Here is a 53669-nt window from a genome sequence, read left to right as displayed (position 1 = left end):
GAATGAACGCCTGTGGAGATAGTAGGTTACGAGGTCTGCGAAGCAGGAAGCCCATTGGCTTTAGACAATGGGTAGTTCACCATTAGTAGTTCAATAAGTATGGATGGAGGTTTTTATATGTCAGAATTTAAATTACAAGCCCCATATCAGCCCACCGGAGACCAGCCGCAGGCGATCGACCGTCTGGTCCGTGGTTTTCGGGAGGGCAATCAGTGTGAGACACTTCTGGGTGTTACCGGATCCGGAAAGACATTTACGATGGCAAACGTCATTCAGCAGCTGAATAAACCGACGCTGATCATTGCCCACAACAAAACACTGGCAGCGCAGCTGTATGGAGAGTTTAAGGAGTTCTTTCCTGAAAATGCAGTGGAGTATTTTGTCTCCTATTATGATTATTATCAGCCGGAGGCGTATGTACCGTCTTCTGACACTTATATTGCGAAGGATTCCTCCATCAACGATGAGATTGACAAGCTGCGTCTTTCGGCAACAACGGCACTGGCGGAGCGGAGGGATGTAATCATCATTTCCAGTGTATCCTGTATCTATGGGCTGGGCAGTCCGGTGGATTATAAGAATATGGTACTGTCTCTGCGGCCCGGTATGGAGAGGGATCGGGATGAGGTGATCCACAAGCTGATTGACCTGCATTATGATCGAAATGATATGGATTTTCATCGCGGAACGTTTCGCGTGCATGGCGATGTGCTGGAGATTTTTCCGGCAGAATCGGATGAATATGCGTATCGTGTGGAGTTTTTCGGAGATGAGATCGACCGGATCACCGAGATCGATGTGCTGACCGGAAAGAGCCGCTGTGCACTGGAACATATCGCTGTTTTTCCGGCATCGCATTATGTTGTGCCGATGGATAAAATTCTGGAGGCTGCGAAACATATAGAGGAAGAGCTGGATGAGCGTGTACGCTATCTCAAGAGAGAAGATAAATTGATTGAAGCACAGCGAATTGCGGAACGGACAAATTTTGACATTGAGATGCTCAAAGAGACCGGATTCTGTTCCGGGATTGAGAATTATTCCAGACATCTGTCAGGGCTGGAGCCGGGAGCTACGCCGCACACGCTGATGGATTATTTTCCAGATGACTTCCTTATTATAATAGACGAGTCACACAAAACAGTCCCACAGATTGGGGCGATGTATGCGGGAGATCAGTCCAGAAAAAGTACGTTGGTAGACTATGGTTTCCGTTTACCGTCTGCGAAGGATAACCGACCGCTGAATTTTGAAGAATTTGAAAATAAGATCGATCAGATTCTGTTTGTATCGGCGACACCGGGACAGTACGAGGCAGAACATGAACTTCTGCGTGCTGAGCAGATCATAAGGCCGACCGGACTACTGGATCCGAAAGTAGAAGTACGTCCGGTCGAAGGGCAGATCGATGATCTGATCGGAGAAGTCAACAAAGAAGTCGAAAAAGGAAATAAGATTCTGATCACAACATTGACAAAGCGTATGGCAGAGGACTTAACCGATTATATGAAAGAAATCGGCATCCGTGTTCGTTATCTGCATTCGGATATTGATACGCTGGAACGAACAGAGATCATCCGGGATATGCGGCTTAATGTATTTGATGTGCTGGTCGGTATCAATTTGCTGCGAGAAGGTCTTGACATTCCGGAGATTACGCTGGTTGCCATTCTGGATGCGGATAAAGAGGGATTTTTGCGTTCGGAGACTTCACTGGTGCAGACGATCGGCCGTGCAGCACGAAATGTGGACGGTCATGTGATCATGTATGCGGATGTAATGACAGATTCGATGAAAGCGGCAATCGAGGAAACCGAGCGAAGAAGGACAATCCAAGAGAAATATAATAAAGAACATAATATAACACCACGGAGCATCAAGAAAGCGGTTCGCGATCTGATCAGTATTTCGAAAAATGTAGAAAAAGAGGCTGAGCCGGAAAAAGATCCGGAATCCATGAATTGCAAGGAACTGGAGAGCGAGATTGCGAAAACGCAGAAACAGATGAAAAAAGCGGCAGCAGAGCTTGATTTTGAAAAGGCAGCAGAGCTTCGTGATCGTATGATCATGTTGAAAAAGCATTTGCAGGAGACAGAAGAGTAGGAGGATATTATGGAAAAATCAGAAAAGAAACAGCCAATGATCAGGATTCGGGGGGCAAATGAAAACAATCTGAAAAGTGTGGATCTTGATATACCACGCAACCAGTTTATTGTTTTTACCGGTCTTTCTGGTTCCGGAAAATCCTCTCTGGCGTTTGATACGATCTATGCAGAGGGACAGAGGCGTTATATGGAGTCGCTTTCCTCCTATGCCAGACAGTTTTTAGGACAGATGGAGAAACCGGATGTGGAGAGTATCGAAGGACTTCCGCCGGCGATTTCCATCGACCAGAAATCAACCAACCGCAATCCGAGATCTACGGTGGGAACGGTGACAGAAATCTATGATTATTTCAGACTTTTATACGCGAGAGTTGGGACCGTACACTGTCCGAAGTGCGGAAAAGTTATCAAAAAACAGACGGTCGATCAGATGGTAGATGCGATCATGCAGCTGCCGGATCGTACCAAAATACAGCTGCTTGCACCGGTTGTACGTGGAAGAAAGGGAACGCACGCGAAGTTGCTGGAAAAAGCGAAAAAAAGTGGCTATGTACGTGTGCGGATCGACGGCAACATGTATGAACTGAGTGAGGAGATCGCACTTGAGAAAAATATCAAGCATAATATCGAAATCGTCGTGGATCGTCTCGTGGTAAAAGAAGGGATTGAAAAAAGACTGACGGACTCACTGGAAAATGTACTGAGCCTGGCAGATGGTCTGGCGTTTGTGGAAGTGATTGATGGAGAATTGCTGCGTTTCAGCCAGAGTTTTGCCTGTCCGGACTGTGGTGTGAGTGTCGATGAGATCGAGCCGAGAAGTTTTTCCTTTAATAATCCGTTTGGTGCCTGCCCGGATTGTTACGGACTCGGATATAAGATGGAATTTGACGTAGAACTGATGATCCCGGATCCATCTCTCAGTATTCTGGATGGTGCGATCACTGTGACTGGATGGCAGTCCTGCACAGATAAAGGAAGCTTTACAAGAGCGATTCTGGATGCACTGGCTAAAGAATATCAGTTTGATCTTGCAACGCCATTTCAGGATTATCCGGAGGAGATCAAACATGTCATTATTCATGGCACCGACGGAAAAGTCCTGAAAGTGCATTACAAGGGACAGAGAGGCGAAGGAGTCTATGATGTGGCTTTTGAAGGTCTGATCCGTAATGTAGAACGCCGTTATCGGGAAACAGGTTCCGATACGATGAAGCAGGAGTATGAGTCTTTCATGCGGATCACACCATGTAAGACCTGCAAAGGTCAGAGACTGAAAAAGGAAGCACTGGCTGTTACAGTAGGAGATAAAAATATCTATGAAGTAACCTCGCTGTCTATTGAAAAACTGCAGGAATTTATGGAAAAGCTGACACTTACAAAGCAGCAGGAACTGATCGGAAAGCAGATTTTAAAAGAGATCAGGGCACGTATCCGCTTTTTGATGGATGTTGGACTTGATTATCTGACACTTGCAAGAGCGACGGGTACTCTTTCCGGAGGTGAGGCACAGAGAATCCGTCTGGCAACCCAGATTGGTTCCGGACTGGTAGGTGTGGCCTATATTCTGGATGAGCCGAGCATTGGACTGCATCAGAGAGACAATGATAAGCTTTTGAATACATTACGAAATCTGAGAGATCTTGGAAATACATTGATTGTGGTTGAACATGATGAAGATACCATGTTTGCTGCCGATTGCATTGTTGACATCGGCCCGGGAGCCGGTGAACATGGCGGAAAAGTGGTAGCAGTGGGAAATGCACAGGAAATTATGGCGTGTCCCGATTCCGTGACCGGGCAGTATTTAAGCGGTGCAAAGAAAATCCCGGTTCCTTCTGTACGCAAAAAGCCGACCGGCTGGCTGAAAGTGGTCGGAGCAGCAGAAAATAATCTGAAGAATATCAATGTAGATTTTCCGCTTGGTGTTATGACCTGCGTGACCGGCGTTTCCGGTTCTGGAAAAAGTTCGCTTGTCAATGAAATTTTATATAAACATCTGGCAAAAACGCTGAACCGTGCCAGAACCATTCCGGGCAAACACAAAGACATTGTCGGTATGGAACAGCTTGATAAAGTGATCGCCATTGACCAGTCACCGATCGGAAGAACACCGCGTTCGAATCCGGCAACATACACCGGCGTATTTGATCAGATACGAGATCTGTTTGCAGCAACACAGGATGCGAAAGCACGCGGCTACAAAAAAGGAAGATTCAGTTTCAATGTAAAAGGAGGACGCTGCGAGGCATGTTCCGGAGACGGAATCCTGAAAATTGAGATGCATTTTTTGCCGGATGTTTATGTTCCATGTGAAGTCTGCGGCGGAAAACGCTATAACAGGGAGACATTGGAAGTAAAATATAAAGGAAAAAGTATCTATGATGTGCTCAATATGACGGTAGAAGAAGCACTGGGATTCTTTGATTCTATTCCGTCCATAAAACGAAAGATCCAGACTTTGTATGATGTAGGATTATCCTATATCCGCCTGGGACAGCCATCCACCGAACTTTCGGGCGGTGAAGCACAGCGTATCAAACTGGCAACGGAGCTTTCCAAACGCAGCACCGGAAGAACCATTTATATTTTAGATGAGCCGACAACCGGACTGCATTTTGCAGATGTTCATAAACTGATCGAGATTCTGCAGAGACTTGCAGAAGGCGGAAATACTGTAGTTGTGATCGAACACAATCTGGATGTGATCAAAACAGCGGATTATATCATCGATATCGGACCAGAAGGCGGCGATAAAGGAGGAACCGTGATCGCGAAAGGAACGCCGGAAGAGGTGGCGAAAGCTGAGAAGTCTTATACCGGAAAATACGTGAAGAAATATCTGTGAAGATTTTCTTAATGTGCAAATGAATGTTGTAAAAAATAGTTTGGTAAAAATAGGACGCCATGATGATTCGAAAACAATCTCCTGACACGCATCGTTTCCTGTTCGGTTCGCTCGCCTGTTAGCCGCCCTTCGCCTAAACTCGCCTCTTCGAGGCTCAGACAGCGGCTCTCTGGGGCGGCAACATCGCAAACCTCACGACGGAAGCCTCGCTACCGTCAGAGTGATTTGTTTTCGAATTCATCATGGCTGTATTATTTTACGCACTATGTTTTACAATGCGGTTTCGTTTGCACATTGCCAAAAGCTACTGGCCTGCCCGGGGTCGCTTAAGCGGAAAGCTTTTTCAAACCACAGATATTTGCTAAAAAACTTTCCGTTTCCATAGTGTAATCGGCTGGGCAGGAGGTGTGGAGGCTATTTCTTCTTTCAACACAAGAGGAGATGTGAAGTGTAGAATTGTGCCGAACAGGAAACGATGCGTGTCACGTGACCTGTCTTTTTACGTCTGGCACTCTGTAACACTTTCTGTTCATTCTTTTGTACTGAAAAAGAAAAAACGGAACTTGTGACATAAAAATGAAGAAGACACCTGCGGTGCCTTCTTCAAAGGAAAGAGAAAAATTAAAATATTTTGAGGGAGTACTACGCAACGTGTGGGTGTTGCGTAGTGTGAGTTATGAAATATATTAGCTCTTCACTAATACAGCTACAGTATAGAATAGAAATGTGTTAAAAGTATGTCTTAAATATTAATAAAAAATGAAAAGAAGAAAAAAATAAAAACCCCTTTTCAAGAAGAAAGCCGTTGTATATAATAAACCAAGGACAGGCAGGGGGAAGATCCTGATGGAGAAAGGAGAACACAGGAATGAATTCAACAGATATTGGAATAGATCTTGGCACTGCGAGTATACTGGTGTACGTGAAAGGAAAAGGCGTTGTTTTAAAAGAGCCTTCCGTAGTAGCCTTTGACCGTGATACAAATAAAATCAAAGCAATCGGAGAGGAGGCAAGACTGATGCTTGGGCGTACACCAGGCAATGTCGTTGCAATTCGCCCGCTGCGTAAGGGCGTTATTTCTGATTATACCGTGACCGAACAGATGCTGAAGTATTTTATCCAGAAAGCGATCGGCAGAATGTCTTTTCGCAAACCGAGGATCAGTGTCTGTGTGCCGAGCAGCATTACAGAGGTCGAGAAAAAGGCGGTGGAAGATGCAACCTATCAGGCAGGTGCAAGAGAAGTTTCTATTATAGAGGAGCCGATCGCAGCAGCCATCGGAGCAGGGATTGATATTTCCAGACCATGCGGCAATATGATTGTGGACATCGGAGGGGGTACCTGCGATGTCGCTGTGATCTCTCTGGACGGAATTGTTGTGAGCACTTCGATCAAAGTCGCCGGTGATGATTTTGATGAGGCAATCATCCGTTATGTAAGGAAAAAACATAATCTTCTGATCGGAGAACGTACGGCAGAAGATATCAAGATCAATATTGGAACTGCGATTGAACGTCCGGATCAGAAAGTAATGGAAGTAAGAGGGAGAGATCTTGTTACCGGCCTGCCGAAAACCGTTCGTGTGACTTCAGAGGAGACAAGAGATGCTTTAAAAGAGACAACTTCACAGATCGTTGAGGCAGTACATGGCGTTCTGGAGCGTACGCCGCCGGAACTGGCAGCCGATGTTGTGGATCGTGGTATCGTGTTGACGGGGGGCGGTTCACTGCTTGGGGGCCTGGAAGAGCTGATCGAAGAGAAAACAGGCATTAATACGGTGACTGCAGAAGATCCGATGACCGCAGTAGCAATCGGCACCGGGAAATTTGTGGAGCTGACAGCCGGCAATGGCAAACTGATAGAGTAAGGGGATTTAAGCAGAAATTCATGGATAAAATAAAAGGATATATAGATCATCTGATTTTTCGGAACAGTGACAATGGTTACACGGTTATGGTTGTGAACCACGAAGGAGAAGAACTGACCTGTGTGGGTACCTTCCCGGTGATCACAGAAGGGGAGCTGATCGAAGCGACCGGGTACTATACCGAACATGCAGTTTACGGGACACAGTTCCAGATCCAGAAACTGGAAATAAAAGATCCGGAAGATACGGCGGCGATCGAACGTTATCTTGGTTCCGGTGTGATCAAAGGGATCGGAATCGCACTGGCAGCCAGGATTGTGCGGAAATTTAAAGAAGATACTTTTCGCATTATGGAAGAAGAGCCGGAACGACTGGCGGAAGTCAAAGGAATCAGTGAGAAAAAGGCCCGTGAGATCTCAGAACAGGTATCAGAAAAAAGAGATATGCGAAAAGCGATGATCTTTTTGCAGCAATATGGTATTTCCAATACACTTGGAGCCAAGATTTATAAGCAGTACGGAGCAAGACTGTACGCTGTGATTCAGGACAATCCATATCAGATGGCAGACGATATAAATGGCGTCGGATTTCAAATCGCGGATGAAATAGCCTCAAAAGTCGGGATCCATACGGATTCAGATTTCCGGGTCCGCAGCGGTATTCTGCATGTGCTGACCAGGATCTCTCTGGAAGGTCATGTGTATCTGCCGAAGATGGAGCTTCTGGCAAGAACGGTGGAGCTTCTGGGCGTAAGTCAGGAGCTGGTAGAGAAACATATCATGGATCTGGCAGTAGAACGCAGGCTGATACTCAAAGAGCAGGAGAGGCAGATTTGCGTATATGGGATCAATGCCTATTACACGGAATTGAATACAGCAAAAATGCTCCATGATCTGAACATATCCTGCAAGATCGATGAGAAGAAGATCAGCAGGCGAATGGATAAGTTGGGAAAACATTCCGGGTATGAGCTCGATGAGCTTCAGAAAGAGGCAGTGGTTACAGCTGCCGGTCACGGCCTTTTGGTTCTGACCGGTGGTCCGGGAACAGGAAAAACAACAACGATCAATGCAATGATCGATTATTTTGACTCAGAAGGTCTGGAAGTGCGACTGGCGGCACCAACCGGACGGGCAGCCAAACGAATGCAGGAGGCGACCGGCTGTGAAGCACAGACCATACACCGCATGCTGGAGATTTCCGGGGCAGCAGATGAGGAAGAAGGACCAAAACAGTTTGAACGAAACGAAGAGAATCCGCTGGAGGCAGATGTGATCATTGTGGATGAGATGTCCATGGTGGATATTTATCTGATGCATGCCCTGTTGAAAGCTGTCACCGTTGGAACAAGACTGATCCTGGTTGGTGACAGGGATCAGCTGCCTTCCGTGGGACCGGGAAGTGTCCTGAAGGATATCATAGAATCAGAATGTTTTCCGGTAGTGTGTCTGACACACATTTTTCGCCAGGAGGGCGGAAGTGATATCGTTTTAAATGCCCATAAGATCAATAAGGGTGAACACATCGTGATGGACAATAAGAGCCGGGATTTCTTTTTCCTGAAACGGGAAGATGCAAATGTGATCATCAGTGTTGCACTGACACTGATCCAGAAAAAATTACCTTCTTATGTAGATGCAGATCCGTATGATATCCAGGTTCTGACACCGATGCGGAAAGGGCTTCTTGGTGTGGAACGTCTCAATACGATCTTTCAGCAGTATCTCAATCCACCGTCACCGGAAAAGAATGAGAAAGATACCGGCAGATGCAAATTCCGGGAAGGTGACAAAGTCATGCAGACCCGCAACAACTATCAGATGGAGTGGGAGGTACGCGGAAAATATGGGATTCCGGTTGACAAAGGCTGCGGTGTTTTTAACGGTGACATGGGCATTATCCGTGAGATCAATACATATGCAGAAATGGTGACAGTGGAATTTGATGAGTGCCGTTTTGCAGAATATTCCTTTAAAGAGCTCGAAGAGCTGGAGCTTGCCTATGCACTGACGGTGCATAAGGCACAGGGAAGTGAATATCCGGCCGTGATCCTCCCGCTGCTGAACGGACCGAGGATGCTGATGAACCGAAATCTGCTCTATACAGCGGTCACAAGAGCACGTTCCTGCGTTACGATCGTCGGAAGTCCGTATGCGGTCAATCAAATGATCGATAATAAATATGAACAGATACGCTACACATCCCTGAGGCAGCGGATCTGTGAATTTGTATTATGATTCAGGCACTGGAGGAGATGATCACGCTCCTCTATCCAAGACGCTGTCCGCTTTGTCAGGATATTTTAACAGATAAAGCGGCACTTATTTGTATGAAATGTCGAACAAAAGCAGTACCGATCAGGGGACCGAAATGTAAAACGTGTGGGAAGCCGGTGGCATCTTTGGAAACAGAGTATTGTCCGGACTGTCAGGAAAAAACGCATTTTTTTACATCGGGAAGGGCTGTTTTTCTCTATGAAAAAGAAATCAGGAAATCTGTATATCAGTTTAAATTTCACAACAAAAGAGAATATGCCGGATTTTATGTATCGGAAATGGAGCGTGTCTGTGGAGATGAGATCCGCACCTGGAATCCGGATGTGATCATTCCGATTCCGATGTATAAGAGAAAAAAGAGACAAAGGGGATACAATCAGGCAGAAATACTGGCAAAATGTCTTGGGAAAAGGCTTCAGATCCCGGTTGATACAAAAAGCCTCGTGCGTGTACGGAAAACGATACCGCAGAAAAGTCTTGGAAGAAAAGAAAGAGAAATAAATCTGAAAAATGCTTTTAAAACTTCGACAAATGCGTTAGAATTAAAGAAAGTACTGCTTGTGGATGATATCTATACAACTGGGGTTACGATGGACGAAGCGGCGAAGGTGCTTTGGATGGCGGGAGCAGAAGAAGTACATTTTCTTGTGCTTTGTACAGGAAAACCGGATTGCTGAGAGATACTTTTCAGAGACCGGATTTTATGTTATACTGAAAAAAAGACAGAGGAATCATTAAGGGGTAACTATGCTGAATAAGAAAAAAATACGAACAATGTCTAAAATTGCAGTTATGGAAAAGCACCATGGGGAGGAACTGCAAAAAGCCAGAGAATATTATCGCAGTGATTATGTGGCAGTACAGCTGCTGAAAAATGTGTGTTATCTTACTGTTGCATATATGATCGGACTTCTGCTCTGGGGAGTGGCCAATATGGATATGCTGATCGAGAAGCTTAACCGTATGCAGATCAAGGGGATACTGACCGGAGTGATCGTTAGCTATCTGCTGTGTATGACCGCAGGTCTGCTGCTTACCTATGTGATAACTATGAAACGGTATTTTTACGGGCAGGAGCTGTTCCGGCACTATCAGGTGCTGCTGCAGAGACTGGAAGATGAAGATGATATAGAAATACTGGAAGTGACAGATCTCAGGAGGAAAAAGTGAAGGGAATTTATAATATCAGGACATTATTCGAAAAATATTACAGTGAATATGGAAATTACATCGATGCCGCTGCCAAATTTGTTACAGCGTTGCTTCTGTTTATGCAGATCAATGGTCGGATTGGCGGAAAAAGCATTTTTGGAAATATTTTTGTGGAACTGATTCTGGCACTGATCTGTGCGATCCTGCCGCCGAATGTTATGATTGTACTGGCATTTGTCGCAGCACTGCTGCAGTTTGCGTCCGTATCAATTGCATCGCTGGCAGTCGGGGGAGGCGTTTTGCTGGCAGTACTGCTTTTATATTTTGCATTTGCATCGAGACAGGCATGGGCCATGCTACTGACAATCCTCGGACTTTTCTTCCATGTCCCGTGTATTGTACCGATCAGTTTCGGGCTGATGGGAAGTACAATGTCCGCAGCAGGTATGGCTGCTGGAACGGTATTTTACTATACGTTATTGACAATAGGAAAGCTGGGCGGTGCATCGGTGGATCTTGCGATGGCAAAACAGAGCACTGCGGAAAAGATCCTTGCAGAACTGCAGACAATGATCGATACGCTTCTGGGTGAGCAGGAGATGATCCTGATGCTGGTTGTGCTGCTGGCAGTATTTGCTGTTGTATTTCTGGCAAGAAGGATGGCGATGAAGCATGCATGGAAAGTTGCGATCGCAGCGGGTACGGTCATTTATCTGGTGCTGATGATGGCAGGTTACATGATGCTGCATCTGGAGATCGGGATTTTATGGATCCTGATCGGAACATTGATCTCGGCGGCAGTGGCATTTCTGCTGGAACAGTTGTTTTTTAATCTGGATTACCGCAAAATAGAAAATCTTCAGTTTGAAGATAATGATTATTATTACTATGTCGAGGCAGTACCGAAACGATACCGAAACGATGAGGACAGTCAGGAAATGGAAGCAGGAAGAATCGACAGGAAAGGACGTGAACATCATGATGGGCATGAAACAATTCATTCATAGTTATCTTTCCAGCCTTACGTTTACTTATTCCGATGTGTTGGAGATCATCATACTTTCCTTTGTAGTGTACCACATCCTGATCTGGATCCGGAACACCCGGGCGTGGACTCTGATGAAGGGCATCCTGGTCATGATCGTTTTTATCTTTATTGCCACACTTCTGAACCTGGATTCCATTCTGTTTCTGGTCAGCAAAGGCATCAATGCGATCCTTGTGGCAACGGCCGTTATTTTTCAACCGGAGCTGAGGAGGGCTCTGGAACAGCTTGGCGAAAAGAAGTTCCTTTCTTCGCTGATACCGTTTGATATGGAAAAAGATGCAGAGGAACGTTTCAGCGACAAGACCGTCAACGAGCTGGTGAAAGGCTCCTTTGAGATGGGAAAAGCAAAGACCGGTGCTCTGATCGTTCTGGAAAAAAACACCAAGCTTACTGAGTATATAAGAACCGGTATCGAGCTGGATTCTCTGGTTACCAGTCAGCTTTTGCTGAATATTTTTGAGCATAATACACCGCTGCATGACGGAGCAATCATTGTCAGAGGAAACCGTATTATTTCCGCAACCTGTTATCTGCCTCTTTCGGATAACATGGAGCTGAGCAAAGAGCTTGGTACCCGCCACAGAGCCGGTGTCGGTATCAGCGAAGTGACAGATTCTCTGACGATTATTGTTTCAGAAGAGACGGGAAATGTATCCATTGCACAGAAAGGCGTTCTTACCAGAGATGTGACACCGGAAGAACTGAAAGAACAGCTGGTTATTCTTCAGGATAAAAATGTAAGTACAAAAAGATTTAAATTCTGGAAAGGAAAAGGCAAGAATGAGGAAAATATCAACCAGAATAAAGAGAATATTGACCAGTAATCTTGGCCTGAAAATAGTGTCGGTGCTGGTTGCCTGCATGATGTGGATTTTTGTAGTCAATGTGGATGATCCGGAAAAAGTGCAGTCTTTTTCGGATGTAAAAGTGGAAATCCGCAACAGTGACTGTTTTGGCGTGGACAAGACATTCAGTGTTCAGGAGGATACCGATAAAGTAAAAGTATGGGTGAAAGCGAGAGAATCTGTGCTGAACAAGCTTCAGTCAAAAGATTTTAAAGTGGTTGCCGATATGCGGAATGTGACGCTCGGCAATGCAGTGCCATATACACTGGAATGTACCAGCAGTGCACTCACCAAGGCAAACTGGGAGTGTGAACCGGCATCCCTGAAGATCAAGATTGAAAATGTTGTGCAGGAATCGTTCGGTGTGGAAGTGGATACGACCGGGGAGCCGGTCGATGGATATGACATCGGGACTTCTACGATCAAAGAGGGCGATACGATCAATATTGCGGGGGCGGAGTCGCTGATGAATATCATTCACAGAGTCAGTATGTCGGTGAGCGTGAACGGACTTTCTTCGGATAAAACAGTAAAAGGAAATATTGTTGTCACCGATAAAAATGGCACCGATTTTACACAGAGCCAGTTGGATAAGCTGGTCTTTACAACGAGCAGCGGCGACCTGATCAAAGATGGCGTGTTAAGTGCAAAGATCCAGCTCTGGAAAGTAGAACAGAATGTAAAAGTAAATATCGGAACTTACGGTGACCCGGCACCGGGATACTGTGTGTCCGAAGTGAAAGTGACTCCGGAGAATATCAGCATTGCCGGAGATGAAGAGACACTTGCAGAATTGAACGGGGAACTTTCTTTAACGGATATGATCTCTGTAGAGGGTGTTTCAGAAAGTTTTACCTCTGATACGATTAATCTTGCGGATTATCTGAAAGAAAATTATAAAGATAAATTAAAAGTAAAGAGCGGAACGGCTTCAAGCTTATCAGTTCGTGTTATTATGGAGAAGATGGGAACCAAGAAAATTGATATTCCTCTCTCTGCGATTACGATAAAAGGAAGACCGACCGATCTGGATATGGTATTGACACCTGCAGATAAGATCACGGTAGAAGTTGCAGCAGTAGACGGATCGTTGGATAATATTGATCAGAATGATGTCAAGGCAGTGTTGGATCTGACTTCTTATCAGAAAGAAGGGAGACATGAAGTTCCGGTTCAGATCACCCTGCCGGATGGCTACGAACTGACTTCGGAAGTGAAGATTGTCGTAAACCTGACCAAAAAGCAGAAGACAAGCGGCAGCAATACGGTGATTTCAGCTGCGGAGGAGTAGAAGTGAGTAAAAATTATTACAGGGAAAACCGCAGAATGCGGTAACAGGAGGGTAAACTTATGGTAAGTCAGAAGGTAAGAGTGAAAAATCCTTCCGGTCTTCATTTACGTCCGGCAGGAGTACTTTGCAGTACAGCGTTGCAGTTTAAGTGCCGCGTCAGATTTACATTTCGTGAAGCGACTGTGAATGCAAAGAGCGTACTCAGTGTGCTGGGAGCCTGCGTAAAGGAAGGTGATGAGATCACGTTCGAATGTGAAGGGGAAGACGAGGATCAGGCACTTGCCACGATGGTAAAGGCTGTGGAAGAAGGACTTGGAGAAGAACAGAAAAATTAAGATCTTCAGGAAACGTACATGAAAATCCGCCCGGTTGTTTTGAATGACCGGGCGGGTTTTTGCTTTTCTGTATTCTCTTGTTTACGTCAAAGATCTATTTTCCGGTGTTAAAGTACAGTGGATCAGTAGGGTCATAGCTCTGAGAGAGTGGGATTTTAATGCCTTTTGGTTTACCGAGCGGTCCCGGGTTTGGAGAATCGTATACTACAACGGTCGTACCGATCGGAACGGTGTTGAACAGCCAGTAGGCATCTCCCATACTCAGGCGAATGCAGCCTTCAGAAGCCTGAGTGCCGAGTAGGTTGTATTTATAGGCCGACAGATTTTTTCTGCCAAGCTGTGGCTGTGGGATCGAATGAAACAGGATTTCACTTGTGATGTGAGAACAGTAATATCCAAACGAAGGTCCATAAAGTGCATGGGTATACAGTTTATCCTGGATCGTGAATGTACCGAGCGGAGTTCCGTTGTTCAGACCGGTTGAGCATATCATGGCACGCACCGGAGTATTGCCTTTGTAGACAGTAACTACATTTTGCTGTCGGTTTACTTTTACGGTCCAGTTCCCTTCCAGAGCACGGCTTGAGATTCCGGAATCTGAGAATGTATAGGAGGTGCCGCCGATATTTTTAGTGCCGGTCACCATAACACCGTCGGACGGATTCAGATAATAGTACTTACCATTATAGTACAGCCATCCGGTATGCATGGAGCCGTAATCATTGAAAAAGTACGTTTTTCCGTCAATCGTTTTAAAGCCTCTGGTGATTTCGCCCTTTGCGTTTGCATAATATTTGCGGCTGCCATAGACGGTCCAGCCTTTTCCGAGAACACCGCTTGAATCAAAAACATAGATTTTCTTTTTGATCTGCTGTACGCCGATGTAAGGTACGCCCATATTATTTCCCGAAGCATCGGCATAATATTTTTTGCCTTTAGCTTTGAACCATCCGGTCTGAAGGGCACCGTTTTTTCCGACGCGACACTTTTTCCCATCTTTTTTTACCCATTTGTTTTTATACATGGCTCCTGTTTTTTTGTTCAGGCAGTACCATTTGTTTTTATAAAGGAACCATCCGGTCTGAAGGGTGCCGTTACTGTTCAGATAATACGTTTTTCCGTTGGAAGTTACCCAGCCTTTTTTGGCAAGCGTACCATTTGCTTTTGTAAAATAAGTTTTGTTTTTGTAAGTAACTTTTCCGATCATCATTGCTCCGGTGCTGTCGAAAAAATAAGTCTTTCCTTTATATTTCTGACGGCCAGTCTTTGCGGTTCCGGAAGCACTGATCAGATATTTTTTTCCATTTAAAGCCTGAAGTCCCTTTGGAAGTGATTTTCCGTTGGCTCCGAAACAGTAAATTTTGCCGCCAAGGGTAATGGTACGGTTTGTAAACAGCTGATAATTGGCTCCGGCATAATACCAGGAGATACCAATTGCTGATTTTATGGAGAAAAGACCTGTTTTTACAGATCCGTCCGCAAGGAAATAATAAGGTTTTTGGGCGAGGTACATGACACCTTCCTGGGAGGGCGTAAAAAGATAGCCGTCCGGGTCAAAATAATATACTTTCTGATCAATGCTACAAAATCCTGTGGCACGGGAACCGTTCTCTGTCAGAAAGAAACGCCCCAGGGCATCTGAATTCCAGCCATATGTGACAGGTGTTTCCGTTTTCGCATCTGGTGCAGCATAAATAGCCTGCGGGATACAGAAAATCAGGGCAGATGCCAGAATGCTGGCAGACAATATTTTCTTAAAATGCATAAACTCCTCCATTCTCTGGAAATTTGCAGTCAAATAAAACATGGATTATAAAAGATAATTCTGTTACCATTACTTTACTATAAAATGATGCAAGTGTCAAAAGTCTAAATTGCGATCAGGCTTGTACAAAAGAGCAATCTAGACTTATTGACACACCGAACACCGAAAACGTAATAAAATGTCGTGTATGCGGCATTTTATGGGAGTTTGAGGTGGTTCCGGTGCAATCCGGAATAAAAAAATTAAATAATAATTAAGAAAAATTAACAGAGGTTTAAGAGATTGACAGGCAGACCTTTTTAGGGTACTATGTAAAGTAATGTGTATCACAAAAATGAACGAAAATAAGAAGTGATTTTTACATTGTGGTTGTAAAAGTAAGAAGAAATTACGAGAGTATTTCGAAATCAGGAGGAAAAGATGAAGAAAATATTAAAAAATCTGGCAGCAGCTGCGATGCTGGGACTTGTGTTCTGCACGGGGGTCACATCACATGCTTCGAATGGAAACGTTGTTCTGGTACTGGATCCCGGACATGATGTACACGATGCAGGTGCGAGACGTACCTGGAACGGTGTGACTTATGCGGAGGAGACCATTACTTTAAAAATGGCACAGTACTGTAAAGAAGAGCTGGAAAAATACTCCGGTATCGTTGTTTATATGACAAGGTTCAGCAATAATGTGGACATGGATCGCTATGACCGTGTAAAAGTGGCAAAAGATCTGGGAGCAGATGCACTGGTGAGCCTGCACATCAATTCAACCGGAAATCAGCAGGATACCGTTTCCGGAGCACTTGCCTATGTGCCAATCTCAAGCAACAAAGCAGATTATGCTGTGGAAGCAAGAGCACTTGCTGCGGATATTGTGAGCAATCTTTCAACGGTCGGAATGAAGAATCTCGGCTATCTGAAGGGGGAAGGACTTGGCATTATCTATTATGGAAGGCAGTGGAAGATCCCGACCATGATCATAGAGCATGGATTTGTGAACAATCCTTCTGACTGTCTGAAATATTATGGAAGCGATGCCAAGATCAAAGCGGTGGCTGTTGCAGATGCAACTGCGATCGCACGCCATTACGGTATCACGAAAATGCGTGGCTGGAATCAGATCGGAGATGAATGGATTTATCTGGATAAGAACGGCAATAAGAAAACCGGATGGATTACCGATGCAGGCAAAGAATATTATCTGGACGAAGAAGGGCATAAAGTTTCCGGATTTGTAAAAATTAATGATAAAAAATATTATTTTAATGAAGACGGAAGTGCCTACAGCGGATTCCTTCAGGCAAACGGTGCCCTGTACTATGTGAAAAACGGCGGTCAGGTGATGACGGGCCGGTTTAAAATAGGCGAGAAACAGTACTATGCGGCAAAGGGCGGCAAACTGTATCGTGGATTTAAGGTACGCAAAGGTTACAAATACTATTTTGATCCGGAAACCGGAGCAGCACTTAGCGGATTGCAGAAGATCGGAGCAAACTATTATTATTTTGATGTGGCAGGACGTATGCAGACCGGCTGGGTAAAAGTCGGTTCCAGAACCTGTTATTTTAAAAAGTCTACCGGTGTGAGAAGAAGCGGATGGTTCAAATACAGAGGCAAATATTATTATCTGAATCCGAAGACCGGAGCCAAAATGAAAAAACGCTGGGTAGTATATAATGGAAACTATTATTATCTGGACAGAAAAGGTGTCCGCCTTACCGGCACTAAGGCAGTGATCGACGGCAAAAAGTATCGTTTTGATGCAAATGGCATCTGCAAAAAGAAGACAAGAGCCGAGGCAGCAAGACAGAAGGCAGAACAGGTGACACCGGAAACAGGTAATGTGACATCGACAACAGAACAGGTGACACCGGAAACGAAAGCACTTTCGGAATAAAGGAGAAAAAGTCGGATGGCGATCAAAGGATTCGAGATTCTGCTGTGGTTTCTTATCATTCCGCTTGCAGCAGGAAATCTTCCTGTTTTTGAGACAGGGAAGGAGAAAGACTGGTTTGTGCGAATGGCAGATGCTCTGATCTGCGGTTATGTTCTGATGTTTGCAGTATTTGAGCTGCTGGCGTTGCCACTCATTTTTACCAGGCAGTCATTTGCAGTTCTGAAATACAGCTATGAGATACTTGTCTGCGTGCTGGCTCTGGCAGGAGTCATCTTTGCCTGGAAAAATAAAAAGAACAGGGCAGATGGAGCAGAACGGAAAAAGAGCCTTTCACGAAAAAAAATTCCAGCGGCCATGTGGCTTGCATTTCTGCTGGTTGCCATACAGATGGGAGCTTATGTTTTTGGCATGGCAACGGATCTGGATGACGCCTTTTATGTGGCAACGGCAACCACGACTCTGGAGACGAACGGGATGTTCACGTACGATGCCTATACCGGAATGTTGGCATCGTATCTTCCGGCGAGATATGTGTTTGCACCGTTTCCGATCCTGCTTGCATTCTACAGTGATATGGTGCATATGCATGCGGCGGTTGTGGCACATACGGTCGAACCGGTCTTCTTTCTTCTGATTTCCTATCTTGTTTACTGGAAGATCGGAAGAAAACTGTTTGATAAAGATGATCGGAAAGTGGGACTGTTTCTGCTGTTTCTGGTGCTGATTCAGATGTTTTCTTATTATTCAGTCTACACGCAGGGAACATTTCTGTCGATCCGTATCTGGCAGGGAAAGGCTCTTCTGGCATCGTTTGTGCTTCCGGCGATTTTTTTGCAGGCAAAGGAATGCATGGAAACGAACCGGATGTGCGGTGCATGGGTGACATTGTTTTTGATGATGACATCGGCATGTCTGGTGTCTGGCATGGGTATTATGCTGGCACCGATCATGCTGGGGCTTATGACACTTTTGTATGCGGTGAAAGACAGAAATTGGGGAAACATAAAAAGAGCAGTGATATGCTGCCTGCCGAATGTTATCTGTGCGGCGGCATATGTGATCATACGCTAGAAGAAAGGGTAGAATCATGATAACAGCATTTCAGATTGCCATAGAAAGGGCAGGCTGGTACATCGGAAGTGGATGGCATTATCTGTTGTTTGCAGCGGCACTCCTCTTTCTGATCCTGAAACGTGATGACAAAGAAAACCGTAAATGGCTGGTGGGGTATACCCTGTTATTTGCAGCCGTTTATATCTGTCCGCTTACGGCAAGGATCATTATGAAATACTGCATTGGTGGATTTGTTTACTGGAGAATGTTCTGGATTCTGCCAACGTCCGTGATTGTAGCCTATGTGGCAGTGAGCGTATGTACAGCAGGAAAGAAAAAAACGATTCAGGCTGTATGTGCATCTCTGCTGATGGCACTGATCATCGTGACCGGAAAGAATCCTTATGTGGGCGGTCAGGCCATCTATCAGAAAGCAGTCAATATGCAGAAACTTCCGGCGGATGCGTGTCAGATCAGTGAACTGATAGCCGCCACAAGAGCAGAAGGCGAGACGGCTCTTGCAGTGATGCCGGAAGATCTGGTCGGTTATGTGCGGCAGTATGATGCATCGATCCGGCTGCTTTACGGAAGGCGTTCCAAATCAGAGAAACCAGTGCGGAAAATCCGCCGTCAGATGCGAAAAGAACAGCCGAAGATCAAAAAGCTGATCCGCAGGATCCGGCAGCAGGGCGTGAATTATCTGGTTTTTCTTGCAGATGATCAGCAGGATACTAAAATTCAGAGAAATGGATTTGAAAAGATAGGAAAAGTAGGGGGTTACTCGGTCTATAAAGATAAATGGTAAGCATAATCCCATGCATTGCCACAGACTTTGCTATTGTAATTTTGGAGAAAGTGTTGTAAACTTATCGGCGATGTAAAAGTATAGAATTTTATATGAAGAGGATAAGTATATGGAAAACAGAGAACGTTATAAAAGACTGATCATGTTTCTGGCATCTGCATTTATTCTGACACTCCAGACAGGCGTGTTCGCTTATGTATGGTTTAAGGATTATGCATTTTCCGGAGCGATCGGAGAAGCTTTCTGGAAACGCGGAAACTATGTAGTCATTGCACAATATGCTTTGATGCTGTACTTCTTCTACCGTATTTACGGCGGCTTCAAAGTAGGATATTTGCGGGTTTTTGAAGTACTGTATTCCCAGGTTCTTTCCGTGCTCTGTGTAAATGCGATCACGTATCTGCAGCTGGCACTGATCGGACGCTGGAAGTTTACGAAATTCATAGAGCCGATTCTGAAAATGACCGGCGTTGACCTGGTGATCGTTGTAGTCTGGGTCGTATTTATGCGGTGGATCTATACAAAAATCTATCCGCCGAGACAGATGCTGCTGGTATATGGAGATTACAGCCCGCAGGATCTGATCCAGAAGATTTCCAGTCGTGAGGATAAATACAACATCTGCGAGAAGATCCATATCAGCAAAGGGCTGGATGCGATCAAAGGGCGGATCGATGAGTATCATGCAGTGGTACTTGGAGATATTCCGGCATCCGAGCGAAATATCCTGCTGAAATATTGCTTTGAAAAAGATATCCGCTGCTACAGCATTCCGAAGATATCGGATATTATGATCATGAGTGCGGAAAATATTCACCTGTTTGATACCTCTCTGCTTTTGTTCCGCCATCGCGGACTGACAGCCGAGCAGCAGTTCTTCAAACGGGCGTTTGATATTGTAACTTCTTTGCTTGGAATTATTGTGGCATCGCCGTTTATGATCGTCATTGCCATTCTGGTGAAACTGTACGACAAAGGTCCGATATTTTATAAACAGGCGAGACTGACAAAAGGAGGCAAAGTCTTTTATGTAATGAAATTCCGCAGCATGCGTGTGGATTCGGAAAAACAGGGAGCAAGGCTGGCGATGAAGCATGATGATCGTATCACACCGGTTGGACGTGTGATCCGAAATCTTCACCTGGATGAATTACCGCAGCTTTTCAATATCCTCAAAGGCGATATGTCTATGGTCGGTCCGAGACCGGAGCGTCCGCAGATCGCAGAAGAGTACAAAAAAGCAATACCGGAGTTTGATTACCGCCTAAAGGTGAAGGCGGGACTGACCGGATTTGCACAGGTTTATGGAAAATACAACACAACACCGTATGATAAATTAAAACTGGATCTGACCTACATTGAGAATTACAGTTTTGTGCTGGATATAAAACTGATGTTTCTGACCTTTAAGATCCTGTTCCAGAAAGAAAATACCGAAGGCGTGGAAAAATGGCAGGTGACGGCTGCTACCAAGGAAAATCTGGAGCAGATCAAAGAAGAGGAAGAAAAGGAAATGAAAGAAACCGGAAAACAGCAATAGGAGAACCGTATTTATGGAAAAAAGACCGTTAGTATCCGTGATCATACCGGCCTATAATTGTGCAGGGTTGATATCAAGAGCGATCGAGTCCGTGTTGATCCAGGAGGTATCGCTGGAGATCATCGTTATAGACGATGGCTCCGGTGACAACCTGGAGCAGGTGCTGGAGACGTATCGGGATAACCCTGCGTTTTCTTTTATTAAAAATAAGACAAATCTGGGTGCGGCCGGAAGCCGGAACAAAGGTGTGGCCATGGCGAAAGGCAGATATGTCGCGTTTCTGGATGCCGATGATTACTGGGCAGCCGGGAAATTAAAAAAGCAGACAGATGCTATGGAAAGGACAGGCTGTGTTTTAAGCTGTACGGCAAGAGAGCTGATGACTCCTCAGGGCGAACTGACCGGACGGATCATTCCGGTAAAAGAAGAAATCACCTACCGTGACCTTTTGCATCATAACAGCATCAACTGTTCTTCCGTTGTTTTGAAAACGGAAGTTGCGAAAAACTATCCGATGGAGCACGATGACAGCCACGAAGATTACATTACCTGGCTGAAAATCCTGCAAAAATATAAAAAAGCTTGTGGTATCCGGGAACCTCTGTTAAAATATAGGCTAAGTAATCAGGGAAAATCAGGAAATAAATTGCAGTCGGCGAGAATGACCTTTATGGTATATCGTTACCTGGGTTTTGGCATCTTGAAATCCTGTTATTATTTTGCTTCCTATGCTCTCCATGGTGTGTGGAAATATTATGGATTTTCCGGGAAAGAGCATAAAAAGACAACGGAAAACCAGAGGAGATAGGGTATGAAAAGTTTTATCAAATATCTGTACAGCAAATGTCTGCAGATATTGCTGTTTCCATTTTGCCTCTTCCCGATCCAGAAGAACCGGCTGGCTTTTACCGGGCTTACAGGCGGCAAAGGATATGATTATTCCTGCAATCCGCGATATCTTTCGGACTATATCAGAGAGCAGGAGAAGGACACGTTTGAGATATACTGGATGGTTACAGATCCAAAGCAGTATCGTGACAAAGAAGAGAAGGATCTGCATTTTGTGAAACATTTTACGCTGAGAAGTTTTTATTATCTTCTGACGGCAAAAGTGATCATCACGAACGGCTCTTATGCTCCGTGGTTTCCGTTTCGCAAAAAGCAGTATCTGATCAACACCTGGCATGGCGGCGGAGCTTATAAGAAAATTGAAAATGACAAACCGGATGCCAACTGGGCGACCAGAAAGCGTGCAGAATTCTGTGCGAAAAATATACAGCTGATCGTATCAAGCTGTCAGGCGGCAAGTGACAGGCTGTTTCGCCGTGCATTTCTTTACCATGGAGAAATCTTAAAATGCGGTATGCCGCGAAATGATTTTCTGGTCTGTGGGAACACAGAGCAGGCGGATCAGAAAGTAAGGCAGACCTATCAGATAGACCGTAAGTATCGGATCTTGCTGTATGCACCTACCTATCGTTCAAATGGGAAAAATCAGATGCCGGATTTTACAGGACTTCGAAAAGTACTTGAAGAAAATGGCGAAAAGTGGTATGTATTATACCGGGCACATCGCTACAGTGAGGACGATTCGGCAGGATTGGATCCGGAATGCTCAGCGGATGTGACGGACTATCCTGATATGCAGGAGCTTTTAGCGGCAGCAGATATGCTGATCACGGACTATTCCTCCTGTATATGGGATTATTCTTTTTTATACCGACCATGCTTTCTGTATACACCGGATCTGCGGGAATATCTTGCAAAGACCGGTTTTTATGTAGATATTCATGAGTGGCCGTTTCCAATCTGTGAAAATATGGAAGATCTGGAAAAACAGATCCGCTCTTTCGATGAAGAAAAGAACAGAGCGAGGATCATGGAGCATCATCAGCAAATGGGAAGCTATGAGAGCGGACATGCCTGCGAGGCGGTCTGCAGTTGGATAAAGCAAAAAAGTATTTGTGAGGAGAACGCATAAAATGAGTCGATTTCTAAAAGACACGAAAAAGTACTACAAGTACGCGATCTATTCGGCAAAATCGAAATTGCAGTCTGAGGTGGCAAGTTCCTACCTGAACTGGCTGTGGTGGGTATTGGACCCGATCTGTTTCATGCTGATCTACACCCTGATCTTTGGTGTGGTATTTAATGCAAAAGAGCAGTATTTTACAGTCTTCATTTTTATCGGTCTGACGATGTGGGATTTCTTTAATAAGACCCTTCAGCAGAGCGTAAAAATCGTCAAAAACAACAAGTCCATTGTGGCAAAAGTATATTTGCCGAAATACATTCTGGTTATGGTCCGCATGTTTGTAAACGGCTTTAAAATGCTGATCTCTTTTGGCATCGTGATCATTATGATGGTCATTTACCGCGTGCCGGTCAGCTTTAATATTCTGTACATGATCCCGATCATGCTGACCCTGTTTCTGTTCACGTTCGGATGCAGTACGATCGTGGCACATTTTGGCGTATTTGTACAGGACTTGTCCAACGTGATCAATATCGTACTGCGTCTGCTGTTTTATATTACCGGTATTTTTTATAATGTAGAAACAAGGCTTGCAAAATTTGCACCGTGGAATAAAGTGATCCTTCATTGCAATCCACTGGCACTGCTTCTGACTTCTGCAAGAAGATGTATGATCTATGACCAGACACCGGCAAGAAAATTCCTGCTTCTGTGGATGGTGCTGAGTTTCATACTGTCAGCGATCGGAGTAAAGATTATTTATAAATACGAAAACAGTTATGTGAAGGTGATATAATGGAACGCGAAATTGCAATCGAAGTAAAAAATTTATATATCAGTTATCGAAACCTGCAGAAGTTTTCCATCAAGCAGAGTTTATTACATTTCAAAAAAGTACAGGCCGATGTATTCCAGGCAGTAAAGGATGTATCCTTTGAAGTAGAAAAAGGAGAGATCCTCGGAATCATCGGAAAGAACGGAAGCGGAAAATCCACCATGCTCAAAGCACTGGCCGGCATTTTTTCTCCGGATACGGGAAGCATTGACCTGAAAAACCATTCCGTTTCCCTTCTGTCGATCGGTGTCGGATTTGAAAAAGAGATGAGCGGAAGAGAAAACATCATTCTTTCCGGTATGCTTCTTGGTTTTTCGGAAGAGTTTATCCGTTCCAAGATGGATGAGATCATTGAATTCGCCGGACTTGGCAAATTTATTGATATGCCGGTGCGTACTTACTCAAGCGGTATGTATTCCAAGCTGGCATTTTCCATCACAGCCGTTCTGGAGACCGACATCATGCTGATCGATGAAGTACTCAGCGTTGGTGATGAAAAGTTTAAAAAGAAAAGTTATGAAAAGATGAAGAGCCTGATCTCAAACAGAGAGCGTACGGTTGTGATCGTTTCCCACAGCCTGGATACGATCGCAGATCTCTGCGACAAAGTCATGTGGATGCATGAAGGAAAACTGATCGAGATCGGAACACCGGATGAGGTTCTTCCGCGTTATCTGGAATTTATGAAATAGGAGGCAGCATCGTGGAAAAAACAAATATTTACGGCGTTGTACTTGCGGGGGGCAAGGGAACACGTATGGGGAATGTTGAGAAACCGAAACAGTTTATGGAAGTTGGCGGCAAGCCGATCATTATCCATACACTGGAGAAATTTGTGGTCAATCCGCAGTTTGAGCGTGTGATCGTTCTGTCACCGAAGCAGTGGATCACCTACACCCAGGATATCATTAAAAAATATATTCTGCTTTCAGATAAGATCGATGTGATCGAAGGCGGTGCGACCCGCAATGATACGATCATGAATGCGATCAGTCATATCGAAAAATTTTACGGACTGGATGAAGAAACCATTATTGTCACCCACGATTCCGTTCGTCCGTTTGTGACACACCGTATTCTGGAAGATAACATCCACTATGCGAAAGAGTACGGAGCCTGCGATACCGTTATCCCGGCGACCGATACCATTGTGGAGAGCATGGATAATCAGAAGATCAGCAATATTCCGGATCGTTCCAAAATGTATCAGGGACAGACACCGCAGAGTTTTCATGCAAAGCGTCTGCGTGAAGTTTTCGATGAACTGAGTGAGGAAGAGAAGACGATCCTGACCGATGCCTGCAAGATCCTCGTTCTCAAAGGGGATGCGATCCATCTGGTAGAAGGTGAAGTTTTCAATATTAAGATTACGTATCCGTACGATTTGCGTGTTGCAGAGTCTATTTTAGGAGGAAATGGCGTATGCTAAATACGGTGTATCAGCTGAAACGTCCAAGACAGTTTGAAGTCGCATTTAAGGAAATGGAGATCGATGACAGACAGGTGATTGTGCGTCCGACCAGACTGTCTATCTGCCATGCGGATCAGCGTTACTATCAAGGTGCAAGGGCGGAAGAGATTCTGCGTCAGAAACTGCCTATGGCATTGATCCACGAGGGGATCGGCAAAGTAATCTATGATCCGACCGGAACCTTTGAAATCGGAACAGAGGTTGTGATGATCCCGAACCGACCGGTAGAAAAAGACGATATCATTGCAGAAAATTATCTGCGATCCAGCAAATTCTGTGCGAGCAGCATGGATGGATTTCTACAGGAATATGTTCAGGCTGTGCCGGATCGTTTTGTACGTCTGCCGCAGGGGATCAATCCGACGGTAGCTGCCTATACAGAGCTTGTCAGCGTGAGCTTTCATGCGATCAATCGTTTCTTACGTTTTTCACATGAGAGACGTGATGTGATCGGTGTGTGGGGCGATGGCAATTTGGGTTACATTACCTCACTGCTTCTGAAAAAGATGCTTCCGGATTCCAAAATCTATATTTTCGGTGTCACGGAAAACAAACTGTCGGATTTTACTTTTGCAGACGGTACCTACTGTGTCAATGAAATTCCGGCAGATATGCAGATCGATCATGCGTTTGAATGCGTTGGAGGCGGAGCGGCATCCAAAGCGATCAATCAGATCATTGATTATATCCATCCGGAGGGTACGATCAGTATTTTAGGTGTCAGCGAAGATCCGGCACCGATCAATACCCGCATGGTTCTGGAAAAGGGACTGCGTATTTTTGGCAGCAGCCGCAGCGGCAGAAGTGACTACGAAGGTCTGCTGCAGTTATATGAAGAGCATCCGGAAGTAGTATCTTATCTGGAGAATATCATGGGTGCGGAAGTAGAAGTAAGAGATGTGAAGGATATAACCAGAGCATTTGAAATGGATATACACAAATTGATGGGAAAAACGGTGATGATCTGGAATGAGTAAAAAGATAAAGAGACTCTATCTTTTTCTGACCTTAAAGCTTCTTTTTCCCTGGCAATACAGGAGATTTCGTAAGCTGCCTTTAAAAAAGTGGAAAGCGGTGTTCATTGAAGCCAATCTGACACAGCTTTCCGGCAGCTTACGTTTTTTGTATCAGGTATTATGCAGCGAAGAAGAGATGGAAGTGAGCGTCCACTATCTGATGGAATCCGGAAACAAATGGAAATTTATTCAGAATGCGATGGCATGTCTGAAGGACTGTGCCGATGCACATTATATTTTTCTCTGTGAGGGTTCCAGGGTGATCAGCTGCATTGAGCCAAGAGAAGAGACGGTGATCACGCAGCTCTGGCATGGATGCGGTGCGTTCAAAAAATTTGGCTTCAGCACCTGTGAGGAGCTTTTCGGCGGAAGCAGAGAAGAATATCTGAAATATAATTATTATAAGAACTATGACTATATAACCGTATCAAGCCCGGAGGTTATCTGGGCTTATCAGGAGGCCATGAATCTTCCGAAAGAGGACAAAAGTGTTGTACCGATCGGTGTCAGCTGCACAGATCTTCTGTTCCGGGAAAAATTTCAGAAGGCAGCACAGAAAAAACTGTATGACATCTGTCCGGCAGCAAAAGGAAAGAAAGTCATGCTCTATGCCCCGACGTTCCGCGGAAGTGTGGGGGGAGCGAAGGCACCGGATTCCATGGATCTCTGTCTGATGCAGGAGAAGCTTGGAAAAGACTGGATTTTGCTGATTAAACAGCATCCGGTTGTGAAACAGAGACCGGAGGTTCCAAAGGAGTGTCAAAGCTTTGCGTATGATGTTTCTGATGCATTTGTCATCGAAGAACTGCTCTGTGTCAGTGATCTGTGTATTTCGGATTATTCGTCGCTGGTATTTGAATATTCATTATTTGAGCGTCCGATGCTGTTCTTTGCCTACGATTTTGAAGAATATGGAGAGTGGCGTGGTTTTTACTATGATTACCATGAACTGACACCGGGACCGGTTGTGCACACCACGCAGGAGATTGTTGATTATGTACTCCATCTTAAGGAGCGTTTTGACAGAAAACAGGTCGCGGATTTCAAGGAGAAATTTATGAGTGCCTGCGACGGACATGCAACAGAGCGACTGCTGGAAATGATCAAGAAGGAGAAAACGGATGAGTAAGGTAATAAGAGCAATGAAAAAGGTTTACTGGAAAGGAAGAAAGAAGATTAAGAAACTTCCGCCGGTAAAAGCAGCAAAGAAATATATGGGCAGAAAGAGAAAAGACAAGCTTCTCTATGAGACACTGCCGGCTGCATACAATGCACATAAGAATGAGCCGGTCGATGAACGAAAAGTCATTTTTATTGAGCTTCGTCTGCCGGACGTAAGCAACAGTTTCCGCATTCTGTATGATGAGCTGCAAAGAGATTTTGATCTGGATATCCATGTACATCTGCTGCGAAATTCTTTTGTCCCAAGAGAAGAATACATCAGACGCTGTAAAGAGATGCTGGCCGATGCGGCAACTGCAAAATACATCTTTGTAAATGAAGCTTCCGACGTACTCAGCTGCGTGGATATGCGGCCAGAAACGATCGTTACCCAGCTGTGGCATGCATGCGGAGCCTTCAAAAAGTTTGGTATGAGCACTGCGGAGCTGATCTTCGGACCGAATGCAGAAGAGCTGAAACGCCATCCGAACAACAAGAATTATACTTATGTTACCGTATCCAGTCCGGAGATCGTGTGGGCATATGCGGAAGCCATGGATATGAAGGATCGTCAAGATGCAATCCGCCCGGTCGGAACGAGCCGTACGGATATTTTCTATCGCAGTGAGACGATCGCTCAGGCATTCCAGAACCTGTACAAAGAATTTCCAAAAGCCAAAGGAAAAAAGATCATCTTATATGCACCGACATTCCGCGGTCGTGTGGCGAGGGCAAAAACGCCGGACTGCTTTGATCTGGAGAAGTTTGCCGAGCATTTCAAAGATGAATATGTAGTGATTTTTAAGCACCATCCGTTAGTAAAGAATGTACCGCAGATTCCGGAAGAATTAAACGGAACCTTTGCCATTGATGCAACAAAAACCATGACGATCGAGGATCTGCTCTGCGTCAGCGATATCTGTATTTCGGATTATTCGTCACTGGTATTTGAATATTCTCTGTTTGAGCGTCCGATGCTGTTCTTTGCCTATGACTTGGATGAATACTTTGACTGGAGAGGCTTCTATTACGATTACAATGAGCTGACACCGGGACCGGTCTGCAAGACAAACGATGAGATGATCGATTATATCAGCCATCTGGATGAACGTTTTGACAAACAGAAAGTCATTGATTTCAAAGAGAAATTTATGCGGTCCTGCGATGGCCATGCGACAGACCGTATTCTGCATATGGTTTTTGCTGATCGTTATGACAGTCTGAAACTGAGCCATGAAAGAACAGATGATGAGATCAAAGTTTCCGTTGTTATGCCGGTTTACAATGCAGAAAATTATCTGTTTGACAGCCTTGGAAATGTTCTGAAACAGACGTTAAAAGACATTGAAGTAATCTGCGTGGATGACGGATCAACTGACCGTTCGGCAGAGATCATCGAAGATTACGCATCGAGAGATTTCCGCCTTTCTCTGATCCGTCAGAAGAATCAGTATGCCGGAGCGGCGAGAAACGCAGGTCTTGCAAAATGTCGCGGTAAGTATGTGGTATTCTGGGATGCGGATGACCGTTTTGCACTGGATGCACTGGAAAAGCTTTATACAAAAGCAGAGGCAGATGAAGCCGATCTGTGCGTCTGCGATATCCGCAAATGGGATGATACGACGGATCGCTATGTGCTGCCGTCCAACTATCTGCGAAAAGAATTTATGCCGGAAAAAGTGCCGTTTTCAAAAGAAGATATTCCGCAGTATATTTTTAATTTTACAACGAATATTCCATGGAACAAAATGTACCGCCGTTCTCTGATCACAGACAACGATCTGAAGTTCGAACATCGCCAGAGAGCAAACGATGTCGTGTTTGTCATGCAGGCACTTTATCTGGCAAAACGTATTACCGTTGTAGATGAGAGACTGATCGACTATCGCTATAATAATGCGAATAATCTTACCGCAGGTCTTTCCAAAGATCTTTATAGCACGTACGATGCATTTCTGGCAGCACATGATATTCTGAAAGAGCGGGGAGCTTTTGAAAATGAGAAGGTAAAACAGAGTTTTGATAACAAAACCTTAAATCTTCTGGTTCAGAGTATCGATCTTCAGACAAACGAAGCATCTGCAAGAGAACTGTTTGATATGCTGCTTCAGGAGGGATTCCGGAAGATTGGAATCGAAGACTATGAGAACTATTATTATTCCAGAAAGGTATATCAGGCGTACCGTACGATGCTGACCGGTTCTTTAGTTGACACACTGATCGTACTGAAGGAACAGAAAAATACAAATCTGGAAGTACATCGCCAAAAACTCTGTATGCAGAGACTGAAAGTGCAGAGACAGACTGTCAAAATCCAGACGCAGAAGGAAAAATTAGATATCAAAACGGAACAATTAAAAAAATTAAGGGGACAAATGGGATACCGTATCTGCAAAAAACTGGGATTTTTTAAAGAGTAGGCACGGATGTCCGCAAATCAAAAGAAAAGAGGGGAGAATATGTTATCTGTCATCATACCGGCTTATAATGAGGAAAAAATGATACAGACAACGGCTGATACGGTGGACCGCATCCTGAGTGAGGCATCTGTCCCGTATGAGATCGTATTTGTAAACGATGGTTCAAAAGACGGAACCTGGCAGCAGATTGAGACGGCGGCCGAGAAAAATCCACATGTAAACGGACTGCATTTTTCCAGAAATTTTGGAAAGGAATCTGCTATTTTTGCCGGACTTGCAAATGCAGAAGGGGACTGCTGTGCAGTAATGGACTGCGATCTGCAGCATCCGCCGGAAGTGCTGGTTTCCATGTACCGTCTCTGGGAGCAGGGATACGAAGTGGTAGAAGGGGTAAAACGAAGCCGTGGAAAAGAAAGTGCCATTCACAGGGCATGTGCGGGTCTGTTTTATAAAATGATGTCAAAGGCAGTGAAGATTGATATGTCACGTGCTTCCGACTTTAAACTTCTGGATCGCAAGGCAGTCGATGCCCTGCTTGGGATGCCGGAGAAAAATGCATTTTTCCGTGCACTGTCCTCCTGGATCGGTTATCGCAGCACCAGCGTGGAGTTTGATGTGCAGGAACGTACAGAAGGTGAGTCAAAATGGTCTACCTGGTCTCTGATCAAATATGCAGTGACTAATGTAGTGGCATTTTCAACGGCTCCGATGCAGTTTGTGACGGTGGCAGGTATCTTTACTTTTCTGTTTGCGATCGTGCTTGGTATTGAATCTCTTGTACGTTATTTTACCGGACATGCAGTAGAAGGTTTTACGACAGTGATCCTTCTGATCCTGATTGTCGGAAGCCTGATCATGATGAGTCTTGGAATCATTGGTTATTATATTTCCAAGATTTATGAAGAAGTAAAAGGAAGACCAAAATACCTGATCTCAAAAAAAGCAGGTAAGCGAAAATAGGAGGCCATTTTGTCAGGTTCAATCAAAAAAATCATTAAGAAAATTCCTTTTGTGGGCAGTTATGTGAAGAAAGTCCAGACAGAAAAAAAGGAAGAAGAACAGAAACAAAAGCTGGAGAAAAAAAGGCTGGAACTGCAAAAAGAGCAGGAACGCATCAAAGTATGGCTGAAAAGTGAAAAGCAGAACGCTCCGGATAAAAACAGTCGGAAAATTTCTGTCATTGTGCATCATCATACAGGCGAGGAGCAGCTGCAGAAGCTGAAAGAGAATTTTAAAGAAGCAGCAGCCGGCCTGGAGTTTGAAGTGTTTACGGCAGACATTGAATCAAAACAAAACACCTCATTTGCCGAATTCTGCAACGAAGCCGCAAGAAAAGCAACGGGTGAGTATCTGTTTTTTCTGGATGAAAGCGTACGGCTGGCATCCGAATGTCTGAATGCCATGCTGCTTGCAGCAGAACAGAACGAGAAGGCCGGGGCTGTGGGAGCAAGGATTCTCTATCCTGAATCTGAGAAAGCCATTTCAAAGTTCGCTGCGGTGAAGAGCTGCGGCATTGCCTTTCACAAAAAAAAACGCAACAAAACCTGGTACTGGCAGCCGTATGATCTTCTGGCAGGCGAGGAGACTCTGGAGGTGGATCTTCAGCCGTCCGTTCAGAAGGCTGTCCGTGTGGATGTGATGCTTGTTTTGCGGGAGCGTTTTCTGGAAGTACGTGGTTTTGATCCGGCTTACCAGTCCATCCATGTAAAAAAAGATGAGTTTTCAGAGACAGACCTCTGCCTGAAACTTTCAAAAGCCGGATATCAGAATCTTCTGGCACCGGCTGCACTTGCTTTTCAGAGTGTAGAAGAAAAGAGCAAACCGGATCAGGCAGAAAAGGATCGAAGACTTTATAATCTATATGTTTATCAGGGAAAATGGCAGAGCTGTCTGACACGGATGTTTTCTGAGACAGAGGATAAGCCGATTGTGCCGGATCCGAAAAAGATTGATATTTGTGCACCGATGCCGGATGACGAAAACAAAAAGTTCTGGGGAGATTATCATTATGCCCTGGCAATGAAAAAGGAGCTGGAGAAGCACGGCTATCAGGTGGATGTACGCCCTTATCAGAGATGGTATGAAAGCACAGACAGTGCCGTTACGATTGCTCTGCGTGGAAACCGGCCATATTATCCGAAAGAAGAGATTGTACAGAAAAATATCATGTGGAACATTTCGCATCCGGCTGATATTCCACAGGGAGAATACGAACGGTTTGATCTGGTCTACTTTGCATCGGAAAAACTGTGCAGAAAATGGGAAAACGAATTAAAAACAAAATGCGATGTGCTTTTGCAGTGTGCAGATCCGGATGTGATGAAGAGTACTGCCGGCGAAAAGAAATACGATCTGCTCTTTATCGGCAATTCCAGGCGTGTTTACCGTCAGATCGTGCAGGATGCCCTGACACTGGATTATCCGCTCACCATCTACGGAAGACACTGGGAAGCATTTGAAGAAGCACAGAAGTGTGTCAGAGAACCATACATGCCAAACGATCAGGTTGGTCAGGCATACCGTGATGCGAAGATCGTGCTCAATGACCACTGGGATGATATGAAAGAAACCGGTATTGTCTCCAACCGCCTGTTTGATGCACTGGCAGCAGAAGCGTTTATCATCAGTGATGAGATGCCGGAGATCGAGGAGATCTTTGAAGGAACGGTTGTCACTTACAAAGACTGCAAAGATCTGAAAGAAAAAGTGGATTATTATATGGAACATCCAAAGGAAGCAGAAAAACTCGCCGAAAGAGGCCATCAGCTTGTGCTGGAAAAGCATACCTTTGCAAAAAGAATGGACAAACTGGTGCAGGATCTTTCCGGTCTTTAAGGAGAAACAGAAAAACAGCAGCCATTGCTTTGAAGCGATGACTGCTGCTTTATTAAGTAAATATCAGGAAAGTTCTGCATCGGCACAGTCGAGTGCGGCAGCGATGACCTGATCCATATCGTAATATTTATAATTGCCAAGTCTTCCGCCAAAAATCACACGCTCTTTCTTTGTAGCCAGTTCCTGATATTTGGCTGCCAGAGCGGAGTTTTTGGAATCATTGATCGGATAATACGGTTCGATGCCCGGTTTCCATTCCGAAGAATATTCTCTGGAGATGATGGTGAATGGCTGTGTGCCGAATGTAAAGTGTTTGTGTTCGATGATGCGTGTATAAGGAACTTCACGGTCAGTGTAATTTACCACGGCATTTCCCTGATAATTGTCACATTCCAGACGTTCTTCCTCAAAACGTACGGAACGATATTCCAGAGATCCGTAGCAGAATCCGAAATATTCATCCAGCATACCGGTAAATACCGTCTTGTGTGCCAGGGCGGAGAGTTCTTCTTTATGGGCAAAATAGTCGGTATTTAAGCGGATATCTGCACCGGAGAGCATTTTTTCTACAATGGCTGTGTAGCCTTCAACCGGAATGCCCTGATAGCGGGAGTTGAAATAATTATTATCATAAGTAAAACGAAGCGGAAGACGCCTGATGATAAAGGAAGGCAGTTCCCTGCAGGAGCGTCCCCACTGTTTTTCTGTGTATCCTTTGATCAGCTTTTCGTAGACATCCGTTCCGACCAGAGATAAAGCCTGTTCTTCCAGGTTCTTTGGCTCTGTGATGCCAAGATCTGCGATCTGTTCGGCAATTTTGGCTTTTGCCTGAGCCGGTGTCTGGATGTTCCACATTTTACTGAAGGTGTTCATATTAAAAGGAAGATTATAAAGCTCATCTTTATAGATGGCTACCGGTGAGTTGATGTAGTTATTAAACTCAGAAAACTGGTTGATATAATCCCAGATTTTACGGTCAGAAGTATGGAAAATATGGGCACCATACTGGTGGACATGGATTCCGTCTACATTTTTACAGTAAATATTTCCTGCGATGTGATTTCGCTTTTCTACAACAAGGCAGGATTTTCCATGTTTTTTTGCTTCATGAGCAAAAACGGCACCAAACAGTCCGGCACCGACAATCAGGTAATCGTACATAGTATACTCCTTTGGTTATGATATAGTCGTTATCCTGGGGAAATTGCGTTCACCCAAATCTTAAACAGAGTGTAACATAAAAGCAGAAAGTTGTAAAGAAAAGCAGAATACTTGATATTGAGTGTAAAAATGTGCTATACTCGTGAAGCAAAAGAAATTCACGTATCAGGTTTTGCGTGTATTTGATTGAATAAAGGCGGTGTTACCGAGAAATGAAAAAAAATAAGGGGAACCTGTGCAGAATGTTGCGATTCTGTATATGGTACTGCATGATAGTCGGAGTGATATGGGGGGTATGTCATCCGCTGAGAGTTCATGCAGATATTTATGATGCATCAGATCTGATCTATGCAGACTGGGAGGCAATCGGTGAGCTGGAGACTTCTTCAGCAAGAGGATGGCCCCAGTCTATTTGTGTTACGGACAAGTATATTGTATGTCTGATCAACGGGGCAGCAGCGGAAGCAATCCCGGATACGCTGATCGCGTTTAACAAAGACGATTACAGTTATGCGTTTGAAGTAACGGAACGAGATTATGAGCATGGAAACGGCATGACTTACAATAGTAAGACCAATGAGATCTACGTGATGCCGGGACCATGTCTGGATAAGGAAAATGAAGGCAATATTTATGTGGTAGATGCGGATACACTGCACTGGAAACGGACCTTTCAGTCCTCCAGCGGGCAGAATTTCGGCGGGATCGAGTATCTGGAAAGTACCGATCAGTACGTGGTATCAGGCGGAAACGGAAGTAAGTTCCGTCTGATGAACTCGGATTTTGAGATTCTGAAAATCATCGCTCCGAGAACCAAACCGGCAGGATCAACGTATCAGGATTTCTGTGTGACAGGGGATTATATTATCTCGCCGTGTTATGACGGAGAGAGTAAAGTAGATAATTATTTTGTTATCTATTCCCTTTCCCAGGGAGAATATCTGAATACGTTTTATGCGGATCTTCCGGGCGATGATGAGAAAAAGGAAATCGAATCCCTCTGTGAGATCGAGCCGGGCAAAATTATGCTTGGTGTGGGGATTAGCAATCCAAGAAGAGTCCGCCTTTATGTGGCAACGCTGCGTGCAGCTTATGACATCACTGCATCGGCAAAAAACGGAACGATCAGTGCCAGTGAGGAGACGGTGGAGGGCGGAACCGACTATCAGGTAAATTTTCAGCCGAATGAACATTATGAGCTGTCACAGCTGATCGTAGACGGAGAACAGGTAGAAAGTGATCCGAAACAGACAGAATACACGTTCCGTGCGGTGTCCGGTAATCATTCGGTGCAGGCGATTTTTACAGAAATTCCACAGTATAAGATAAAAACAAAGGTGATTGACGGTAAGATTGATGAGACAGCGAGTGTTTACCGGGATGAAGACTGGACAGTATCTTATAAACCAAAGAAACACTATGAACTGAGCAGCATCTGGATTGACGGAACAAGCATCAATATTGAAAATGCGAAAGACAGTTATACGTTTACCAATATTCAGGGCAAACATGATATTCGTGTGAAATACACGGAGATTCCGTCCTGGGCGATCAGTACCAGTGTCAAAAACGGAACCATATCAGACAGCATACGCAAAGCGTACCGCGGCAGCAGCCATACGATCCAGTTTGAAGGAAAGAAAGATTATGTGCTTTATGAAGTCAAAGTGGACGGCGTAAAAGTGGATAAAAAGCAGTTTACGGATTCGTATACTTTTGCAGATATCAGCGGTGCACACAACATACAGGTTGTATACATATGGAAATATCTCTGGGTATGTGCCCTTCTGGGAGCAGCATTTGCAGCATTTCTGATCTTCTATATCCGCATCCGTATCATCCGGAGAAAGAAAAGAAAGAAACGTCAGGAAGAGAGAGAACTGCGGGCTAAGGAGCTGGCTGCAAGAGAACTTGCGGAAAATGAAAACGCAGATGATATCACAGAAAATGCAGAGAATATGACAGAAACTGCCGATGATAGTACAGAAGATACAGAGGATATGACACAAACTACAGATGATCATACGGAAGATGCAGTCAGTGAAGAAAAGATAACAGATTCAGAAGAAACAGGAGAGTAGGTGAAGTCACTGTTTGGATATATCATTGTCAATAAGCCGGAGATGAAATTCAAAGAATTTGATCTTTACCATGCATATTACTGCGGGTTGTGCCGGTCGTTAAAAAAATGTTATGGCATGGCAGGTCAGATCAGTTTAAGTTATGACATGACCTTTCTTGCCATGCTGCTCACCGGGCTTTATGAGCCGGAGGAAACATGCAGCCGGGAAAGGTGTGTGGCACATCCACTGTCCAGACATATGGCGATCGAGAATATTTTTACAGAATACGCAGCCGATATGAATGTTCTGCTTACCATGTACAAGTGTGAGGATGACTGGCAGGATGAGAAAAAGTTTGGCAGGCATCTTTACGGAAACGTACTGAAAGTAAAAAGCATAAAAAAGAATCCATATCCGGAAAAGGCAGAAAAGATCAAAGCCTGTCTGGAAAGTCTTTCGCAGAAAGAAAAGGAAAATGTCCAGGATATCGATACGATGTCGGGGCTTTTTGGTGAGATCATGGCAGAACTTTTTGCTTATCAAAAAGATGCGTGGGAGCAGCTGCTGCGAAAAATGGGCTTTTATATGGGCAAGTTTATTTATCTTCTGGATGCTTATGAAGATGTTGAAGAAGATAAAAAGAAGCAGAATTATAATCCTCTGGCGATTTACAGCAAAAAAGCGGATTTTGAAGAATTTGCAGGGCATTTGCTGACCATGATGATCGCAGAGGCGTCCAGAGCCTTTGAACAGCTTCCGATTTTGAAAAATGCAGAGATACTGCGAAATATCTTATATTCCGGTGTCTGGTGCCGATACGAAATGATCAAAGAAAAACGCAGACAGAAAGCAGATGAATGATCCATATCAGATTTTAGGTGTTTCAAGGAATGCAACCGATGACGAAATAAAGAAAGCATATCGCAGCCTCAGTCGAAAGTATCATCCGGATGCCAATCTGGATGATCCAAAAGAGGCGGAAGAAAAGTTCAAGGAAGTACAGCAGGCTTACCAGCAGATCATGCAGGAGAGAAGTTATGGCGGCAGTGCAGACGGAAACGGTCAGGGAGGCTATAACGGAGCTCCGTTTGGCGGATTCTGGCAGTACGGTGGCTTCAACACGCAGCAGAGGCAGGAAACCCAGGAAGATACGCACATGCAGGCAGCAGCAAACTATATCAATAACGGGTATTATCAGGAGGCACTCAATGTTCTTAGCGGGATCTCAAGCCGCAATGCCAGATGGTATTACTTAAGTGCACTTGCAAATTCCGGAGTCGGAAATAATGTAAAAGCACAGGAAGATATCAGTGAAGCAGTACGCCTGGAACCGAACAATTTCCAGTATCAGAGCTTAAAACAGCGTCTGGAGGGCGGTACCGGCTGGTATCAGAAACAGAGTACCGTGTATGGAAGACCGGATTTCTCCGGCCAGGACTGGTGCATGAAGATGTGTCTGCTCAATCTGCTCTGCAACTGCTGCTGCAACAGAGGTATGTGCTGCGGTACACCGATAGGATATCGATGATCAGGAAAAGAGGGATTTTAAGTGATTGATCTGACAGGATGTGTGTCCATTCCGTATTTTAAGAAAACCGTGTTTACGGGAAGTGATGGAAAAATGAGATATCTGCTCGGAAAAGCAGAAGAAAACGAAGAAACGGTTCTGAAAGCGTGGTACTGGGAAGGACCTTATGCCAGCATGTATGTGCCGGAGGAGAAAAAAACGGCCGCAGTTTTTCCGTTTTCAGAAGAAGGAATCAGCCAGGCGGTTGCCTGGCTGAATGAAGCTGCGGTTAATTTTTAGCAAAATACCACATATTTTTAATCTGACCGGAAATCTCCTGGAAAGTGTAAGTCTGGGAAGTGCGTACTTTGCTGGCAGGATCATGTACCGTAAAAGCACCGTCCTGATAACCGGTCAGTACAATGAAATGTCCGGTCGTGGTAAAAATACCAGGTCCCATGCTGCAGATGATCGGACAGCCGACCGAAAGTACATTGATCATGGCATTTTCATCAAGCCCGAGAATGCTTCCGCTGAGCCCAAAATGCTCTACACCATTGGTCATCAATTCCCATTTAGTGTCCAGATTTTCATCCAGATAGCCATTGGAACTTGCATAATCTGCAACGACGGCAGGCGTAATGGAAGCATCCTGCAAAAGACCGCTGATCACCATGGAAAGGGCGGTCGGACCGCATCCGCTGACTGCAATGATCGTTTCCGAACCGTAAGGGGCATAGCCCCAGCGTTCATCCCACTGAATCAGGGCAGGGATCTCACCGGTTACAAAGTCATCTCCGATGCTTTTGGCAGCGGCATTTTTATGTTTTTTCGGATAATCCAGCACAAAATCCAGCATTTCGCTGTTTTTGGAAAGTGCTTTCAGCAGCGATTTCGGATAACGGGAAGGATCTTTTAAGATCTTTTTTAATTTGGGCAGATCCGCAGACTGCTGCTGCAGCAGACCAAGATAATCATCCGCAGAAACAGGGGTTGTCTCAGATACATCCGTTGTCTGGGACTGCTTTTTTTTCTTTTTCTGTGCTTTTTCGGTTGCTGCTGCGGTTTCCGTGTCCGGATCGTTTCGGCTGGCCGTTTCCAGAGCAGCAGAAGATGCTGCCTCAGAGAAACGTTCCGATACGTTACCGGAAGTGGCAGTCTGTTTCTGCTGATGAACGTAAGTCAGAAGGCCAAGCCCGGTAAACATCAGGATTACACCAACGCCCAGAAGAATACTGAGGCGTATGATGTGAAGCTGCCGTTCTCTCTGCTGTTGTCGCAGCTGACGGTATTTTTCTCTGTCTTGTGTATCCATAAATTGATCTCCTCTTTGTAAACAGTATATCGCTTTTTGGACAGAAAATCTTCAACACAATGTAAACAATTTACGAAAAAAGCAGAAATATCAGGAAATCATACCTTCTTTTTCCAGAATTTCCAGAATCTCTTCTGCAATCTCTGCGGATGTTTTCTGATCCGTTGCCACCTGGTAATTAGCGGCTGCTTCATAAGCAGGTCTGCGTTTTTCAATCAGGGCTTCGATGTCTGCTGTGTTTTTGCGGCCTTTTAAAAGCGGGCGGTTTTCATCGTCTGCCACTCTTTCAAGGATGGTTTCCGGAAGAGCAGTGAGCAGGACGATGATGCCGCTTTTTTTCATTTCACGAACATTTTCTTCCCGCATGGCGGCACCGCCGCCGCAGGAAACGAGAAAACCGCCAAGAGCTGAAGTTTCTTTCAGAAGATCTGTCTCAAGCTGACGGAAATAAGCTTCTCCGTGTTCAGAAAAGATAGCAGGGATGGACATACCTTCCCGTTTTTCAATTTCCTCATCCATCTCAAGAACCGGCCGGTGAAGTATCCTGGAAAGTTCAGCTGCGATCGTGGACTTTCCGCTTCCCATAAAACCGATCAGAAATAAATTTCCGGTAAAAGATTCTGCCTGTGTTTTTGTATTTGCTGCTGTCATATAAACTCCTTTGTACTGTACAAAATCAATTCTGACGTCTGCAGTTTCAGTTGGATGTACGCTAGGATGCACGGAGATTCTGTCAGGTAAATGTCAGCAGAGCTGACCAGAATTGCGTGCCAGGTCTTACGTGCACTCGACTTGAAAAAACAGACATCACATTGGCACAATTATAACACGTAAGTGCAAGTCTATCCAGTCAAAATCAGTGGCTTGCGGCTTTTTTTGCAAAGTCTGTGGTCACGAGCTGTTCATAAGGGACTTTTTCACTCAGCTCACCGGCACTTTCCAGAATGTCAGAAAGCAGCAGGAAACTGTCTTTTTCAAAAATCAGAGAATCTTTCCAGGTATCCTGTTCCTGATAACGTTTGACGATGGCGGTCAGTGTCTCCATGTCGGTATCATCAAACTGCGGTTTGATCACCTGTGCGATTTCAGCAGGCGTGTGGGCATGCACATAATCCATACCTTTTTGCAGAGCATTGGTGAATCCCTGGATGATCTGAGGTGATTCTTTCAGATAACTGGATTTTGCACAGTAAGCTGTGTAAGGAACATAGCCGGAGTCAACGCCGAGCGAAGCAACAACATAGCCGCTGCCTTCCTGTTCCAGGGCCGTGGCAGACGGTTCGAACTCGACGGTGTAATCACCCTGTCCGCCGGAGAAAGCGGCAGCAGTAGAACCAAAATCGATACTCTGGTCAATGGAAAGATCTGTTGCCGGATCAAGGTTATTCTTTTTCAGAATATACTCAAAAACCATTTCCGGCATGCCGCCTTTTCGACCGCCAAGTACTTTTTTGCCTTTTAAGTCCTGCCAGGAAAAATCAGGATCCTCTTCTCTGGCTACCAGAAAGTTGCCGGCACGCTGAGTCAGCTGAGCAAAGTTGACAACGGAGTCTTTGGCTCCTTCGGCATAGGCATAGATCGTTGCCTCAGCTCCCATAAAGCCGATGTCTGCCTCGCCAGAAAGTACGGCTGTCATGGTTTTATCTGCACCAAACCCGGTGACAAGATTCAGATCTATTCCTTCTTCGGCAAAATAGCCTTTCTGTATGGCAACATATTGAGGGGCATAAAAAATGGAATGTGCTACTTCGTTCAGGGTTACTTTGGAAAGCGTTTCACCGGAAGGATGTTTTTTGCAGCCGACAAGTGCGAGCAGTGCAAAAAGGATCAGGAAAGATAAGAGAAATGATTTCTTTTTCATAAAAACTCCTTTCTTTTTCTAACTGTAATATATGAGAAAGAAAAAGAAAGGTGCATTTGCATTCGGATTGAAGATTTTCAGCTCCTGTGTTACAATACGAAAAGAGGTGTCGCAATCAATGCTTTCCAGGTTCGGCATCCGGAGCATGGGTTTGAAATTTTATCAGAAAATAAAACGACAAGAGGCAAGGAGGAACATACAATGAAAAAACCGATTCTGGTAATTATGGCAGCAGGAATGGGAAGTCGATATGGTGGTTTAAAGCAGATCGATCCGGTCGATGCACAGGGACACATCATTATGGATTTTTCGATTTATGATGCAAAAAGAGCAGGATTTGAGGAAGTTGTATTTATCATAAAAAAAGAAAATGAAGCAGACTTCAGAGAGAGTATCGGAAACCGCATGAGTAAAATTATGAAGGTCTCCTATGTATACCAGGAACTTTCCAATCTTCCGGAAGGATTTGAAGTGCCGGAAGGAAGAGTGAAACCGTTTGGTACCGGCCATGCGATCCTCAGTTGTATCGATGCGATCAGCGGTCCGTTTGCGGTGATCAATGCAGATGATTATTATGGTGTTCATGCATTTCAGGAGATTTATGATTTCCTGTCCACACATCAGGATGATGATAAATATCGTTATACCATGGTGGCATATAAAGTCGAGAATACTTTGACAGAAAACGGTCATGTGGCGAGAGGAGTCTGCACAACAGATGAGCAGAATCATCTGGTTGCGATCCATGAGCGTACGCATATTGAAAAACGTGGTGATCAGACGGAATACACAGAAGACGATGGACAGACCTGGACTGTAATCCCGGAAGGTTCCCTGGTTTCCATGAATATGTGGGGATTTTCTGCAAGTATTCTGAAAGAACTGAAAGAACGTTTTCCAGTATTCCTGAAAAAAAATCTGTCGGTGAATCCGATGAAATGCGAATATTTCCTGCCGGAGGTAGTCAGTAACCTGCTTTCAGAAGGAAAAGCAACGGTAGAAGTTCGTAAATCACTGGACAAATGGTATGGCGTTACCTATAAAGAAGACAAACCGTTTGTCGTAGCGGCAATCCAGTCTTTAAAGGATCAGGGTCTGTATCCGCAGAAGCTCTGGGAGGAGTAAAAGTATTAAAAAAGGATAAAATCAGCTGAAATCGTGTACAGGAGAGGCGGTAACTCTTTACACTATAAGTTTAATGTGCTAAAATGGAAAAAGTGATATTTCAGGTGTGGCTTACGTCAGAAAACACAAAAAGAGCAAAAAGTAAAGGGGTTACGTCATGAGTAAGAAAATCAGAACAGAGGCAGTGGACAGTCTGTTTGAGGCTATTTTGAGTCTGCAGGATAAGGAAGAATGTTATGCATTTTTTGAGGATGTATGTACCGTAAATGAGCTTCTTTCTCTGTCACAGAGATTTGAAGTGGCAAAGATGCTTCGTGAGAAACGTACTTATCTGGAAATCGCAGAGAAGACAGGAGCTTCCACCGCAACGATCAGCCGTGTGAACCGTTCTCTGAATTATGGAAATGATGGTTACGAAATGGTGTTTGACCGAATGGGCAAATAAGAGACAAAAAGAGCTGTATGGTTCGTGTCAGAAGACACGAACCGTACGGCTCTTATTTTTTCTTCAGAAAATCCGGTGCAGGTAGTTGGTCGATCAGACGTTCGATCATTTGCTTTTTCAGGTAGACATCGAAACTCAGCATGCAGATAAAAGAGAACTGCCGTAAGAAATCCTGCTCTTCTTCGGATGCATCGGAAAAACTGTTCTGAGAAGTACTGTACAGGCGACGTACCGTGTCTTTCAGAACATCCACCTGCGATTTTTCCAGTTCCATGACTTCGTTGTAAATAGATTCCAGATTGTAACCGTCTTCCTTCTGAAAATATTTTCCGGTCAGAGGTTCCATTAAAGTCTGAATATCAGTAATAGAAAGGAAAGATTTGAAATAATAAATAAAGAGCATCAGAAGCATATGTTCTCTGGAATACTTTTTCTTTTCCGGCGGTGGAAGCAGATGATTTTTTGCATAGTTGTTGATCATGGTCTTTGTTAAGATCTTATCGCTTGGATAACGTCTGGTGGAAGCCAGATGAGAATCCATGAAGGTGGTTACCTGATCCATATATAACTGTATATCGGGAATATCCTCGGACTTCACGTAATCAATACGGTCAAGACTGTCGAGAATACTCTCCAGAAGCTGGTCTGTGTTGATTGTCATTGCAGTATCCTCCAAAATCCGCCCTGCGGGCTTCTTTTTCATGTTTTTGCATAAAAGTAGTACAAGATAATATCAACGGATTGCTCCGTGCGTCGCACTTCCACAATCCTTTCTACGCTCCATATCGGGGCGGAGCCAAAGATCTTTCATCCACTTATGAGCAAGATCATGTGGAGTTAGACCTTTTGATCCTGGCATTATCGTATTACATTATATAGTTTTTAAAACCAGATGACAAGGGCTTTGATAAAAAATATCAAAAGATAATCTGATGAATTATTTAATTTTTCTTAAAATAAAATAATTGGGTTGACATTTTGCATTCATGCTGGCACTATATCTGTTATGAGAAAACACCCGTTTTAGAATACTTGTAAGAAAGAATTTGAAATGTGAAAAGGGAGGTAATCATTATAAAAGAGATCATAGCCAGGAAGAAAACACTGCTTTGCAGAGTGGCGGTGATTTTAGGCTTTTGTATTTTTTATCTGTCAGGTTTTTCATGGCTGGAGAACAGGCATGTTTCCGGCATACATATTACTGCCTGTGCTTTGGATTATAAGATTCCGTTTCAGGAGATTTTTATCATACCATATTTATTATGGTTTGTTTATATTGCGGCGACGGTGATTTATTTTCTGTTGCACGAGGATGAGAATTTTAATGCACTTGCTGGGACACTGGCTCTTGGTATGACACTTTTTCTGGTTGTATCTGCCATTTATCCAAATGGACTGAACCTGCGTCCGGTGACGTTTGAAAGGGACAATATTTTCATCAGGCTGGTGCAGTTTGTTTATAAGAACGATACGCCGACCAATGTACTGCCAAGTATTCATATATACAATTCACTTGCTGCCTTTATGGCAATCAAAAGAAGCAAGCTTGCCCGGAAACAAAAAGGTTGGGCATGGGGCACTGGTATTCTGACGGTTCTGATTATTTTAGCTACTGTATTTTTGAAACAACATTCGATGTTTGATGGAGTCTGTGCTTTGGCACTGTACGTTGTTACAGATAAACTCTGCTATGGTGTGAATACGGAAACAGAGCGGAGCAAAGTACGAAATCAGTTAATTTAGGTGGAGGAAATTATGAGTGTATATGACACACTGAACGATAAACAAAAAGAAGCGGTCTTTCATACGGAAGGACCGCTTCTTGTACTGGCGGGAGCCGGTTCGGGAAAGACACGCGTGCTGACACATCGCATTGCCTATCTTATGGAAGAAAAGAAGGTAAAGCCATGGAATATTCTGGCGATCACGTTTACCAATAAGGCAGCCGGTGAGATGCGTGAGCGTGTGGATAAGTTAGTCGGAGATGCCGCTGGAAAGGTTTGGGTTTCTACCTTTCATTCAGCATGCGTTCGGATTTTGCGACGGGACATTGGATGGATCGGATTTGACACCAATTTTGCGATCTATGACACTGAAGATCAGAAAAGCCTGATGAAAAGTGTCTGCAAACAGCTTCAGGTGGATACCAAGCTTTATAAAGAACGGGCACTGATGTCCGCGATTTCGGCAGCGAAAGATGAACTGGTAAGTCCGCAGGAGTTTGCACTTCGGGCACAGGGAAATTTCCGTCAGGAGGCGGTCGCAAGGGTTTATGCAGAATATCAGAGACAGTTAAAAAGCAGCAATGCTCTGGATTTTGATGATCTGATCATGAAGACTGTGGAACTGTTCCAGGCAAATTCCGATATTCTGAATGAATATCAGGAGCGTTTCCGTTATATTATGGTGGATGAGTATCAGGATACCAATACGGCACAGTTTAAGCTGGTCAGTCTTCTGGCAGCAAAATACCGTAATCTCTGTGTGGTTGGTGATGATGATCAGTCGATCTATAAATTCCGCGGAGCAAATATCCAGAATATTCTCGGATTTGAAAAAACATTTCCGGATGCGACAGTGATCAAGCTGGAGCAGAATTACCGTTCGACGCAGAACATTTTAAATGCGGCAAATACAGTGATCGCCCACAATAAAGGACGAAAAGAAAAGAAACTGTGGACGGCAAACGGGGAAGGCGATAAAGTCCGGGTACGCAGTTTTATGTCTGCGTATGATGAGGCAGAGATCATTGTCGGAGAGATTGCTGCAAAAGTACGAAATCAGGATGCCCAGTACGGAGATTTTGCGGTTCTTTATCGTACCAATGCTCAGTCACGTATATTTGAAGAAAAGTTTCTGATGGCGAATATACCGTATAAGATCATTGGAGGTGTAAACTTCTATGCCAGAAAAGAGATCAAAGATCTGCTGGCATATTTAAAAACCATTGATAATGCAAGGGATGATATCGCCGTAAGACGTATCTTAAATGTACCAAAGCGTGGGATCGGTGCGACGACGATCAACCGTGTGCAGGAATATGCAACGGAACAGAATGTCAGCTTTTATGAGGCACTTTCTGAAATTTCAAAGATTCCGGGCGGCGGAAGGGCAGCTGCCAAAATTGAGAGTTTTGTGACGTTGATCCGCACGCTGCGGACACAGGAAGATTATTTCAGTGTACAGGAGCTTTTGCAGGAAGTGATCGACCGGACCGGTTATGTAAAAGAACTGGAAGCAGAAGGCACAGAAGAAGCAAGGGCACGTATTGAAAATATCGATGAACTGATCAACAAAGCAGCTTCCTATGAAGAAGATGCACAAGAGCCATCACTGGAAGGTTTTCTTTCGGAAGTGGCACTAGTTGCCGATATCGACAGTATGGATGCCGATGCCGGAAGAGTGATTCTGATGACGCTGCACAGTGCCAAGGGACTGGAATTTCCGCAGGTTTATCTGACCGGTATGGAAGATGGGCTTTTTCCAAGTTATATGTCGGTGGATTCGGAGGATCCGGATGCTCTGGAAGAGGAGCGGAGACTTTGCTATGTTGGCATCACAAGAGCGATGCAGGATCTTACTCTGACACATGCGAAAAAGCGTATGACGCACGGAGAAACACATTACAACCGTCCGTCCAGGTTTCTAAACGAACTTCCGGAAGAGCTGTTGAAAAAAGAGAAACGGGAAGAGCCAAAGGAGCAGGAGCCGAAGCCGCGTGTTCAGACCTCTTTCATGCAGGCAAAGAGCATTTTTCAGACAAAGGCTTATGACAGTGTGTTTGATCTGAAAAAAGGAATGCCGGCAAAAGCAGGCAGTCTGGACTATGCCGTTGGAGATACCGTTCGTCATATCAAATTCGGCGTTGGCATCGTAGAGAAGATTGAAGATGGCGGCAGAGACTATGAAGTGACGGTGAATTTTGAAAAATGCGGCGTCAAAAAAATGTTTGCTGCTTTTGCAAAATTAAAGAAATTATAAAAAAGAAGAATTATTCAGATTTTTATAGTATTTTCACCGAAAAAGTGATATACTTATCGGAGAAAGAAAGGTGTCTGTCAGAAGGCAGACAGGAAAGGACGTGTGCATATGAACAAACTGGATGAATTAAAAGATCTGATCACTGCATTACAGAAAAAAGAAGAAGAAAAACAGAAAAATACCGTACTTCTGGTTCTGGCAGTTCTTGGTGCTGTAGCAGCCGTTGCAGGTATTGCTTATGCAGTTTACCGTTACTTTACACCGGATTATCTGGATGATTTTGATGACGATCTGGATGATGATTTCGACAACTACTTCGATGATGAAGACGAGGAAGACAAAGAAACGGAAGAATAATCATAACGGTTCCGTACCGGTCGAAGCACTTGTTGCAAAGGCCGTAAAACATGACACAGGTGTATCGCATGGAGGTGCAGAAAATGTACCTCCATGTTTTCTGTTAAAGATAAAACAGATGTTTCACAGAAATGCTGGTGAATCAAGAACAGAAAAGTATCAGCCGGCGATGAATCAGACAAAAACAGATAACATAAGGAGCGAAGATGAAAAAAGGTGAAATTTACGAAGGCGTGATTGAAAAGATTGATTTTCAGAATAAGGGACGTGTGAAGATCAAAGATACCACGGTCACCGTAAAAAATGGGATTCCGGGGCAGAAAGTAAGATTTATGATCAACAAAAAACGCGGCGGCCGTGTGGAAGGCAGACTTCTGGAAGTGTTGGAAAAGTCAGATCTGGAAAAGAGAGATCCTCTCTGTAGTATTTTTCCGTCATGCGGCGGCTGTATGTATCAGACTATGCTCTACGAAGAGCAGCTGAAAATGAAAGAAGAGCAGATCAAAAAACTGTTTGATGATGCGGTGGATTATGAATATACTTTTGAGCCGATCAAAGGAAGCCCGATCGAGTTTGCATATCGCAACAAAATGGAATTTTCTTTTGGGGATGAATACAAAGACGGGCCATTGTCACTTGGACTTCATAAAAAAGGCAGCACATATGATGTGTTAAATGCAGAAGACTGCAAGCTGGTACACGAAGACATGGACAAAATCCTTAGCTGCGTGCTTCACTATTTCCGTGAACGCGGGGTTTCTTATTATCACAAAATGCAGCACACAGGTTATCTGCGTCATCTGCTTTTAAGACGCGGCAGCAGGACCGGTGAAATACTCGTCAACCTTGTCACCACAAGCCAGGAAGAATACGACCTTGAGCCATTAAAAGAAGCACTTCTGGCACTGAATCTGGAGGGAAGCATTGTCGGTATCCTGCATATCATTAACGACTCTCTGTCAGATGTCGTAAAAAGCGATGAGACAAGACTTCTGTATGGTCAGGACTATTTTTATGAGGAGCTGCTGGAACTGCGTTTTAAGATCACACCATTTTCCTTCTTCCAGCCAAACTCCAGAGGAGCTGAGATTTTGTATCAGACGGTCAGAGAGTACATCGGAGATACCAAAGACAAAGTGGTCTTTGATCTCTACAGCGGAACCGGAACGATCGCTCAGATCGCAGCGGCTGTTGCAAAACAGGTGATCGGCGTGGAGATCATACCGGAGGCAGTGGAAGCGGCAAAAGAGAATGCAGCGATGAACGGCATCACAAACTGCACTTTTCTTGCGGATGATGTGCTGAAGGCACTCGATTATATTACAGAAAAACCGGATCTGATCATTCTGGATCCGCCAAGAGACGGCGTACACCCGAAAGCACTGCCGAAGATTCTGGATTACGGCGTGGAACGCATAGTCTATATTTCCTGCAAACCGAGCAGTCTTGCAAGAGATCTGGCAATGTTTGAGGCAAAAGGCTACCGCATGGAAAAGTGCGTGGCAGTCGACCAGTTTTGTCAGACGGTGCATGTGGAGACGGTTGTTCTTTTGTCCCAACAAAAACCAGATGACACGATAGAGATCGACTTAGACCTGGACGAGCTGGATGCCACCAGTGCCGAGTTGAAAGCAACCTATCAGGATTTCTCAGGTAAAACGCAAATGTGGAATTGAAGTGGGAGAAAACTATAATCTTCCAAAATCAGAAAATGCAAGAGTTCCACAATGCCCGAAAGAGAAAGAAGATGCTATCAAGGCTGCCCTGAAATATTATGCGATGATCTAAGGACATCGCTGATTTCAAGGAGGAATAACATATGAAAAGCACATTTGAAAAAATGGGTGGAACTTACACACTTGGCGCAGACGGAATTTACTATCCGAATCTTGTCAGTACAGATGAAGAACCGCATTATGGGAAATACGGAATGTTGCGGAAAACATATCTGAAAGAGCATCGTCCGGCAATGTATTCTATGTATATGTTGGAAGACAGACTGACAGAACATCTGAATGCGGTGGACGATGAAGTGCAGGAGCGGATGGATATTCTGGTGCGTCAGATGATGGAGAGGCAGGGCATTACGGAAGAATTGAAAGCTTGTGACCAGATGGAATGGGTCAGAGCGGTAAATAATGTCCGGAATGCTGCAGAAGAGATTGTGTTAAAAGAATTGATTTACAGGTAAACAAAGAGCTGAACAGGTGCAGAGACTAATCTGACTTGTTCAGCTTTTATAATATATGATATTATAAGTGAAAGTGATATAATATGTTCATAATTTTTCTTTTAAGGAGCGTAACGATGAGTACATTTAGAGATTGGGAAGCATATAAGAGATTAAAGAATCGAGCGGATACAAATTCTGTAGTGGATGTATTGAAAAATAAAAGCACAGGGGATTTAATTGTTAGGAAAATAATATATGGAATCGAACAGCCTTTGTATCAAGCTGTGTTCACAAGGGAAATGCGTGCTTTGTATAAACTGAATAAATGTTCGAATATTGTTAATATATTGGGAGATGATTATTTAGTTATATCAACAACCAAGGAAAAGGTTGGAGTAATTTATTTAGAATATATAAACGGAATAGAATTAGGAAAATCATCTATTGAAAATTTTTCTGCAAAAGAGCGATTTTCAATAATAAAACAATTATTAGATGCCATTGAAATATCACATTCCAATGGGATTATCCATCGAGATATTAATCCTAATAATATCATGCTTACCGACGATAAACAGGTCAAGTTAATTGATTTTGGCATATGTAAAATCAATGATATGATCAATTCAGCAACAGTATATAAACTAGGGACTAATGCCTACTCAGCTCCTGAAGTTCATCAACATAGTGAAAATGCAACTGAAAAAAGTGATTTATATTCGCTTGGTGCGGTAATTTATTTCCTTTTTACCGGTCAGCAACCTCCATTAGCAGTACAGTTTCAGGATGTATTGAATAGAACTAGTGGAATGGATGTTTCATTAAAGCCGATATTAAAAAAATTAGTTGCGGAAAATCCTGATGACAGATATGAAAATGTTTTTGAATTGAGAGCTGATTTTTCAAAACTATTTACACGCTTTTTGAATTTGGATAAAACAATTATTTTGACAGCGGCATACGAACGAATAAAGGAATTGAGAAACCTTAAATTATTACCACAGTCAATAAACATTAAAATGGCAACCGAAACGTATATGCCAGAGAACTTTTTAGATTTGTATGCATTTTGTAGAAAAGAAGAATCAAATGAGAATGAAGAAACGATGATTTACATCTTCTTAGGATTTAATTTTCAGGCAGAATGTGTGTTTGATGATGAGCAAAGCGTGTTTGACGTTGTAAAATTTAGAAAGATTCCTCCAATTGATCGTGATAGACTTAAGAAAAGATTTGCTAAAATTGAGGGTGAAATAAGATTTGTAGATAAAAGAATTGCACATAGAGAATTGAAAAACGATAGTTTCGAAATAAAAAACATTATCTATGATTATTACGAAAATTATATGTCAAACAATAATGTTGATTGTGAATATAAGGAAAAGTATGGAGTATGGAGAGATTTATTAGAATTAATAAGAGAAGATATCGAGAAAAATGTTGTAAGATTACCATATGATTCTTATGAAGTAAAGAATAATCTTTTAAGATTTAAGCTTAAAAAGGGCACTTTTATAGATGAAGAACGTTTGAATAAAGAACAAGTATTTGTTTATGAAAAAAAAGTCGGAAAAAAGAAAGATAAAATAAAGCCTGTGACAGTAGGTACTTATGAAAATGATATTTATGAGAAAAATCATGTAGTTTTAGAAATAAATAAGCAAGGAACAATAGGATTGCCAGCAAGCGGTTTTATTTGTTTAGATTATAGGAAAGATAAAATTAATGTTGAAAGACAGTTAGATGCTTTAAATGTTCTGGAAAAAGAAGATTATCAGTGCTCTTTTAATTTGAAGAGAATAATTTCAGGTGTGGAGCCCCCGTCTGTAAATGTTATTTCGAAACCGATACATATGTTTAATGAGAAATTAGATTTTCCACAAAGGACTGCGATAAAAAAAGCATTAGATGCAGATTCTATAGCAATTATTCAAGGTCCTCCAGGAACAGGAAAAACGAATGTTATTATCGAAATTATTTTACAAATACTGAAAGCAAACAAAAAGAATCCAGATGTTGAACCTAAGAAGGTGTTACTAGTTTCTCAATCGCATCCAGCAGTAGATAAAATGTTAGAAGATTTAATTAGGGAAAGTGACGAAAGACCTGATTTGCTTCGTATTGGAAGAGATGAAAAATTAAATGAGGAAATAAGAGAAGAGTATTCTATTAATGATGTGAAGGAAAAATGGTATCAAAATGTTAGAAGAATATGTAATGATTATACTAAAAATGCACTTGAGGAAATTGGAATTCCAGAAGAAGAGTTTGACAAATATTTTTTGAAATTGGAAAATTCAAAAGTGGAAAACATGGATTTTTCAGTAGAAGATAAATTGTTTGTTGAAAATTTTATAAAAAAAACAAAAGGGGTAAAGTCAGAAAGGACAAGAAAAATACTGGAGATTCAGAGAGAATGGACAGAACAATTAAAAAAGTGTGATGAAGTAGAACTTTATATCATTAAAAGTACGGTAATTATTGCTGGTACATGTACAGGATTTGTGTCAAACAGGATTATACGTGATGTTGAATTTGACTATGTTATTGTAGATGAAGCAGCTAAGGCAACGTTTCCTGAATTAGCAGTTTCGTTAAATAAGGCACATAAAATTATATTGGTAGGTGATCATCAACAACTACCACCTGTTTTAGATACTGAAATAATTAGAAATAATAAGGAAAAACTTGATGAGGAGGAGTTGGTGCAAGGTATTTTTGAAAGAATGTATAATATGTTTCCAGAGGATAATAAACATCGTCTTACTATACAATATAGAATGCACCCAACTATTGGTACGTTGATTAGTCATGTGTTTTATAATGATGAGATCCAAAATGGAGTAGAGGCGCAGGATAGAGAATTGAGTATAGAAGGATATGAGGGAATTGCAATTGAGTGGATTAGTACATCCAAGTATTCGACAAAAGAGCGGTATGAAAAGGAATTTGATAATAATGGAAAAAAATCATATCAAAATTATCTTGAGCGAAATATTATTGAACGAAAACTATTGGAATTAGATTCTAAACTTGTCAAAAGGACTAAGGTTGCAGTAATTACAGGATATGGATCGCAAAAGTACATTTTGCAAACAATGGTAAAACAACATTCCTTTAAGCATATTGAGGTTGACGTAGATACTGTAGATGCATTTCAAGGTAGCCAAAAAGATATTATTCTGTATTCTACTGTTAGAAGTAGTGGAAACAAATACGGTATTGGCTTTTTGAAATCAGAAGCTAGAATTAATGTTGCATTTTCTAGAGCAAGATGCTTGTTGATTATTGTTGGAGATATGAAATTTCTTGATAATTATAAAATCAGAGGAAATAAATTTCCTGAAATCATCAAATATATTACAGAATCTGAAGGGTGTCGCATTATAGAAAAGTAGGAGAAAAGAAATGAAACAATTAGTAGCAGCAGTATCGAGAAAACTTCCTCGGGAGTTAAAAAATTTTCATTTAATTAAAAGACAGAGTATATTTATTCCGTATTGTGAAATAGGTATTACCTGTTTAACAAAGGAAGTAACAGAAATAAATTTGTTTTTTGAAACAATATTAAAACTAATTGATATCGAAGTGGCTGATGTATATGAGATATCTGCAATTATGGGGGTGGAGTTTAAATTATTAAAAGAAGCCATAGTAGATATGATTGAACAGAAGTATATTATCACTTCACAGAATAAATTGATTATGACACCTAGGGGGCGAAAAGCTTTAGCGGATAGAAAACAGGTTACTATTCGTAAAAGAAATATAAATGAACTTTCTGTAAATATGATTACGGGTAATATTGAAGAAAGTGGAAAAAATGCATTTGCAAAGCCTTCTAAGAGGGATCTTTGTTTAAGTGAAGAACAAACAATTACAAAAGATTATTTAGAAAGCAATTATGCAATTATAAATGAGATATATCAGCGAAATCAGATCGAATCAAATATTTTTAACACGAAAATTTTACAGAGAGAGTTGTATAAGATATTAGATATTGCTTATGAGAAACTGTATTATGTGAAAGATGAACTTTTTATTTATAAAAATGATGATTCAGAAGATTATGAGTTTATTATTAAAGGTGACATTGGAGAAAGATACCAGAATAGCTTTTATCATCAAGTACGAGACGTGGTATATTCAGGGATGGAAAACTTTTTTGAAAGAGATTGGGATTTTTCGAAAAATCACTATGATAAAGGGCTTGTCACTCAGGAAGATAGGCAATATACAAAGAGTTTAATTGAAAAATTAAATGGAAGTGAAATTATTTCAGATGAATTAGTAGACCAATATATACATACCCGAGCATTAATTGATGAGAAAGAATTAGAAGCTATATTTTCATGTAATCAAGAATTTGATTATCAAGGAATAGTTATTTCTTGTGAAAGATTGAAAAAATTACTAAATCCAGAGATTGTTTCTGCATTAAATGCAATATCTAAGAAAAGAATCTGGTTGTTATATGATCCAAAAGAATATAATGTAAATAAAATTCTTGAACAAAATTTTGGAGATAAAATAAAGAAAAAAGAAGTGTCTGTATCAGAAAACGAGAGAATAAGCGAGCAATTTATATGCTTCTATCCTAATATTCTGGTTGAGTATGTAGAGAAGACGGAAAAAGTTTTTGATAGACCGATTACAATTTTTGAAGGGCGAATAGAATTTGATTCAGATGTTATTAAAAACAAGATAGATAAAATAATAGATGAATATGAAATATCGTTTTCGTTATCTGAACCAGAACCGGAGAAAATGGGAAAGAACAAATATAATAAACATACAAAGAAAGGTATAGCTCATACTTATAAAAAGTACAAATATAAAGAGAAAAATAAATAATATACAGTACATAAAAATGCGTATACCTGATCAGTAAAATATTTATGAATATTCCTGTTAGGTATACGCAAAATCTGATTAAATGTTCATGGCTTTTGAGATATTTTTCACTATTTTGGGGGGGATCTACAATCTTGTTCCCAGTTTTAAATCCATACGTCTTTTTAAAAAGAACTCATTTTTGAACGAGAGATTTGTAAGAACATATTATCTGTGAATATTACGGTGCGGCAGAGCCGCCAGTCCGGTGTGGCGAGAGCCACCTGTCCGGACTAACGGAGCCACCCCATTTTG

At 43.1% G+C, this 53669-nt stretch carries 44 protein-coding genes; 38 read left to right on the top strand and 6 right to left on the bottom strand.

What is annotated here, in order from left to right; translation table 11 throughout:
* Window positions 1-117 precede the first annotated feature (117 nt).
* The 10 genes from uvrB (at window position 118) to GPK60_RS08855 (ending at window position 13764) form a co-directional block, all read left to right on the top strand.
* A complete protein-coding gene (gene uvrB / locus GPK60_RS08900) occupies window positions 118-2103 on the top strand; it encodes an excinuclease ABC subunit UvrB (protein ID WP_173865854.1) in 1986 nt (661 codons plus the stop codon).
* A gap of 9 nt (window positions 2104-2112) precedes the next feature.
* Window positions 2113-4950, top strand: coding sequence for an excinuclease ABC subunit UvrA (gene uvrA / locus GPK60_RS08895; RefSeq protein WP_173896307.1), 2838 nt, complete (start codon window positions 2113-2115; stop codon window positions 4948-4950).
* Between the two features lie 868 nt (window positions 4951-5818).
* Window positions 5819-6817, top strand: coding sequence for a rod shape-determining protein (locus GPK60_RS08890; protein WP_147632557.1), 999 nt, complete (start codon window positions 5819-5821; stop codon window positions 6815-6817).
* 20 nt (window positions 6818-6837) lie between these two features.
* Complete coding sequence (locus GPK60_RS08885; RefSeq protein ID WP_215659397.1) at window positions 6838-9054, top strand: ATP-dependent RecD-like DNA helicase; 2217 nt, start codon at window positions 6838-6840, stop codon at window positions 9052-9054.
* On the top strand, window positions 9051-9770 hold the full coding sequence (locus GPK60_RS08880) for a ComF family protein (RefSeq protein WP_022119700.1): 720 nt from the start codon (window positions 9051-9053) through the stop codon (window positions 9768-9770). Before GPK60_RS08885 ends, GPK60_RS08880 begins: the two co-directional genes overlap by 4 nt.
* 115 nt (window positions 9771-9885) lie before the next feature.
* A complete protein-coding gene (locus GPK60_RS08875; protein ID WP_215659395.1) occupies window positions 9886-10263 on the top strand; it encodes a hypothetical protein in 378 nt (125 codons plus the stop codon).
* Entirely contained in the window at window positions 10260-11252 is a 993-nt protein-coding gene (locus GPK60_RS08870; protein ID WP_215659393.1) for a hypothetical protein, read from the top strand. Before GPK60_RS08875 ends, GPK60_RS08870 begins: the two co-directional genes overlap by 4 nt.
* A complete protein-coding gene (gene cdaA, locus GPK60_RS08865) occupies window positions 11233-12117 on the top strand; it encodes a diadenylate cyclase CdaA (protein ID WP_330592305.1) in 885 nt (294 codons plus the stop codon). Before GPK60_RS08870 ends, cdaA begins: the two co-directional genes overlap by 20 nt.
* Window positions 12074-13429, top strand: coding sequence for a hypothetical protein (locus tag GPK60_RS08860; RefSeq protein WP_215659390.1), 1356 nt, complete (start codon window positions 12074-12076; stop codon window positions 13427-13429). Before cdaA ends, GPK60_RS08860 begins: the two co-directional genes overlap by 44 nt.
* Window positions 13430-13488: 59 nt before the next feature.
* Window positions 13489-13764, top strand: a complete 276-nt coding sequence (locus tag GPK60_RS08855) for an HPr family phosphocarrier protein (protein WP_022119695.1) — start codon at window positions 13489-13491, stop codon at window positions 13762-13764.
* 94 nt (window positions 13765-13858) lie between these two features.
* Here GPK60_RS08855 and GPK60_RS08850 read toward each other — a convergent pair whose 3' ends face one another.
* The gene (locus tag GPK60_RS08850; protein ID WP_215659387.1) at window positions 13859-15529 is read right to left on the bottom strand and encodes a L,D-transpeptidase; all 1671 of its coding nucleotides are present in this window, start codon (window positions 15527-15529) and stop codon (window positions 13859-13861) included.
* A gap of 420 nt (window positions 15530-15949) precedes the next feature.
* Here GPK60_RS08850 and GPK60_RS08845 point away from each other — a divergent pair, with 420 nt between their 5' ends.
* The 14 genes from GPK60_RS08845 to GPK60_RS08780 all read left to right on the top strand — a co-directional run bounded on the left by GPK60_RS08845 (window position 15950) and on the right by GPK60_RS08780 (window position 32533).
* Entirely contained in the window at window positions 15950-17422 is a 1473-nt protein-coding gene (locus GPK60_RS08845) for an N-acetylmuramoyl-L-alanine amidase (protein ID WP_022119693.1), read from the top strand.
* Between the two features lie 15 nt (window positions 17423-17437).
* The gene (locus GPK60_RS08840) at window positions 17438-18493 is read left to right on the top strand and encodes a DUF6077 domain-containing protein (RefSeq protein WP_215659383.1); all 1056 of its coding nucleotides are present in this window, start codon (window positions 17438-17440) and stop codon (window positions 18491-18493) included.
* Window positions 18494-18509: 16 nt separating this feature from the next.
* Window positions 18510-19280, top strand: coding sequence for a hypothetical protein (locus tag GPK60_RS08835; protein WP_215659380.1), 771 nt, complete (start codon window positions 18510-18512; stop codon window positions 19278-19280).
* 109 nt (window positions 19281-19389) lie between these two features.
* A complete protein-coding gene (locus GPK60_RS08830; protein ID WP_215659377.1) occupies window positions 19390-20820 on the top strand; it encodes an exopolysaccharide biosynthesis polyprenyl glycosylphosphotransferase in 1431 nt (476 codons plus the stop codon).
* 13 nt (window positions 20821-20833) lie between these two features.
* Window positions 20834-21628, top strand: coding sequence for a glycosyltransferase family 2 protein (locus tag GPK60_RS08825; protein ID WP_147632569.1), 795 nt, complete (start codon window positions 20834-20836; stop codon window positions 21626-21628).
* A 3-nt stretch (window positions 21629-21631) separates the two neighbouring features.
* On the top strand, window positions 21632-22801 hold the full coding sequence (locus GPK60_RS08820; RefSeq protein ID WP_215659363.1) for a CDP-glycerol glycerophosphotransferase family protein: 1170 nt from the start codon (window positions 21632-21634) through the stop codon (window positions 22799-22801).
* 1 nt (window position 22802) lies between these two features.
* The gene (locus GPK60_RS08815) at window positions 22803-23591 is read left to right on the top strand and encodes an ABC transporter permease (protein WP_022119686.1); all 789 of its coding nucleotides are present in this window, start codon (window positions 22803-22805) and stop codon (window positions 23589-23591) included.
* Window positions 23591-24322 (top strand): ABC transporter ATP-binding protein, encoded by a 732-nt coding sequence (locus GPK60_RS08810; RefSeq protein ID WP_022119685.1) that lies wholly within the window; start codon window positions 23591-23593, stop codon window positions 24320-24322. Before GPK60_RS08815 ends, GPK60_RS08810 begins: the two co-directional genes overlap by 1 nt.
* A gap of 11 nt (window positions 24323-24333) precedes the next feature.
* The gene (locus GPK60_RS08805; protein WP_022119684.1) at window positions 24334-25059 is read left to right on the top strand and encodes a 2-C-methyl-D-erythritol 4-phosphate cytidylyltransferase; all 726 of its coding nucleotides are present in this window, start codon (window positions 24334-24336) and stop codon (window positions 25057-25059) included.
* Window positions 25053-26078 carry a zinc-binding dehydrogenase gene (locus GPK60_RS08800; protein WP_022119683.1) on the top strand — a complete coding sequence of 342 codons (1026 nt, stop codon included), beginning with the start codon at window positions 25053-25055 and terminating at the stop codon, window positions 26076-26078. Before GPK60_RS08805 ends, GPK60_RS08800 begins: the two co-directional genes overlap by 7 nt.
* Window positions 26071-27246, top strand: coding sequence for a CDP-glycerol glycerophosphotransferase family protein (locus GPK60_RS08795; protein WP_173865866.1), 1176 nt, complete (start codon window positions 26071-26073; stop codon window positions 27244-27246). Before GPK60_RS08800 ends, GPK60_RS08795 begins: the two co-directional genes overlap by 8 nt.
* Window positions 27239-29698 (top strand): CDP-glycerol glycerophosphotransferase family protein, encoded by a 2460-nt coding sequence (locus tag GPK60_RS08790; protein WP_215659350.1) that lies wholly within the window; start codon window positions 27239-27241, stop codon window positions 29696-29698. Before GPK60_RS08795 ends, GPK60_RS08790 begins: the two co-directional genes overlap by 8 nt.
* Before the next feature lie 39 nt (window positions 29699-29737).
* Window positions 29738-30658: a glycosyltransferase family 2 protein gene (locus GPK60_RS08785; RefSeq protein WP_022119680.1), complete on the top strand. Its 921-nt coding sequence runs from the start codon at window positions 29738-29740 to the stop codon at window positions 30656-30658.
* 9 nt (window positions 30659-30667) lie between these two features.
* Window positions 30668-32533: a glycosyltransferase gene (locus GPK60_RS08780; protein ID WP_215659348.1), complete on the top strand. Its 1866-nt coding sequence runs from the start codon at window positions 30668-30670 to the stop codon at window positions 32531-32533.
* A 63-nt stretch (window positions 32534-32596) separates the two neighbouring features.
* Here the strand turns inward: GPK60_RS08780 and glf are convergent, their stop codons facing one another.
* Entirely contained in the window at window positions 32597-33694 is a 1098-nt protein-coding gene (glf, locus tag GPK60_RS08775) for a UDP-galactopyranose mutase (RefSeq protein ID WP_215659346.1), read from the bottom strand.
* A gap of 242 nt (window positions 33695-33936) precedes the next feature.
* On the opposite strand from glf, the gene GPK60_RS08770 reads away from it, so the two are divergent.
* From GPK60_RS08770 to GPK60_RS08755, 4 genes are read left to right on the top strand one after another with little or no spacing between them, the layout of a single operon-like run.
* Window positions 33937-35775 (top strand): hypothetical protein, encoded by a 1839-nt coding sequence (locus GPK60_RS08770; RefSeq protein WP_215659344.1) that lies wholly within the window; start codon window positions 33937-33939, stop codon window positions 35773-35775.
* On the top strand, window positions 35776-36618 hold the full coding sequence (locus tag GPK60_RS08765) for a DUF5685 family protein (protein WP_346727750.1): 843 nt from the start codon (window positions 35776-35778) through the stop codon (window positions 36616-36618).
* A complete protein-coding gene (locus GPK60_RS08760; protein ID WP_173896318.1) occupies window positions 36611-37285 on the top strand; it encodes a DnaJ domain-containing protein in 675 nt (224 codons plus the stop codon). The genes GPK60_RS08765 and GPK60_RS08760 overlap by 8 nt, the downstream gene beginning before the upstream one ends.
* A gap of 21 nt (window positions 37286-37306) precedes the next feature.
* A complete protein-coding gene (locus tag GPK60_RS08755) occupies window positions 37307-37564 on the top strand; it encodes a hypothetical protein (protein ID WP_022119674.1) in 258 nt (85 codons plus the stop codon).
* Here GPK60_RS08755 and GPK60_RS08750 read toward each other — a convergent pair.
* The 3 genes from GPK60_RS08750 to GPK60_RS08740 form a co-directional block, all read right to left on the bottom strand.
* Window positions 37554-38579 carry a C39 family peptidase gene (locus tag GPK60_RS08750; protein ID WP_215659342.1) on the bottom strand — a complete coding sequence of 342 codons (1026 nt, stop codon included), beginning with the start codon at window positions 38577-38579 and terminating at the stop codon, window positions 37554-37556. The two genes, GPK60_RS08755 and GPK60_RS08750, sit on opposite strands and share 11 nt — an antisense overlap.
* A gap of 90 nt (window positions 38580-38669) precedes the next feature.
* Window positions 38670-39230 (bottom strand): shikimate kinase, encoded by a 561-nt coding sequence (locus GPK60_RS08745; protein WP_215659340.1) that lies wholly within the window; start codon window positions 39228-39230, stop codon window positions 38670-38672.
* A gap of 205 nt (window positions 39231-39435) precedes the next feature.
* On the bottom strand, window positions 39436-40440 hold the full coding sequence (locus tag GPK60_RS08740; RefSeq protein ID WP_215659332.1) for an ABC transporter substrate-binding protein: 1005 nt from the start codon (window positions 40438-40440) through the stop codon (window positions 39436-39438).
* 201 nt (window positions 40441-40641) lie between these two features.
* Between GPK60_RS08740 and GPK60_RS08735 the strand changes: the two genes are divergently transcribed.
* Window positions 40642-41565 (top strand): sugar phosphate nucleotidyltransferase, encoded by a 924-nt coding sequence (locus tag GPK60_RS08735; RefSeq protein ID WP_173865876.1) that lies wholly within the window; start codon window positions 40642-40644, stop codon window positions 41563-41565.
* A 157-nt stretch (window positions 41566-41722) separates the two neighbouring features.
* On the top strand, window positions 41723-42010 hold the full coding sequence (locus GPK60_RS08730) for a YerC/YecD family TrpR-related protein (RefSeq protein WP_022119817.1): 288 nt from the start codon (window positions 41723-41725) through the stop codon (window positions 42008-42010).
* A 52-nt stretch (window positions 42011-42062) separates the two neighbouring features.
* Here GPK60_RS08730 and GPK60_RS08725 read toward each other — a convergent pair whose 3' ends face one another.
* A complete protein-coding gene (locus GPK60_RS08725) occupies window positions 42063-42671 on the bottom strand; it encodes a DUF1836 domain-containing protein (RefSeq protein ID WP_022119818.1) in 609 nt (202 codons plus the stop codon).
* A 392-nt stretch (window positions 42672-43063) separates the two neighbouring features.
* Here GPK60_RS08725 and GPK60_RS08720 point away from each other — a divergent pair, with 392 nt between their 5' ends.
* The 8 genes from GPK60_RS08720 (at window position 43064) to GPK60_RS08685 (ending at window position 53375) form a co-directional block, all read left to right on the top strand.
* Complete coding sequence (locus GPK60_RS08720) at window positions 43064-43753, top strand: phosphatase PAP2 family protein (RefSeq protein ID WP_215659330.1); 690 nt, start codon at window positions 43064-43066, stop codon at window positions 43751-43753.
* A gap of 12 nt (window positions 43754-43765) precedes the next feature.
* Window positions 43766-45991, top strand: a complete 2226-nt coding sequence (gene pcrA, locus GPK60_RS08715) for a DNA helicase PcrA (RefSeq protein ID WP_215659328.1) — start codon at window positions 43766-43768, stop codon at window positions 45989-45991.
* Window positions 45992-46099: 108 nt separating this feature from the next.
* Entirely contained in the window at window positions 46100-46348 is a 249-nt protein-coding gene (locus GPK60_RS08710; protein ID WP_022119821.1) for a hypothetical protein, read from the top strand.
* Entirely contained in the window at window positions 46311-46568 is a 258-nt protein-coding gene (locus GPK60_RS08705; protein WP_147632583.1) for a hypothetical protein, read from the top strand. Before GPK60_RS08710 ends, GPK60_RS08705 begins: the two co-directional genes overlap by 38 nt.
* A complete protein-coding gene (gene rlmD, locus GPK60_RS08700) occupies window positions 46555-48024 on the top strand; it encodes a 23S rRNA (uracil(1939)-C(5))-methyltransferase RlmD (RefSeq protein WP_215659326.1) in 1470 nt (489 codons plus the stop codon). The genes GPK60_RS08705 and rlmD overlap by 14 nt, the downstream gene beginning before the upstream one ends.
* 143 nt (window positions 48025-48167) lie before the next feature.
* Window positions 48168-48539: a TnpV protein gene (locus tag GPK60_RS08695; protein ID WP_215659324.1), complete on the top strand. Its 372-nt coding sequence runs from the start codon at window positions 48168-48170 to the stop codon at window positions 48537-48539.
* Window positions 48540-48655: 116 nt separating this feature from the next.
* The gene (locus GPK60_RS08690) at window positions 48656-51919 is read left to right on the top strand and encodes a serine/threonine-protein kinase (protein WP_215659322.1); all 3264 of its coding nucleotides are present in this window, start codon (window positions 48656-48658) and stop codon (window positions 51917-51919) included.
* A 10-nt stretch (window positions 51920-51929) separates the two neighbouring features.
* Window positions 51930-53375, top strand: coding sequence for a hypothetical protein (locus tag GPK60_RS08685; RefSeq protein WP_215659320.1), 1446 nt, complete (start codon window positions 51930-51932; stop codon window positions 53373-53375).
* Window positions 53376-53669: the final 294 nt, after the last annotated feature.

Origin of the sequence: Ruminococcus sp. MCC718 (assembly GCF_018783905.1) — a bacterium.
Taxonomy (GTDB): Bacteria; Bacillota; Clostridia; order Lachnospirales; family Lachnospiraceae; genus Hominisplanchenecus; species Hominisplanchenecus faecis.
The sequence above is the reverse complement of the archived record's forward strand: the minus strand, read 5'-3'. Positions and strand labels throughout refer to the sequence as shown.

Bases quoted from the DNA above. Each gene is read 5' to 3' on its own strand.
- rlmD (WP_215659326.1), top strand. From the start codon at position 46,555: ATGAAAAAAGGTGAAATTTACGAAGGCGTGATTGAAAAGATTGATTTT.
- GPK60_RS08825 (WP_147632569.1), top strand. From the start codon at position 20,834: ATGGAAAAAAGACCGTTAGTATCCGTGATCATACCGGCCTATAATTGT.
- GPK60_RS08885 (WP_215659397.1), top strand. From the start codon at position 6,838: ATGGATAAAATAAAAGGATATATAGATCATCTGATTTTTCGGAACAGT.
- GPK60_RS08850 (WP_215659387.1), bottom strand. From the start codon at position 15,529: ATGCATTTTAAGAAAATATTGTCTGCCAGCATTCTGGCATCTGCCCTG.
- GPK60_RS08690 (WP_215659322.1), top strand. From the start codon at position 48,656: ATGAGTACATTTAGAGATTGGGAAGCATATAAGAGATTAAAGAATCGA.
- GPK60_RS08840 (WP_215659383.1), top strand. From the start codon at position 17,438: ATGGCGATCAAAGGATTCGAGATTCTGCTGTGGTTTCTTATCATTCCG.
- GPK60_RS08785 (WP_022119680.1), top strand. From the start codon at position 29,738: ATGTTATCTGTCATCATACCGGCTTATAATGAGGAAAAAATGATACAG.
- GPK60_RS08790 (WP_215659350.1), top strand. From the start codon at position 27,239: ATGAGTAAGGTAATAAGAGCAATGAAAAAGGTTTACTGGAAAGGAAGA.
- GPK60_RS08875 (WP_215659395.1), top strand. From the start codon at position 9,886: ATGGAAAAGCACCATGGGGAGGAACTGCAAAAAGCCAGAGAATATTAT.
- GPK60_RS08800 (WP_022119683.1), top strand. From the start codon at position 25,053: ATGCTAAATACGGTGTATCAGCTGAAACGTCCAAGACAGTTTGAAGTC.
- GPK60_RS08735 (WP_173865876.1), top strand. From the start codon at position 40,642: ATGAAAAAACCGATTCTGGTAATTATGGCAGCAGGAATGGGAAGTCGA.
- glf (WP_215659346.1), bottom strand. From the start codon at position 33,694: ATGTACGATTACCTGATTGTCGGTGCCGGACTGTTTGGTGCCGTTTTT.
- uvrB (WP_173865854.1), top strand. From the start codon at position 118: ATGTCAGAATTTAAATTACAAGCCCCATATCAGCCCACCGGAGACCAG.
- GPK60_RS08880 (WP_022119700.1), top strand. From the start codon at position 9,051: ATGATTCAGGCACTGGAGGAGATGATCACGCTCCTCTATCCAAGACGC.
- GPK60_RS08855 (WP_022119695.1), top strand. From the start codon at position 13,489: ATGGTAAGTCAGAAGGTAAGAGTGAAAAATCCTTCCGGTCTTCATTTA.
- GPK60_RS08770 (WP_215659344.1), top strand. From the start codon at position 33,937: ATGTTGCGATTCTGTATATGGTACTGCATGATAGTCGGAGTGATATGG.
- GPK60_RS08705 (WP_147632583.1), top strand. From the start codon at position 46,311: ATGATGAAGACGAGGAAGACAAAGAAACGGAAGAATAATCATAACGGT.
- GPK60_RS08745 (WP_215659340.1), bottom strand. From the start codon at position 39,230: ATGACAGCAGCAAATACAAAAACACAGGCAGAATCTTTTACCGGAAAT.
- GPK60_RS08760 (WP_173896318.1), top strand. From the start codon at position 36,611: ATGAATGATCCATATCAGATTTTAGGTGTTTCAAGGAATGCAACCGAT.
- GPK60_RS08740 (WP_215659332.1), bottom strand. From the start codon at position 40,440: ATGAAAAAGAAATCATTTCTCTTATCTTTCCTGATCCTTTTTGCACTG.
- GPK60_RS08830 (WP_215659377.1), top strand. From the start codon at position 19,390: ATGGAAAACAGAGAACGTTATAAAAGACTGATCATGTTTCTGGCATCT.
- GPK60_RS08750 (WP_215659342.1), bottom strand. From the start codon at position 38,579: ATGGATACACAAGACAGAGAAAAATACCGTCAGCTGCGACAACAGCAG.
- GPK60_RS08710 (WP_022119821.1), top strand. From the start codon at position 46,100: ATGAACAAACTGGATGAATTAAAAGATCTGATCACTGCATTACAGAAA.
- GPK60_RS08685 (WP_215659320.1), top strand. From the start codon at position 51,930: ATGAAACAATTAGTAGCAGCAGTATCGAGAAAACTTCCTCGGGAGTTA.
- pcrA (WP_215659328.1), top strand. From the start codon at position 43,766: ATGAGTGTATATGACACACTGAACGATAAACAAAAAGAAGCGGTCTTT.
- cdaA (WP_330592305.1), top strand. From the start codon at position 11,233: ATGAAACAATTCATTCATAGTTATCTTTCCAGCCTTACGTTTACTTAT.
- GPK60_RS08845 (WP_022119693.1), top strand. From the start codon at position 15,950: ATGAAGAAAATATTAAAAAATCTGGCAGCAGCTGCGATGCTGGGACTT.
- GPK60_RS08815 (WP_022119686.1), top strand. From the start codon at position 22,803: ATGAGTCGATTTCTAAAAGACACGAAAAAGTACTACAAGTACGCGATC.
- GPK60_RS08820 (WP_215659363.1), top strand. From the start codon at position 21,632: ATGAAAAGTTTTATCAAATATCTGTACAGCAAATGTCTGCAGATATTG.
- GPK60_RS08810 (WP_022119685.1), top strand. From the start codon at position 23,591: ATGGAACGCGAAATTGCAATCGAAGTAAAAAATTTATATATCAGTTAT.
- GPK60_RS08835 (WP_215659380.1), top strand. From the start codon at position 18,510: ATGATAACAGCATTTCAGATTGCCATAGAAAGGGCAGGCTGGTACATC.
- GPK60_RS08730 (WP_022119817.1), top strand. From the start codon at position 41,723: ATGAGTAAGAAAATCAGAACAGAGGCAGTGGACAGTCTGTTTGAGGCT.
- GPK60_RS08860 (WP_215659390.1), top strand. From the start codon at position 12,074: ATGAGGAAAATATCAACCAGAATAAAGAGAATATTGACCAGTAATCTT.
- GPK60_RS08890 (WP_147632557.1), top strand. From the start codon at position 5,819: ATGAATTCAACAGATATTGGAATAGATCTTGGCACTGCGAGTATACTG.
- uvrA (WP_173896307.1), top strand. From the start codon at position 2,113: ATGGAAAAATCAGAAAAGAAACAGCCAATGATCAGGATTCGGGGGGCA.
- GPK60_RS08725 (WP_022119818.1), bottom strand. From the start codon at position 42,671: ATGACAATCAACACAGACCAGCTTCTGGAGAGTATTCTCGACAGTCTT.
- GPK60_RS08695 (WP_215659324.1), top strand. From the start codon at position 48,168: ATGAAAAGCACATTTGAAAAAATGGGTGGAACTTACACACTTGGCGCA.
- GPK60_RS08795 (WP_173865866.1), top strand. From the start codon at position 26,071: ATGAGTAAAAAGATAAAGAGACTCTATCTTTTTCTGACCTTAAAGCTT.